The sequence below is a fragment of the Marinobacter iranensis genome, assembly GCF_029207565.1.
In the GTDB taxonomy this organism is placed as follows: domain Bacteria; phylum Pseudomonadota; class Gammaproteobacteria; order Pseudomonadales; family Oleiphilaceae; genus Marinobacter; species Marinobacter iranensis.
This window is the reverse complement of sequence record NZ_JANCMW010000008.1, coordinates 60,441-118,111: the sequence shown is the minus strand read 5'-3', so window position 1 is coordinate 118,111 and position 57,671 is coordinate 60,441. Positions and strand designations below refer to the sequence as shown.

Annotated in this window: 49 protein-coding genes, 1 pseudogene and 1 riboswitch (1 of these 51 only partly in view); of the genes and pseudogenes, 30 read left to right on the top strand and 20 right to left on the bottom strand. The window is 56.9% G+C overall.

Features of this window, described 5'->3' with window-relative positions; translation table 11 throughout:
• Positions 1-192: the 3' portion of a glycosyltransferase family 32 protein gene (locus tag NLU14_RS13585; RefSeq protein ID WP_275707416.1), read on the top strand. Its footprint begins 582 nt before the window's first position; 192 of the gene's 774 nt are visible here — the last part of the coding sequence; its start codon lies off the left edge, out of view; the stop codon is at positions 190-192.
• A 63-nt stretch (positions 193-255) separates the two neighbouring features.
• On the opposite strand, the gene NLU14_RS13580 is transcribed toward NLU14_RS13585, so the two are convergent.
• Positions 256-903: a hypothetical protein gene (locus NLU14_RS13580; RefSeq protein ID WP_275707414.1), complete on the bottom strand. Its 648-nt coding sequence runs from the start codon at positions 901-903 to the stop codon at positions 256-258.
• A gap of 149 nt (positions 904-1,052) precedes the next feature.
• Here NLU14_RS13580 and NLU14_RS13575 point away from each other — a divergent pair, with 149 nt between their 5' ends.
• The 3 genes from NLU14_RS13575 to NLU14_RS13565 are packed head-to-tail and all read left to right on the top strand — an operon-like array spanning position 1,053 to position 5,543.
• Positions 1,053-4,124, top strand: a complete 3,072-nt coding sequence (locus tag NLU14_RS13575; protein ID WP_275707412.1) for a PEP/pyruvate-binding domain-containing protein — start codon at positions 1,053-1,055, stop codon at positions 4,122-4,124.
• Between the two features lies 1 nt (position 4,125).
• Complete coding sequence (locus NLU14_RS13570) at positions 4,126-4,773, top strand: gamma-glutamyl-gamma-aminobutyrate hydrolase family protein (RefSeq protein WP_275707410.1); 648 nt, start codon at positions 4,126-4,128, stop codon at positions 4,771-4,773.
• Positions 4,761-5,543 (top strand): phosphocholine cytidylyltransferase family protein, encoded by a 783-nt coding sequence (locus tag NLU14_RS13565; RefSeq protein WP_275707408.1) that lies wholly within the window; start codon positions 4,761-4,763, stop codon positions 5,541-5,543. The genes NLU14_RS13570 and NLU14_RS13565 overlap by 13 nt, the downstream gene beginning before the upstream one ends.
• Here NLU14_RS13565 and NLU14_RS13560 read toward each other — a convergent pair.
• The 5 genes from NLU14_RS13560 to NLU14_RS13540 form a co-directional block, all read right to left on the bottom strand.
• Complete coding sequence (locus NLU14_RS13560) at positions 5,522-6,466, bottom strand: sulfotransferase (RefSeq protein WP_275707406.1); 945 nt, start codon at positions 6,464-6,466, stop codon at positions 5,522-5,524. The genes NLU14_RS13565 and NLU14_RS13560 overlap by 22 nt on opposite strands.
• A 7-nt stretch (positions 6,467-6,473) precedes the next feature.
• The gene (locus NLU14_RS13555; protein WP_275707404.1) at positions 6,474-7,622 is read right to left on the bottom strand and encodes a glycosyltransferase; all 1,149 of its coding nucleotides are present in this window, start codon (positions 7,620-7,622) and stop codon (positions 6,474-6,476) included.
• Positions 7,619-8,449 carry a glycosyltransferase family 2 protein gene (locus tag NLU14_RS13550; protein WP_275707402.1) on the bottom strand — a complete coding sequence of 277 codons (831 nt, stop codon included), beginning with the start codon at positions 8,447-8,449 and terminating at the stop codon, positions 7,619-7,621. Before NLU14_RS13550 ends, NLU14_RS13555 begins: the two co-directional genes overlap by 4 nt.
• Before the next feature lie 109 nt (positions 8,450-8,558).
• Positions 8,559-9,467 carry a lysophospholipid acyltransferase family protein gene (locus NLU14_RS13545; RefSeq protein WP_275707547.1) on the bottom strand — a complete coding sequence of 303 codons (909 nt, stop codon included), beginning with the start codon at positions 9,465-9,467 and terminating at the stop codon, positions 8,559-8,561.
• A gap of 91 nt (positions 9,468-9,558) precedes the next feature.
• A complete protein-coding gene (locus NLU14_RS13540) occupies positions 9,559-10,227 on the bottom strand; it encodes a YrbL family protein (protein WP_275707400.1) in 669 nt (222 codons plus the stop codon).
• A gap of 2 nt (positions 10,228-10,229) precedes the next feature.
• On the opposite strand from NLU14_RS13540, the gene NLU14_RS13535 reads away from it, so the two are divergent.
• Entirely contained in the window at positions 10,230-10,955 is a 726-nt protein-coding gene (locus NLU14_RS13535) for an SGNH/GDSL hydrolase family protein (protein WP_275707398.1), read from the top strand.
• Here the strand turns inward: NLU14_RS13535 and NLU14_RS13530 are convergent.
• The 4 genes from NLU14_RS13530 to lpxL are packed head-to-tail and all read right to left on the bottom strand — an operon-like array spanning position 10,879 to position 14,982.
• A complete protein-coding gene (locus tag NLU14_RS13530) occupies positions 10,879-11,937 on the bottom strand; it encodes a glycosyltransferase (RefSeq protein ID WP_275707396.1) in 1,059 nt (352 codons plus the stop codon). The genes NLU14_RS13535 and NLU14_RS13530 overlap by 77 nt on opposite strands.
• Positions 11,937-13,049, bottom strand: a complete 1,113-nt coding sequence (locus NLU14_RS13525) for a glycosyltransferase family 4 protein (RefSeq protein WP_275707394.1) — start codon at positions 13,047-13,049, stop codon at positions 11,937-11,939. Before NLU14_RS13525 ends, NLU14_RS13530 begins: the two co-directional genes overlap by 1 nt.
• Positions 13,046-13,996 (bottom strand): mitochondrial fission ELM1 family protein, encoded by a 951-nt coding sequence (locus NLU14_RS13520; protein ID WP_275707392.1) that lies wholly within the window; start codon positions 13,994-13,996, stop codon positions 13,046-13,048. The genes NLU14_RS13525 and NLU14_RS13520 overlap by 4 nt, the downstream gene beginning before the upstream one ends.
• 35 nt (positions 13,997-14,031) lie before the next feature.
• Positions 14,032-14,982 carry an LpxL/LpxP family Kdo(2)-lipid IV(A) lauroyl/palmitoleoyl acyltransferase gene (gene lpxL, locus NLU14_RS13515; protein ID WP_275707390.1) on the bottom strand — a complete coding sequence of 317 codons (951 nt, stop codon included), beginning with the start codon at positions 14,980-14,982 and terminating at the stop codon, positions 14,032-14,034.
• 173 nt (positions 14,983-15,155) lie between these two features.
• Between lpxL and waaA the strand changes: the two genes are divergently transcribed.
• Entirely contained in the window at positions 15,156-16,427 is a 1,272-nt protein-coding gene (gene waaA, locus NLU14_RS13510) for a lipid IV(A) 3-deoxy-D-manno-octulosonic acid transferase (RefSeq protein ID WP_275707388.1), read from the top strand.
• On the opposite strand, the gene NLU14_RS13505 is transcribed toward waaA, so the two are convergent.
• The gene (locus NLU14_RS13505) at positions 16,424-17,800 is read right to left on the bottom strand and encodes a TolC family outer membrane protein (RefSeq protein WP_275707386.1); all 1,377 of its coding nucleotides are present in this window, start codon (positions 17,798-17,800) and stop codon (positions 16,424-16,426) included. The genes waaA and NLU14_RS13505 overlap by 4 nt on opposite strands.
• 160 nt (positions 17,801-17,960) lie before the next feature.
• A riboswitch (TPP riboswitch) is annotated at positions 17,961-18,074 on the top strand.
• A 76-nt stretch (positions 18,075-18,150) separates the two neighbouring features.
• Here NLU14_RS13505 and thiC point away from each other — a divergent pair.
• The 8 genes and pseudogenes from thiC to NLU14_RS13465 all read left to right on the top strand — a co-directional run bounded on the left by thiC (position 18,151) and on the right by NLU14_RS13465 (position 25,994).
• Positions 18,151-20,028 carry a phosphomethylpyrimidine synthase ThiC gene (gene thiC, locus NLU14_RS13500; RefSeq protein WP_275707384.1) on the top strand — a complete coding sequence of 626 codons (1,878 nt, stop codon included), beginning with the start codon at positions 18,151-18,153 and terminating at the stop codon, positions 20,026-20,028.
• A 498-nt stretch (positions 20,029-20,526) separates the two neighbouring features.
• On the top strand, positions 20,527-21,144 hold the full coding sequence (locus NLU14_RS13495) for an NUDIX domain-containing protein (protein WP_275707382.1): 618 nt from the start codon (positions 20,527-20,529) through the stop codon (positions 21,142-21,144).
• 1 nt (position 21,145) lies between these two features.
• The gene (locus NLU14_RS13490) at positions 21,146-21,631 is read left to right on the top strand and encodes a DUF1249 domain-containing protein (RefSeq protein WP_275707380.1); all 486 of its coding nucleotides are present in this window, start codon (positions 21,146-21,148) and stop codon (positions 21,629-21,631) included.
• A gap of 195 nt (positions 21,632-21,826) precedes the next feature.
• A complete protein-coding gene (gene cpdA, locus NLU14_RS13485) occupies positions 21,827-22,633 on the top strand; it encodes a 3',5'-cyclic-AMP phosphodiesterase (RefSeq protein WP_275707378.1) in 807 nt (268 codons plus the stop codon).
• 133 nt (positions 22,634-22,766) lie between these two features.
• Positions 22,767-23,459, top strand: a pseudogene (locus tag NLU14_RS13480) (type VI secretion system Vgr family protein); the annotation flags it as partial.
• A 96-nt stretch (positions 23,460-23,555) separates the two neighbouring features.
• Entirely contained in the window at positions 23,556-24,179 is a 624-nt protein-coding gene (locus NLU14_RS13475) for a hypothetical protein (protein ID WP_275707376.1), read from the top strand.
• Positions 24,176-24,973 (top strand): DUF6708 domain-containing protein, encoded by a 798-nt coding sequence (locus NLU14_RS13470; protein ID WP_275707374.1) that lies wholly within the window; start codon positions 24,176-24,178, stop codon positions 24,971-24,973. Before NLU14_RS13475 ends, NLU14_RS13470 begins: the two co-directional genes overlap by 4 nt.
• Positions 24,974-25,295: 322 nt before the next feature.
• Complete coding sequence (locus NLU14_RS13465; RefSeq protein WP_275707372.1) at positions 25,296-25,994, top strand: DUF3592 domain-containing protein; 699 nt, start codon at positions 25,296-25,298, stop codon at positions 25,992-25,994.
• Between the two features lie 42 nt (positions 25,995-26,036).
• Here the strand turns inward: NLU14_RS13465 and metE are convergent, their stop codons facing one another.
• Positions 26,037-28,310 (bottom strand): 5-methyltetrahydropteroyltriglutamate--homocysteine S-methyltransferase, encoded by a 2,274-nt coding sequence (gene metE, locus NLU14_RS13460; protein WP_275707371.1) that lies wholly within the window; start codon positions 28,308-28,310, stop codon positions 26,037-26,039.
• A 115-nt stretch (positions 28,311-28,425) separates the two neighbouring features.
• Here metE and NLU14_RS13455 point away from each other — a divergent pair, with 115 nt between their 5' ends.
• The 3 genes from NLU14_RS13455 to NLU14_RS13445 all read left to right on the top strand — a co-directional run bounded on the left by NLU14_RS13455 (position 28,426) and on the right by NLU14_RS13445 (position 31,195).
• The gene (locus tag NLU14_RS13455) at positions 28,426-29,322 is read left to right on the top strand and encodes a LysR family transcriptional regulator (protein ID WP_275707369.1); all 897 of its coding nucleotides are present in this window, start codon (positions 28,426-28,428) and stop codon (positions 29,320-29,322) included.
• A 92-nt stretch (positions 29,323-29,414) separates the two neighbouring features.
• Positions 29,415-29,807 (top strand): glycine cleavage system protein GcvH, encoded by a 393-nt coding sequence (gene gcvH, locus NLU14_RS13450; protein WP_275707367.1) that lies wholly within the window; start codon positions 29,415-29,417, stop codon positions 29,805-29,807.
• 191 nt (positions 29,808-29,998) lie between these two features.
• Positions 29,999-31,195, top strand: a complete 1,197-nt coding sequence (locus tag NLU14_RS13445) for a class I SAM-dependent rRNA methyltransferase (RefSeq protein ID WP_275707365.1) — start codon at positions 29,999-30,001, stop codon at positions 31,193-31,195.
• A 136-nt stretch (positions 31,196-31,331) separates the two neighbouring features.
• On the opposite strand, the gene NLU14_RS13440 is transcribed toward NLU14_RS13445, so the two are convergent.
• Positions 31,332-31,988 carry a histidinol-phosphatase gene (locus NLU14_RS13440; RefSeq protein ID WP_275707363.1) on the bottom strand — a complete coding sequence of 219 codons (657 nt, stop codon included), beginning with the start codon at positions 31,986-31,988 and terminating at the stop codon, positions 31,332-31,334.
• A gap of 173 nt (positions 31,989-32,161) precedes the next feature.
• On the opposite strand from NLU14_RS13440, the gene NLU14_RS13435 reads away from it, so the two are divergent.
• The 3 genes from NLU14_RS13435 to NLU14_RS13425 all read left to right on the top strand — a co-directional run bounded on the left by NLU14_RS13435 (position 32,162) and on the right by NLU14_RS13425 (position 36,356).
• Positions 32,162-32,692: an RNA pyrophosphohydrolase gene (locus tag NLU14_RS13435; RefSeq protein ID WP_275707361.1), complete on the top strand. Its 531-nt coding sequence runs from the start codon at positions 32,162-32,164 to the stop codon at positions 32,690-32,692.
• Between the two features lie 15 nt (positions 32,693-32,707).
• Positions 32,708-35,014: a phosphoenolpyruvate--protein phosphotransferase gene (gene ptsP, locus NLU14_RS13430; RefSeq protein ID WP_275707359.1), complete on the top strand. Its 2,307-nt coding sequence runs from the start codon at positions 32,708-32,710 to the stop codon at positions 35,012-35,014.
• 100 nt (positions 35,015-35,114) lie between these two features.
• A complete protein-coding gene (locus NLU14_RS13425) occupies positions 35,115-36,356 on the top strand; it encodes a patatin-like phospholipase family protein (protein ID WP_275707545.1) in 1,242 nt (413 codons plus the stop codon).
• A gap of 92 nt (positions 36,357-36,448) precedes the next feature.
• Here the strand turns inward: NLU14_RS13425 and hslU are convergent, their stop codons facing one another.
• The 6 genes from hslU to NLU14_RS13395 form a co-directional block, all read right to left on the bottom strand.
• Complete coding sequence (gene hslU / locus NLU14_RS13420) at positions 36,449-37,777, bottom strand: ATP-dependent protease ATPase subunit HslU (RefSeq protein ID WP_275707357.1); 1,329 nt, start codon at positions 37,775-37,777, stop codon at positions 36,449-36,451.
• Between the two features lie 12 nt (positions 37,778-37,789).
• On the bottom strand, positions 37,790-38,320 hold the full coding sequence (gene hslV, locus NLU14_RS13415; protein WP_027830968.1) for an ATP-dependent protease subunit HslV: 531 nt from the start codon (positions 38,318-38,320) through the stop codon (positions 37,790-37,792).
• A gap of 98 nt (positions 38,321-38,418) precedes the next feature.
• Positions 38,419-39,051 carry an SPOR domain-containing protein gene (locus NLU14_RS13410; protein ID WP_275707355.1) on the bottom strand — a complete coding sequence of 211 codons (633 nt, stop codon included), beginning with the start codon at positions 39,049-39,051 and terminating at the stop codon, positions 38,419-38,421.
• 61 nt (positions 39,052-39,112) lie between these two features.
• Positions 39,113-40,798, bottom strand: a complete 1,686-nt coding sequence (gene argS, locus NLU14_RS13405; RefSeq protein WP_275707353.1) for an arginine--tRNA ligase — start codon at positions 40,796-40,798, stop codon at positions 39,113-39,115.
• 147 nt (positions 40,799-40,945) lie between these two features.
• Positions 40,946-42,646: an Ig-like domain-containing protein gene (locus NLU14_RS13400; RefSeq protein WP_275707351.1), complete on the bottom strand. Its 1,701-nt coding sequence runs from the start codon at positions 42,644-42,646 to the stop codon at positions 40,946-40,948.
• Positions 42,647-42,847: 201 nt separating this feature from the next.
• Positions 42,848-45,016: a primosomal protein N' gene (locus NLU14_RS13395; protein WP_476738649.1), complete on the bottom strand. Its 2,169-nt coding sequence runs from the start codon at positions 45,014-45,016 to the stop codon at positions 42,848-42,850.
• Between the two features lie 273 nt (positions 45,017-45,289).
• Here NLU14_RS13395 and rpmE point away from each other — a divergent pair, with 273 nt between their 5' ends.
• A complete protein-coding gene (rpmE, locus tag NLU14_RS13390; protein ID WP_275707349.1) occupies positions 45,290-45,511 on the top strand; it encodes a 50S ribosomal protein L31 in 222 nt (73 codons plus the stop codon).
• A 232-nt stretch (positions 45,512-45,743) separates the two neighbouring features.
• The gene (locus NLU14_RS13385) at positions 45,744-47,009 is read left to right on the top strand and encodes a malic enzyme-like NAD(P)-binding protein (protein ID WP_275707347.1); all 1,266 of its coding nucleotides are present in this window, start codon (positions 45,744-45,746) and stop codon (positions 47,007-47,009) included.
• Between the two features lie 65 nt (positions 47,010-47,074).
• On the opposite strand, the gene NLU14_RS13380 is transcribed toward NLU14_RS13385, so the two are convergent.
• Positions 47,075-49,567, bottom strand: a complete 2,493-nt coding sequence (locus NLU14_RS13380; protein ID WP_275707345.1) for a penicillin-binding protein 1A — start codon at positions 49,565-49,567, stop codon at positions 47,075-47,077.
• A gap of 214 nt (positions 49,568-49,781) precedes the next feature.
• On the opposite strand from NLU14_RS13380, the gene NLU14_RS13375 reads away from it, so the two are divergent.
• From NLU14_RS13375 to NLU14_RS13340, 8 genes are all read left to right on the top strand, one after another.
• The gene (locus tag NLU14_RS13375; RefSeq protein WP_275707343.1) at positions 49,782-50,846 is read left to right on the top strand and encodes a pilus assembly protein PilM; all 1,065 of its coding nucleotides are present in this window, start codon (positions 49,782-49,784) and stop codon (positions 50,844-50,846) included.
• Complete coding sequence (locus NLU14_RS13370; protein WP_275707342.1) at positions 50,846-51,409, top strand: PilN domain-containing protein; 564 nt, start codon at positions 50,846-50,848, stop codon at positions 51,407-51,409. Before NLU14_RS13375 ends, NLU14_RS13370 begins: the two co-directional genes overlap by 1 nt.
• The gene (locus NLU14_RS13365; RefSeq protein WP_275707340.1) at positions 51,409-52,020 is read left to right on the top strand and encodes a type IV pilus inner membrane component PilO; all 612 of its coding nucleotides are present in this window, start codon (positions 51,409-51,411) and stop codon (positions 52,018-52,020) included. Before NLU14_RS13370 ends, NLU14_RS13365 begins: the two co-directional genes overlap by 1 nt.
• Positions 52,021-52,022: 2 nt before the next feature.
• Positions 52,023-52,571 carry a pilus assembly protein PilP gene (locus tag NLU14_RS13360; RefSeq protein ID WP_275707338.1) on the top strand — a complete coding sequence of 183 codons (549 nt, stop codon included), beginning with the start codon at positions 52,023-52,025 and terminating at the stop codon, positions 52,569-52,571.
• Positions 52,572-52,636: 65 nt separating this feature from the next.
• On the top strand, positions 52,637-54,718 hold the full coding sequence (locus tag NLU14_RS13355; RefSeq protein ID WP_275707336.1) for a type IV pilus secretin PilQ: 2,082 nt from the start codon (positions 52,637-52,639) through the stop codon (positions 54,716-54,718).
• Between the two features lie 128 nt (positions 54,719-54,846).
• Positions 54,847-55,413 (top strand): shikimate kinase AroK, encoded by a 567-nt coding sequence (gene aroK / locus NLU14_RS13350; protein ID WP_275707334.1) that lies wholly within the window; start codon positions 54,847-54,849, stop codon positions 55,411-55,413.
• Positions 55,406-56,515: a 3-dehydroquinate synthase gene (gene aroB, locus NLU14_RS13345; RefSeq protein ID WP_275707332.1), complete on the top strand. Its 1,110-nt coding sequence runs from the start codon at positions 55,406-55,408 to the stop codon at positions 56,513-56,515. The genes aroK and aroB overlap by 8 nt, the downstream gene beginning before the upstream one ends.
• Before the next feature lie 29 nt (positions 56,516-56,544).
• Positions 56,545-57,671, top strand: a 1,127-nt coding sequence (locus tag NLU14_RS13340; protein WP_275707330.1) for an ATP-binding protein, incomplete at its 3' end; no start/stop codon positions are given.

Here is a 57,671-nt window from a genome sequence, read left to right as displayed (position 1 = left end):
CACTCCGGAAGCGTATACACGGGTGGAGGCCCCATCTATTCCTGCGAGCTTTTTGCGGGGACAAAATCGACTTATGACGAAATGACAGAAGTGGACGCAGAGAAACTCATTGCTGATACAAGAAAAAGGCTTGACCAGTTGGTTCGATCTGCAAAGGAAGGTATTCCGGTAACGGCTTCCAAAGCCAACTGAGTATCAGCAAGGATCAAGCTTCGGCGTCATTGCCTGGCAGTGGTGACAGCGTTTCCGGAGGCGCTATTTCTTTTCACGGAAAGCGTCAAGGCGGTCAATGGCAGAAGCATGAATCACCCCTAGCTGTGCAGGTATATACTCAAGCTCCAGTGCAAGTGCAACCGCCAGGCGGTGATGGCCTTTTTTGCCAAAAAAAGGGACGCCGTCTGGGCCTATGTGTACGAGAATCCCCCCTTCTTCCCTGAAGTTGCCCCGGATGAGTTCGGACCTCGGGTGTAGCCCTCCAGTTGAGGCTACTTTGTCATAGAGTTCATCAACGCTTCTGTAGCGCTCCTCGATGTCATTGAGGTTCCTCAGGCGATCGACTTTGCCTTTTTCCTCAATGATGTCGAGCATCTGCTGAAAAATTCCGGTTGCCTCCCATGACAGACCGATTTTCCAATGAGCTAGGCAGGCCTTGATCGCCGGTAGTTCCCTTACGGGGAGAATGAACTGGTCCGGCCAGTCTTGAACGATTCTGGCACTGTCTTTGGAACTGCCTGCTTTCACACTGTGGGTCAGGGCGGCTGTCGGGATCCAGAGGAGTTCTGCAAATTTTGGTGCATGTTCACCGTAACGTTTTCTGTTTTTTCCATCGATTCGCAGGGCTCTGAGTTTGCTGTTCCAGTTACGTCGAATCTGCTGGAATCGCCTTTTTTCGGTGATGCTCATTGTGATAAGGGTCTTGACCGTTAAATATGTTCTGGATGGCAAATGCTTATCTTCCGGGTTGGTAGTCTATCACTGAAGATCACCTGTATGCCCCTCTCCTATTAAAGCTACAATACCCGGGTTTTCGAACTAATCAGGTGGATCTAGCATTGAAGAATGAACACGCTCGTCTCATCATCCTCGGCGCCGGCAAGCCCTTCAGCGGCGAGCAACACAGCGTGCTCCGGGGCACCACCGGACGCAGGCGCGTGCTGGACTGGTTGCTACACGCGATGCGTTCGGTGGAGCCTTCCGTTCATTTTGTGGGCGGTTATCAGTTGGATGAGATTGCCGAGCGTTACCCGGAACTGCATTACTCGGTGAACCCCCACTGGCAATCCACGGGTGCGGCCGCTTCGTTGCTTGAGGCGCCGCTGAATGACCATGCGGTTCATTACGTCTCCTATGCCGATGTATTGTTCCGGGATTCCGCCGTTCAGGCCCTGTCTTCCAGCGACGCCGATATCGCCGTTCTGGTGGATAGCAACTGGCGCCATCGTTTTGAGGGGCGCTCTGCGGAAGACCTGGAACGTTGTGAAAAGGTGAATCTTCACGGCGGCAGGGTGACTCGCATGGGCCGCGATATTCTGCCGGAGCTGGCCGATGCCGAGTTTGTTGGCCTGGTTCGCCTTCAGCCAGAGGTGGCGGGTTTTCTGGCGGAGCAGTCGGATTTTCCAGAGGCAATTCGGAAGGGGAGCCTTACCCAGCTCCTTGAGCTTTTGCGGGTTCGCGGGTTTAGCGTGTCTGCCGCGGATGTCGCTGGCGGATGGGCTGAGTTGAACGAGCCGAACGATCTCAGCCGGTTTATCCTGGGCACCAAGGCGCAGACCCTGCATCGCTTGCAGGGTGTGGTTAGCCGGAGCCGCATTGAGGATCAGGTCAGCTTTACCGTTGCCGAGTGGCAGGATATGGATGCCGAGGTGCTTGCCCGGATCGGGGAGCGCCTTGGGGGAACCGATAAACTGGTTGTCCGGAGCAGTGCCTTGTCAGAAGACGGCTTCGGGGTCTCCAATGCCGGCGCCTATACCAGTGTGCTCAATGTTGATCGTCAGAGTGAGGACGGGTTAAGGGCCGCTATTGAGAAGGTCATCGCCTCCTATCCGGATGGCCATCCTGACAATCAGGTTCTGGTGCAGCCCATGCTGGAGCAGGTGATTGCTAGCGGCGTGGCGTTTACCAAAACCCTGTCTTCGGGCGCGCCCTATTACGTGGTGAATTACGATGACACCACCAGCAGTACCGAATCCATTACCAGCGGTGCCAGCCGTGACCACAAAACCCTGTTTGTGCATCGCGATGCACCTGAGCATTTGATTCAGGTGCCCGAAAACCTGACAGGGCTGATGCCGGCCCTGCGGGAGATTGAGGAGTTGCTGGATTTTGACTCCCTGGATATGGAATTCGCCATCACCCGGGGCGGCCTGATCCATATTCTCCAGGTGCGTCCGATTGCCGTTCAACATGAACTGACCAGCAGCGAGGCGGCCCAGGGGCTGTTGGCGAACGCTGCGGACCGATTCCGGCAGTTACAGGCCCCGTCTCCGTTTGTTGTTGGTAAGCGTGCTTACTTCGGTGTGATGCCGGATTGGAACCCTGCTGAGATCATTGGTACGCGGCCCGGTCGCCTTTCCTCCAGCCTCTATCGTTACCTGATTATGGACGACGTCTGGGCGGCCCAGAGAGCGGAGTATGGCTACCGGGATGTTCGCCCCCAACCGTTGCTGAGAATGTTTGCCGGCCACCCTTACGTGGACATTCGAGCGAGTTTCAGTTCTTTTATTCCGCAATCTCTGGATGACGGGTTGGCGGGGCGGCTGGTGGATTTTTACATGGACTGGTTGCGCAGCCATCCGCAACTTCACGACAAGGTGGAGTTCGACGTGGTGCCGACCTGCTATGCCCTGGACTTTGACCGATGGCGTGACAGGTTGATGGCCGAGGGTAACTTCAGTGCAGAGGAAGTAGGCCGTCTTGGTGTTGGATTGAAAACCATCACCGCCTGCGCCATCACGCGAACGGACGAGGATCTGGCAGCGGTCGACCGATTCGAAAAGCGGTTCTCGGAGTTCCAGAATACGACCACTCCAGGCCTGGATCAGGCGTTGTTGTTGCTCGAAGAGTGTCGCCGTTACGGAACCCTGGCCTTTGCACATCTGGCGCGTAGCGCCTTTGTGGCGGTAACGCTGCTGCGTTCAGCTGTAGAGAAGGGCATCTTGTCCCAGAGCGCCATGGATGCCTTCCTGAACTCTATCCGCACCGTTTCCCATCGGTTTACCGACGACGCTGCGAAGGTGGCATGTAGTGAACTTTCCATGGAAGCTTTCACTCAGCATTATGGCCATTTGCGGCCCGGTACCTATGACATCACCTCACCTTGTTACGGGGATAACCCCGGTCATTTCCTGGCGCCTGTGGTTGAGCGTGCTGCGGCGGAAGGGAAGGCAGAGCCGGTTCATCAGGTGTCTCTTGGAGCGTGGGAATCCGAAAAGCACGAGTTTGCCGGTGCGGTTGCGGCGGCCGGCCTGCCGGGGAGTGTTGAGCAACTTGAACGTTTCATGCGCAACGCCATAGAGGGCCGTGAGTACGCCAAGTTCGTGTTCACCCGCCACCTGTCCCTGGCGCTTGATGGCCTGGCGGCCTATGGAGAACAGCATGGCCTGACACGTGAACAAATGGCGGACATTTCCCTGGAGGCTCTGTCTGCGCTGCGCTCGGGAACGGTAGCGGTTGCTGATGAAGCATCGTGGTTGATGGCACAGGCGGCGGAGGGCCATGAGGCGAGCCGGGCGACCGCCATGGTGGAGTTGCCCCCGTTGCTGTTCTCGGAAAGTGATTTCTACGCCTTTCTGTACACCGACAGCCACGCGAATTTTGTCGGCTCCGGAAAGGTGTCGGCCGAGTGTGTGGATTTGCAAAAGCAGACCGCCGATGACCATGGCAGCCTGGCTGGCAAGATTGCGATGATTCCCCAGGCCGATCCCGGCTACGACTGGCTGTTCGGCCATGGCATCGCCGGGTTGATTACCACTTATGGTGGTGCAAATTCCCACATGGCCATTCGGGCTGCGGAGTTTGGCCTGCCCGCAGCCATCGGTGTGGGTGAGGGTAAATACGAGGCACTGGCAAGGGCTTCCGTGCTGGAACTGGACCCGGTCAACAAGCGAATCGAGGTGATCCGTTAAGATGCGCATTGGAATCAGCCAGCGTGTGGAAGTCATCCCGTCCTACGGCGAGCGGCGGGATTGCCTGGACCAGCAATGGTTCCGGTTCCTGGAGTCGCTGGGCTATACGCCGGTCCCAATCCCCAATTCGTTGTCCAATGTGGCGGAGTGGCTGGAATCAGCGGGCATAGAAGGGCTGATTCTGTCGGGGGGCAATGATCTCGCGCACTTGCCCGATGCCAGCAACGCTTCGGCAGAGCGTGATGAAACCGAAAAGGTTCTGCTGACGGTCGCACAACAAAAGGAGTGGCCGGTTCTGGGTGTCTGTCGGGGACTACAGATGATGAACGTCTGGCTGGGCGGGAAGCTCACGCCGGTTTCTGGCCATGCAGCTGTTCGACATCCAGTGGCGCTTACCGGCGAGGCTGATCCCTGTTTTCACCCCTGTCGTGAAGTAAACAGTTTCCACAACTGGGGCATAGCCCCGACAGGGCTGGCTGCGGACCTGACTCCCCAACTGCTGAGCCCCGAGGGCGATATCGAGGCTTACGTGCACAATCGTCTGCCCTGGTTTGGCATCATGTGGCATCCGGAGCGGGAAGCGCCTTTCGCGGAACACGACAAGCAACTTCTCAAACGTATTTTCAGAGGAACCCCATGCATACACTGATACTGGCCGCCGGGCAGGGCACCAGGCTTCGCCCCTACACTAACGACCGTCCCAAGTGCATGGTGGCACTGGCAGGCAAGCCCTTGTTGCATCGCCAGATGGCGGCGATGGAAGCCTGTGGTGTGAAGGGCGGCATTACCGTTATCGGCGGCTACCGTTCCGGCGATCTGGATACCCTGGGCGGTGACCTCGTTCTCAATCCCGAGTACGCCAGCACCAATATGGTCCGCACGCTTTTCTGTGCGCGGGACAGAATGAAACCGGGGGAAGACCTGCTGATCAGCTACGGTGATATCGTCTACGAGCCCTCTGTTCTGCAAGCCGTCCTCGAATGCGACGCCCCGGTTTGCCTGGCGGCGGATCGCGAATGGAAACGGCTGTGGCAGCTGAGAATGGACGAGCCCCTGGACGACGCGGAAACCTTCATCATGGACGAAGCCGGTTATGTGAAGGAACTGGGCAAGAAGCCCCGGGACTACAGCCAGGTTCAGGCCCAGTACATGGGGCTGATCAAGATCCGTGGTGACAAAGTGGAGGCATTTCTGGATGTGTTTGATGGCCTGGATCGCAACGCCTTCTATGATGGCAAGGACTTCGACAACATGTACATGACCAGCTTCATCCAGCATCTGATTGACACCGGCTGGCCGGTGAAGGCCTGCCTGGTGAACAACGGCTGGTTGGAAGTGGATACCGCGGATGAACTGGAAGCCTATTCCGCGATGGCGGAAAAGGGTGAGCTGGCATCCTACTGCGCGTTATCGAACTGAGCTCTCAGATCGTAGAGCCGGTCCACCAACGGTTGGTAGCCTTTGAGCATGCCCCGGATGAGATCCGTGTCGCCAATGCCGATGTTGCGGATGGAGTAGGCGGGGTCAAAGGGCGCTGACGGCAACTGAGCCTCCGGGAAGCCCAGGAAATCGCAGATTCTCTGGGCTTCTGCTTTGTGGGATTTGACGAAGGTCTCGAAACTGACCGCAAGCATATGGCTTTCGGTCAGTTGTCCCTGCAGCGCCATCAGGCTTTCCATTTTTGCCGCGATGCCCTTGAGGACATAGGCGATGTCATCCTTTTCGCCGTCATCAAACGCCGGGTCGGATTTGCGTTTGCCGATCTTGCCCTGCCGGACCACTTCGGCAAACTGATCAATCGGGTCCCGGTGAACCACGATCAGTTTGAAGGGGGAGAACACGGCAGGCCAGGTAGTTTCATGTTTACCAACCCAGATTGGCTGGTTCCATACGATGCTTTGTTTGTCGCCCGCATACTCCATGCCCACAGCCTGAAGCCACTGGTTCCAGATGCGGCTGTCGGAAGGCGAGCCGCCTTCGGACAGGTGTTTCCGGTAACGATCCAGGTGCTCCAGCTTGAGGCGGTTGTGTTTTACCTGCTCTTTAAGGGGAAGCTTGCCCTGATCCTTGCCTTTTGACTGTTTGAGACGGGCCGCGGGCAGTTTTCCCAGCGCCGTTTCAAGCCACATCGCTCTGGCCAGCCATTTAGCCCGGGAGGCGGAGCCCGCCTCCAGAATGCTGCCAATCCGACCGCTTCGCTTGAAGTCTGTGAACTCACCCCGTGGCACGTGACAGTCCGGGTGGCCTTTGAGGTAATCGACGACCGCACCGGAACCCGACCAGTAAATGCCTGCCACGAGGATGTTCAGGGGGTGTTTGAGGGAATGGGGATGCTCAGTCATTGCAAGTTTACTGTTCCGGTTGTTCAAGAAAGGCGGACACCACCACCCGACTGCGGAAGGGCGCCAGCCACTCCGGTTTAACGGAAACGGGCAAACGGCTGACGACTGAGGAAAGCCCCTCTGCCAGCCCCTCCACAGTGCGGGGTGTGAGAAAGGCTTCCAGTTCCCCCCGGAACACGTCCCGGACACCACCGCGGCTTTCCACGGCCATGATCGGTGTATCACACGCCAGGGCCTCGGTCAGCACAATGCCCAGCCCCTCGTATTCCGAGGCCAGTACAAACAGGTCCGCCTGCTTCATCCAGGGGTAGGGGTTCCTGCGTTTGCCGGCAAAGAAAACCCGGTCTGCGATGCCAAGCGACCGGGCTTTGTCTTCCAGCTTGTCTTTCAGCGGTCCCTCACCCACGATCACTAGCTTGTGACTGATTCCGGACTTTTTATAAGCCTCCAGAAGAAGCTCGTGACCTTTCTGGGGTACCAGCCGCGCAACATTGAGGATGTAAGGTTCAGTGGGGATATCCGGATCGGTTTCTTGCGCCAACCCATCAATCTGCTCCACCGGGCAGGGATTGGTGATCACCTGCAGGCTCTTTGGTTCAATGCCACCATTGTCAAAGGCTTTCCGGGCTGAATCCAGTACGCCGGAGGAAACGCAGGCCAGGTGCCGGTTATGGAACACCAGTTTCCATTCCAGTTTTTTCTGCCACAGGGGGCGGTCGTAGTGGATAACGTTTTCAAGAACGTAGACGTTACGGTCGTCCCGGAATGACCAGAAATATTTGAAGGTGCCGAGCCCGCGAAACACGATGCGATCAAAACGGCCGTACTGCCGTTCCAGTTTCTCGATGTAGCGCTTGAGCAGCCACCCACTGAGCCATCCAACCCACATGAAGTGAGATCTCGGCAACAGCACACCCAGCAACACGCGTGACAACAGGAACACGGGAATACCGATGATAGACTTCATCAGCGCCTGGAACTGGTCGAAATGATGCAGGTGTACCGCCGGGTTGGCGGGGCTGAGGTCGTTGGGGCGATTGCGGCAGGATAGCAGGTGGCTTTCGTGGCCCTCATTGGCGAACGCATCGGCCAGGTTAACGGCAACCCGTTCCATGCCACCCATTTTGAGGCTGTGAATGACGACCAGGGTTCTCATGGGGTTGGTTTCTTCTCGATTCCGTTCACCGCCCAGAACGTGCGGTCATCTTTTACCGCTTTGCGAATAGCGCGGTTCTTCGCCCAGATCTCCGGCTTGGAATAGCCGCGGGCATGGTCAAGGTGCAGGCACACGGTGCTGTAGCGGATCTGCTTTGACTTGTGGCCGTAATTCCACAGCCGCTCGCCCAGTTCCCGGTCAAGGCCGCCGTACTGCATGTCCTCATTGAAGCCGTTGACCGCGATCAGGTCTTTTGTCCAGGTGGAACTGTTCATGCCGTTCCAGCTGGAAGCCGCGGGCGTGATGGCGTTCAGCAGTTGCTTTTTCAGGGCCGATCGGGACAGCTTCCAGAGCTTGTGGTTTTTCGGCTGCCCCTTGCTGACCAGCCATTGCGGATCAAAGATAATGCCGCTGCGGATATCCTCGTCGGAAATGGTTTCGGAAACCGGCATGGTGAGCTTGATGTACCCGCCCGACAGGAAATGCCCCGGTTCGGCCAGGCGCCTATGAGTGGCGATAAAGTCCGGCTCCGGAATACAGTCACCGTCGGTGAAGATCAGGTAATCGCAGTCGGTTTCGCGAATGGCCTTGTTGAGGATCTGGCACTTGCGGAAGCCTTCGTCCTCATGCCACACATGGTCAATCTGCAGGATTCCGTTCTCGCGGAACTGATCGATCAGGGCACGGGTATCATCAGTGGAGCCGTCATCGGCGACGATTACCCGGAAGTCCTTCTGGCTCTGGTTCTCATAGCCCGTCAGAACCTTGCTCAGCCATAACGGGGAATTGTAGGTGGTGATGACAACACCAATACGTTCTGGGGACATGGATCCGGCCCGGTCTTTGTCAGGGAAAAACAGGCAGTCGTTGAAACTGCGTCGGTAGGCGGATTATACAGTTTTAGGCCCTGGCGGGCACCGGCTGTAACCGATGGATTTACTTACAAACCCGCCCGGGTCTATACGGGTGTGGCAAGCCGGGTGGTCGATGCCGGAAGCGTTTGTATTCCCACTGGTATTGCTCCGGCACCTCACGCACAACAGTCTCTATGGACTTGTTCAGTGCCGTGGTGGCAATTACCGGATCGGGGTCGGCAATGCCAGGCTCGCACTCGCGAATCACCAGCCTGAAGCCTTCGCCGTCTTTCAGTCGCTCGGAGTAGGTCACTAGGGGCTTTGCCCCGGATTTTTGCAGTAGCTTTGAGACCAGCGTCATGGTGCGTACTTCCATGCCAAAGAAAGGCGCATAGGCGTTGCCTTTCCCCCGGGGGCTCTGGTCGGGCAGGATGCCGGCAACCTCGCCTTCTCGAAGCAGGGTAATCAGCCGTGCCAACCCCCGGCGGTCGCCACGAACCAGTTCAGAGCCCATGCGGCCGCGAACCTGGATCATGTAATCTTCGAATTCACGGATATGGGGCGGGCTGTACAGCGCCGCCATACGATAACGCGACGAAAAATACAGGCCCGTGAGTTCCCAGTTCCCCAGGTGCGGTGCCAGCAACAACAGGCCACGACCATCCTTCTTCGCTTCGGCCAGGAGCTCCTCACCCTCGATCTCCCGGATTAAGCCCAGGCAGCGTTCCACTGGCCATTCCCACATCAGAGGAACCTCCATCATGGTCTGGCCTGTGTGTCGCAGGCTGGAGCGGACCATGCGGTGGTGCTGTTCCTCCGTCAGTTCCGGCATGCAGATTTTCAGGTTGATGTCGGTGACTATGCGGGACTGTGATCTGGACAACCAACTGATCATACCCAGGAAGCGGCCGATAAGCTGGGCGCCGCGCAGGGGCAGTTTGCCAGCAAGCCGGAGGGCGGTAATCAGGAACGTTGCTTTGGAAAGGGCCATAATCCAGAGGACAATCAACAGGAAACAGGATGAGCGGAAGCTACCACCATCCAGCGTGCGCGGCAAGGCTGGTGAAGGTTCCCGCTGGCGATCACAGCTTCTGCGAAGATTCCCAGCTTTCATGGCGATCGCCGGTTTCCCAGTTGATACGAAGGTGAAACCGCCTGATTCGGCGGCCGATATAACGCCGGCGCCAGGCTGGTATGGCGGCCAGTGTGTCGGGTATGGCTGGCGCACCAAGCCCGTCGACTAGAAACAGTTCCGGCTGCCCATTCCGGTGTGCAATCACCAGGTTGTGGGGCAGCAGGTTGCGAGTCAGGATGCCGGTTTCAAGGAGCCAGTTACAGAAACGCTCTACGGCATCCTGGATGGCTTGATCAAACCCCTGGTGCTTAAGATAGTGCTCGAGTGTTTCGGCCGGCATGCCATCGTCGCCAATAATCAATTCGCTGACGTTTGCCAAACCAAGGGAGGTATCAACAGCGCCGTGGAACCGGGGCAGGTGGGCCCAGACCAGCGAGCTTCGTTGTTCTGCGAGCAGTTTCCTGATGGCCTGTTGCCGGTGGGCCTTGAGTTCCTGGAGGTTGTCATTGATCCTGGCCTTGCCGAGCGCTTTTTTGGGCCAGGCCTGTCGTTGAAACCGGGCTTCGATGTTTTCAGGACGCAGCACTTTGAGACACAATGCCGGGTCGTCCGGGTGCCGGTAGCAGTGTCGATTGTAGCCAGAGGCAAAAGGCTCGCGGCCTGACAGGTCAATCATTGATGGGAAACCACACTATGCACGGTTGTATTGCCTACGGTGATTGCAATACCGAAGGGGTGAAAGGTTACCACGAACCGGTCTGGGCAAAGATGGTAGCAGAACATCTGGGCCTGGCCCTCACCAACTGCGGCCACACCATGAGCACAACCCGTGAATTGCTGCACTACGCAGAAGATTTCCCGCCCCGGGACTACCAACTGGCACTTGTCCAGTATGGCCTGGTGGACTCCTGGCTCACGTTTCGTGGCGCACCCTATGTGCTTTATTACCCGGACAGCCCCCGCCGCAAGCTCGCCAGGAAGCTGGTCAAGAAGCTCAAGAAATGGGCGCGCCGTTTTCACCTGCAGGAACACTGGGGCGCGGTGGAGCAGGTGCCGCTGGAAGAATACCTGAACAATATTGAGCGGGTGGTGCGCTCGGCACCTGATACCTTGTTTGTGCTGGTGGCCACGCCTCCGAACCTCGACGAACCAAGGAATCCACGCATTGAATGTTACAACGAAGGCCTGCGACAGGTGGCATCGCGCGAGCCAAATGCCGTGTTGGCGGATACCTACCGGCAATTATGGCAGCAAAAAGCCAAGACCCTGATGGGTGACGGAACCCACCTCACCCTGCAAGGGCATCGGCTTATGGCGGACGCGGTGGTCAGCGCCTTGCCGGCGTACTGGCCAACAAGTCCCGATAGAAAGCCTCAGTCTTCGACACCATTGTTTCAAGGCTGAGGTGCTCCCTGGCTCGACGGAAGCTCTCACCCTGACTGTCGGCAAGCGCGCCTGCCTTCGCCATGTGGATGTTGATCAGTTTGGCGATAGCTTCAACGCTGTCAGTCGCGGCGATGCATTGCTCCGGCAGGAAATCTTTCACCCCGCTGACCGGCGTGGACAGAACCGGGCAGCTTGCCATCAGTGCCTCCACCAGGATGTAGGGAAAGCCCTCCCGGCTGGAGCTGATGATGCAGGCGGTGGCAGCCTGCAACCAGGGCAGGATATTGGGCTCATGACCCGGGAGCAGAATACGGTCCTCGGCGCCCAGTTCCTGGATCAACGCCTGGAGGCGCCCCCGCTGGCTGCCGTTACCCAGAATCACCAGCTTGCCGCCGCAATCAGTCTGAGCCCAGGCCCGTATCAGCCGATCGAATTGTTTTACCGGTTCCAGCCGACCTGCTGCCATCAGTAGCGGGCGTTCATCGGGAACGGGAATGCCTGGCGCACGGCATTGCTTGTGGCCGCTTCCGTCCAACGGTTGGAGCCCGTTAAAGATCAGGCGAGCGTTGGGGTGTGCGATGGAGTCGGTTATTTCGCGACTGACACCGATTACGCCGTCCAGCTTGTCAAAGGCTTTGTGCGAGCTTTTGGTGCCGTGAAGCGTGCCTACCGTCACCCCGGTATGGTGGCGAACAGCACTGATCAGGCTCGCGGCCTTGTTGCCCTGGGCGTGAACGATGTTCGGCCGGATTGAGCGGAGCGCTTGTCTCAGCCGATGCCTCAACCACAGGTTGCGCCGGCCAAGCTGAAAGGGCAATGGATGGAAACGAACGGCTTGGGGAAAACGCTCACTGTATGCGGAGTGAGCCAGCACGTGAATCTCATGGCCTCGCTCGGAAAGCGCCTTTGCAAGGTCCGCCGTGTGCTTCTCCATGCCGCCCCAGCCAGTGCCAGGGGTGGCGATGACCAGCGCTATCGTCAACGGGGCCGGGGTATCCATTATGGCGCCCGTCTGCCGGACAGCAGATTCTCATAAACCTGGAGTGTGGTTTCTGTCTGCGCTTCCAGGCGGAACCGCCAGGGAATCTCGATCTGTGGCCTGGGCTTTCCAATCAGCGTCAGCGCGGTTTTTGCAAACGCCCCTGTATCGTCTGGCGGCACCAATCCCTCGGGGAAACAGGCACGGAGGGTTTCGGCGGCACCACCACGATCAAAGGCCGCCACAGGTGTGCCTGAGGCCAACGCCTCGGTCACGGTGCGCCCGAACGGCTCGGGTTTGGTGGACATGTGGCATACCACGTCCGCCAGCAGATACAGGGTGGTCATGTCATTGCGTTGGCCGAGGAAGCTCACCTTGTCGACCAGATTCAGGCGGGCACGTTCCTTTTCCAGTTCCTCCAGAAATTTCTCCTTGCCGGGTTCGGCACCGCCCACGATGATGCCGTGACAGTCCGGGCGTTCACGCACCAGCTGCGCCATCATGGCCAGGAAATCGAGTTGGCCTTTCCAGCGCGAGATGCGCCCGGGCATCATGATGATTTTCTGCTGGGCCAACTGTGGGTACTGCCGGAACCAGCGGTCCAGCCATTGTGAGCTGAGCTCCCGCTGCCGGAAGGCATCCACATCCACACCACGCTGGATGACGGTCAGTCTTTCGTCCGGCACCGGATAGTTGTTCAGGACATAATCCCTCACGCATTTGGACACGGCGATGATGTGGTTAGCCCGCGTCATGATGGCGCTGTACGGCGTGACGGAATACATGCCGTGAAAGGTGGAGACGACGGCCGGCCGCTCATTTGCCGGAATGCTTTTCAAGGCCAGGAAAATGATCCAGGCCGGCATGCGGGAGCGGACATGGACGATGTCCGGTTTCAGCTCCAGCAGCAGTTTCCGCATGGGTAGGATCTGCCCGAAGGATGCCAGGCTCTTCCGATGTATCGGCATGAAAATGTGCTTGGAGCCTTGTCCGCGAAGCTGCTCGGCCATGGGGCCGCCTTTTGATACCACAAAGGACTCATGCCCGCGCTTGACCAGGTCGGCAGCAAATTCGACTGTGCCCCGCTCAACGCCACCGCTGTAAAGCGCGGGTAAAGCCTGCAGAATCCTCAACGCTTGCCTCCCTTCAGAAAATGTTCAATCAGCCACCGTGCGGCCCTGTCGGCTTCCCACAGGTGGTGCGCCCCTGCAAGCTTGCCGGCCATAACCGAAGCATGGTCACTCCAGCGCGCAACGTACCCTTTTTCCACCAGGCTCGCCATGCCCCGGGCGACCCGGCTATTGCTTTTGGGGGCCAGTTCGAACAGGCCGGTGGGAACGCCGGAGGTAGCTGCTTCGCAGGCCATGGAGCCGCTGTCCGGGGTTACCCAAACCGCACGGGACGCGGCGAGTTGATGAGGTAGCCAACTTGCGTGGGTCCGTTCGGGGTCCACCACTGTGACTTTGGGGCCTGCCAGGTCTTCGAGTTGCGTCAGCAAGGTTTCCGGAGTACGACGGGAGCCACTGATGGTCCAGCGCCATCCCGGATAGAGGCCCATAAGCTGTGATACCTGCCCCAGCACTACGTCATCGTCCCAGTCGAAATGAGGCGATGGACCACCGATCAGGATCAGGCCTTCGGGCTTGTCAGTAATCCGCGCCAGCGGCGTGATTGCATTCATCACACCTTCGGTCGTCAGGATGTACCTGGCGGGAGCTACCTCATCATGTCCGGGAATAATGGCCGCATCGACCCATCCGAGGGGAAAGCCCGGTTTCATCAACACCACGGTTCTGGTTTTCCGGCGGCGCCGGAGAGACAATAGCAGGCGGTGGGTGCTGCTACCTGCTGCGACAATCAGGGATGGCGCGCCCAGGGTTTGGTCCATGGCTGGCGGTATGCCCAGTAGCGCCCGCCACAACGGAACCGGAGTTTCGGTGGCATCTACCTCTAGGACACTGGCGCCAGCAAGTACCCGTAGCCGGTTGCCCAGTCCCTTCAATTGGTTGCGGTGCCCGGGTTTCTTGTCGGTGAGGAGCCAGACTACGGGGGCTGGTGAGCCAGATCGATCATTTGTCATTGTTTTCCCTGGCTCAAGTCAGTACGAAAGTGCATTCAGTTTGCTTCCTTGCCGTACGGGGCTGGATCATCCTTCGATGGGCGGGTCTTGAAGCGCCGGTGCATCCACAGGTACTGGTCCGGGTGCTTGCGGATTTCGTTCTCAATGGTCTTGTTAACCAGGGTTGCGTCCGCCATGTCGTCTCCGGAGGGAAAGTTCTCCAGCGGGGGATGGAAATAAATATCGTATCCCGGTTCGTGTTCCCGGCGGAAATGGCTGAACGGTACCACGGCACAACCGCTACGATCCGCAATCCGGGAGGTAGCGGTTATGGAGCCTGCCGGAACGCCGAAAAACGGTGCAAACACGATGCCCTTGCGGCCGTAGTCCTGATCCGTGGCGTACCAGACGATGCGGTTGTTTTTCAGTCGTTTGAGCAGGCCACGCAGATTCCTGCTATCCAGTGCCACGCCATACCGGCGCTCCCGCGCGCGGGTCATCACCGCATTCATGAGTGGGTTGTTGTGATCCCGCTGCATCACATCGGCCTCAATGTATTCCGTGACCAGGCTGCCGCCCAGGTCCAGGGTACTGTAATGACCGCCCAGCAGCAGTATGCCTTTACCCCGGGCGAGGGCAGCATCCACATGTTCCAGTCCATGCACTTCGGTGATGGGCATGAAGGCGGTAGGGTTGCGAAACCAGGCCAGGCCGATCTCCATAACACCGATGCCATTGGCGCGAAAGGAATCCTTCACCAGTGCCTGCTTCTCCTTTTCGGATAATTCCGAAAAGCACAGGCGAATGTTTACATTGGTGATGTGCCGGCGCCGGGAGGCAAAGCGATAGGCCAGCTCACCAATCCGCTTTCCCAGCCACCATTGCAGCTTCAGGGGCAACTGAGCAGCCAGCCACATGGTGGCGATGCCCATCCAGGTTGGCCACCAACGCGGGTGGAGGTAACTGGAGTAGTGGGTGTCGCGGGTTCTCTGTTTGGCTTTCTTCACTCGTCTTAGCCCTGATGATTGTCCAGTGACAAGAACTGAAGTTTAGCAGGGCCGTTATCCCGTGCTAAAGCAGCAATATCCGCAAGTTGCGGAAAATCATGAATTCCGGGGCACAGACGCCAGCCCCGGCTTTATGTAGAATGACGGCCGCATCGACCCGGCCCGGAGTTACCATGCTTCATTTCTTCTACTCCCTCTTCTTCCGCATCGCGCTGCCGTTTGTGTTGCTGCGCCTGTGGTGGATCGGGCGTACCAATCCGGATGCTTTCGTGCGCTGGCAAGAGCGGCTGGGTTACGTGGAGGCTTCTGAAGAGCCAGTTATCTGGGTTCATGCTGTATCCGTGGGCGAAACCATCGCCGCCGCTCCCCTTGTGGAAGCCCTGCTGCGTCGCAACCCGGAGATTCCGATACTGATGACCGCCATGACACCAACGGGGTCAGCGCGCGCCAGGGCGCTGTTCGGTGACCAGGTGCGTTATGCGTTCTCACCTTACGATACACCAGGCGCCGTGCGCCGTTTTGTGGACAGGGTTCGCCCCAGGGCGCTGGTGATCATGGAAACCGAACTCTGGCCCAACATGATCGCCCTGAGCCGTCGTCGAGAAGTGCCAATCTTCCTGATCAATGCCCGTCTTTCGGGCCGCTCCGCCCGGGGATACGAGCGGGTCGCTTCCCTGGTGCGCCCGTTGCTTCGCAGCATCAGCTGGATCGCCGCGCAGGCGGAAGAGGACGCAGGTCGCTTCCTGCGCATTGGCGCGAAGCCGGAATCGGTCTCAGTGACTGGCAGCATCAAATTTGATGTTGAAATCTCGGAGGAAGTGCGCGCTGAGTCGTCGGGTCTGAGGCGGGAGTTGGGCGCTGATCGCCCGGTCTGGATTGCTGCAAGCACACATGAGGGTGAGGATCGCCAGATACTGGAAGCACACCAGCAGGTCCTGAAAGAATATCCGGATGCTTTATTGATGATCGTCCCTCGTCATCCCGAGCGTTTTGACGATGTGGCGGAGCTCATTGAGTCCATGGGGCTTTCGGTAGTCAGGCGGTCGCAAGGAGAGGGGGCTGGCAACAGCAACAGTGGGCAGAGTTCCGTTTACCTGGGTGACACCATGGGCGAACTCCTGATGTTGTATGGCGCGTCGGATATTGCGTTTGTGGGCGGCTCGTTGATCGAACGTGGCGGGCATAATCCGCTGGAGCCCGCAGCTTGGGGTATACCAGTGCTCTCCGGCCCGCACATCTTCAATTTTGAAACCATCTATAACCGCCTTGATGCGGGTGAGGGTTTGTACATAACCCCCTCCGCAGAGTCTCTGGCCCGGATTGTCGTCCATCTCATTGCCGACAAGGCATCGGCTCAAAAGGCAGGAAGCAACGCCTTGGCGGTTGTAAATGCCAACCGTGGGGCGCTGGAGAAAGTGGTCGACGGGATTGTGGAGCGGGTCTAGGAAGGATCGTCGATGGTTTCCTCTTCGTTGGCCATGGCCTCAATCCCCGGCGCCGATGCACTCAGCCAATTGTTCAGGTCCACCAGGTCCTGCGGGCTGAGTGTGCCAGATGCCTGCTTGAGCCTAAGGGTGTTGATGACGTAGTCGTACCGCGCATTGGCAAAGTCACGCAGTGCCACGTAGTAGTTACGTTCGGCATCCAGCACTTCCACAATGTTTCGGGTGCCAACCTCGTAGCCGGCACGTGTCGCATCCAGGGCGCTACGGCGGGAAATGATGGTCTGTTCCAGCGCAGACGCGGATTCAATATTGGTATTCACCGTACGGAACAGGCTGCGGGTGTTGACCCGGACATCCCTGCGAACCGTTTCCAGCGACTGCTCCGCCACGATCACCTGGGAACGTTGCTGGCGTACGCCGGCCTGTGTGCCACCGCCCATGTACAAGGGCACGTTCAGGGTGAGTGCAATGCGGCCTTCGGTCGTTGTGCCGTCACGCTGGCCCTGGGTCAAAGTCGGCTGTTCAAGGCCGTCAATTTCGGTATTGCCATAGGACGCATTCAGGTCCAGCGTCGGCAGGTGGCCGGCTTTCGCGCTCTTGAGGTTCGCTTCACTGGTGTTGAGATCATAGAGGGCGGACTGAATCTGCCAGTTCTGGCTCAGGGCGGTGTTTTCCCATGCTGAAGGGTCCATGGGCTCCGGGCGGCCAAGGGGGAAGTTCGTGCGAAGGTTATTCAGCTCTTCGGTGTACTCACCAGTTAGTCGCGCCAGTTGTTCACGGGCGATATCCAGATCACTCTCTGCAGCAATGCGTTGGCTTTTGCTGTCGTCGTAGCTTGCCCGTGCCTCGTAGACTTCGGTGATCGCAATCAGCCCCACATCAAAGCGTTCCTGAGCCTGCTCGTACTGGCGCTGGATAGCGGCTTCGGTAGCCCTGGCAGTGGTAAGCGTATCCGCAGCCCGGAGCACATTGAAATAGGCCGTTGCCACGTCAAGGATCAGTTGCTGCTGTGCCAGGTTGTATTCGGCACGGGCGGCTTCGGTCTGGAATTGGCTGGCATCATAGTTAAACCAGGCGTCTGCGCGAAACAGTGGCTGGGTCAGCTCAACGCCGTAGGCATAGGTTTTGTAAGCAGCGTCCTGGCTGGGGCCATCCACGTCGGTATGGCTTGCTTCGCCGAAAGCACCGATCTGGGGAAGGAGGTTGCTTCGGCTGACGTCGCTGGCGGCCTGCTGCGCCTCGAAGGTGGCGCGGGCGGTTGCAATGCCGGAATCATAGGAGAGTGCTTTCTCGTACGTCTCAACCAGATCCATGGATAGTGCAGGCTGGGCTGCGAGCAGTCCAATCAGCCCGGAAAGCAGTCGTTTCTTCATGATGTCTCCTGTTAGTGAATCACCCGGCGTGTTGGCAAATACCTGGTTACATGTGTTCAGATAGCCGTTGAGCGGTTCAGGCCCGACATTATGGACAATAATCAGCCTGAGCTCTACACTTGCAAACGGCACACGTTGTAAGTGTCAATTACATTGAATTCGCGTCTTGACGGGGTGCTGGCGTCAGAATATCTGACAGCCGGCTGAGATTGCCAGGCAGAACCCGCAACCTGATCCGGATAATACCGGCGTAGGGATCTAAGACAATATGCTGCAAAGGCACAGACTCCATCTGTGATCACTGCTCCGTCATACGCGACCCGTTTACCAAATGAACCCGGGGACGCACGATGACAACAATACCTTCCTATCTCAGCGATTCAGCAAAAGTCGATTCCGCAGCCATCAAACCGCTGCCCCAGTCTCGCAAGATTTACGTACAGGGTAGCCGACCCGATCTGCGGGTGCCCATGAGGGAAATTACCGTGGGCGACACACCGACGGACATGGGGGGCGAGAAGAATGCACCTGTGGCGGTGTATGACACTTCCGGTCCCTACAGCGACCCGGAGGCCACCATTGATCTTCGCAAGGGGCTCAAGCCCGTTCGATCCGCCTGGATTGAGGAGCGTGGGGATGTGGAGCAGCTTGCGGACTATACCTCCGAGTTTACCCGCCGCCGCATGAAAGACCCACGGCTGGACCCACTCCGCTTCATGGATGAACGTAAACCGCTGCGGGCCAAGCCCGGCAGGAATGTCAGCCAGATGCACTACGCCCGCCAGGGCATTATCACGCCCGAGATGGAGTTCATAGCCATCCGCGAGAACATGAAGCTTCAGGAAGCACGGGAGCAGGGTCTGCTGAAGGACCAGCATTCGGGGCAGTCATTCGGCGCGTCGTTGCCGCAGGAGATCACACCGGAATTTGTCAGGGACGAAGTCGCCCGTGGCCGCGCCATCATCCCAGCCAACATCAATCACCCGGAAACCGAGCCTATGATCATTGGCCGCAACTTCCTGGTGAAGATTAACGGCAACATCGGCAACTCGGCGGTGAGCTCTTCCATCGAGGAAGAAGTGGAAAAGTTGACCTGGGGCACTCGCTGGGGCTCCGACACCATCATGGACCTGTCCACCGGCAAGAACATCCACGAAACCCGCGAATGGATCATCCGCAACTCGCCGGTTCCCATCGGCACCGTCCCCATCTACCAGGCCCTGGAAAAAGTTGGCGGCGCAGCTGAGGACCTGACCTGGGAAATCTTCCGCGACACGCTGATTGAGCAGGCAGAGCAGGGCGTGGACTACTTCACCATCCATGCCGGTGTGCGTTTGCACCATGTGCCCATGACCGCCAAGCGCACTACAGGGATCGTCTCCCGCGGCGGCTCCATCATGGCCAAGTGGTGCCTGGCGCACCATCAGGAAAGTTTCCTGTACGAGCATTTCGAAGACATCTGCGAAATCATGAAAGCCTACGACGTGGCCTTCAGCCTCGGCGACGGGCTGCGCCCCGGCTCCATTGCCGATGCCAACGACGAGGCCCAGTTCGGCGAACTGGAAACCCTGGGCGAACTCACCAAAATCGCCTGGAAGCATGATGTACAGGTGATGATCGAAGGCCCTGGCCATGTGCCGATGCAACTGATCAAGGAAAACATGGACAAGCAGTTGGAATGCTGTGATGAAGCGCCGTTCTACACCTTAGGGCCACTGACCACCGACATTGCCCCTGGCTATGACCACATTACCTCGGGCATCGGCGCGGCGATGATCGGCTGGTACGGCTGCGCCATGCTCTGCTACGTCACCCCGAAAGAGCACCTGGGGCTGCCCAACAAGGACGATGTGAAAACCGGCATCATCACCTACAAAATCGCCGCCCACGCCGCCGACCTGGCCAAGGGTCATCCTGGCGCCCAGATCCGAGACAATGCCCTGTCGAAAGCGCGCTTCGAGTTCCGCTGGGAAGACCAGTTCAATCTGGGCCTGGACCCGGACACGGCACGTGCTTTTCACGACGAAACCCTGCCTAAAGACTCAGCCAAGGTGGCGCACTTCTGCTCCATGTGCGGCCCGAAGTTCTGTTCCATGCAGATTTCCCAGGAGGTCCGGGAGTATGCCAAGGAGCACGGCCTTGATGAGGTATCGGCGGTGGATGCCGGAATGAAGGAGAAGTCCCGGGAGTTTGTGGAGTCTGGTTCCAAGCTTTATGACAAGGTCTAGTTTGGGCTCCTAGCCTTCTTTGGTTGGTGTTTTGGCCAGTCAGGCAGCCCTGTTCAGGATACGCTCAAGCACGTCCATGTGACGCTTGAGCTCCGCCATCCATGGCTCCGCACAATCCTGAACAGGGCTGCCTGCCCGGCCATGCTAGCCCCGAGATATCTCCGGTTCGCAGGTCGGATTAGCGAAGCGTAATCCGACACCGTGTGAGCGACCAACGCCATTTGTCGGATTACGGCTTCACCTAATCCGACCTACCACTACCACTGTTTCCTGCCGGCTGCTCCTGAATTCAGGGGCCGCGGTGGGGCTGTCCTCCCAAAACTGTGCGGAGCCATGGATGGCGGAGCCCAAGCGCCCCACGGACGGGCTTGAGCGTGTTTTGGGAGGACAGCCCCACAGTGGTCTTGCACCCAAACAAGATATCAAGAGGCCTTGCACCCAAACCAAAACACCGGCTATCGTTCAGAATCGTTCTCAAAAACGGATCTGAAACCTGTAATGACCGAACCGTTCCAGTTTAAAGACAGCGACGTCAAAATCGAAAAACGCGAAACCGTCTTCCAGGGCTTCTTCCGTATGGACAAGCTCTGGTTGACCCACTCGCGCTTCGACGGCGGAGAAATGCCCACCTTCACCCGCGAACTCTTCATCCGCGGCGACGCCACCTGCGTATTACCCTACGATCCCGACCGCGACGAAGTTGTCTTACTTGAACAATTCCGCCTCGGCGCCCTTGGCCGTAAACAGTCGCCCTGGCTGCTGGAACTCGTGGCCGGCATGAACGAAGACGGCGAATCGCCGGAAGAAGTAGCCCAACGGGAAGGCCAGGAAGAAGCCGGCCTGACGTTCAAACCGCTGGATAAAATCTGTGACTATCTGGTGTCCCCGGGAGGAAGCACTGAATTGATTCACCTCTATTGCGGCCGCATCAGCACCGAGTCCGCAGGTGGCCTGTTTGGCATGGAACACGAACATGAAGATATCCGTGCCCACGTATTTAGCGCCGACGAAGCCATCGCAATGATTTATGATGGACGTATCAATAACGCTGCGGCGATCATCGCGCTGCAGTGGTTGCAGTTGAATCGCCCGCGATTGCGGGAAGGTTGGAGCTGATATGACAGAATGGGTGATGAAACCCCGGCGCTATGTACCGGATTTGAGACGTTTCGGCGCGCTGTGTGATGGCAATTACATGCGGCTTCACCGCTTGCGCAAGCTGGAGGCCAGGGGGCGCCCCGTTTGCGAATTCGAGCTGCACCGGGAAGATCAGTATCTGGGGCGGGTCCGCATCGAAGTGCTGCAGACCACGAAGTTTACCGAAACCCTGTTGCTGGAACAGGTGCACAACTCCGGGCGCTGGCTGAATAATCCCCAGTTGACCGTGCGGGTGTACCACGACGCGACGATGGCAGAGGTTATCAGCTGTTACCGTGACCGGCAGATCGCCGCAGTGAACGACTACCCGAACCGGTTTATGCACCACCCGGACGAGAAGGTTCAGGTCAACAGCTTCCTGGCCGACTGGCTGGATTACTGCCTGCGGTTCGGCCACCTGCCTATGGAGTACGCCGCCTGGTCCGCCGGGGAGGGCGTGGACTAAGGTTGTATGTCTGCCCTGCATCCAATGGCATAGAGTGCGCGTAGACTGTGCGAGAGTTGTCAAAACAGGCAATTGTGTCTAAAAGCCTGAACAGAATGTGATGAATATTCTGGATGCTGCCGGAAAAACTGAATAGTCTGCCGGTAGGCCTGCTTCACCGGTGTGTGTTGCGCAAACGCAAGAACCACGAGTGCCATGACAGAGAATGACAACCAGCGTGCCCTCCGGGTGCTACAACTGACTGACCCGCATCTGATGGCCGATCCGGCGGGTGAGCTGCTGGGCGTCAATACGAGGGACAGTCTCGACGCGGTTATAGCGCAGGTCCTTCGAGATCATGGCCAACCGGATCTCATTCTCGCCACTGGGGATATCGCTCAGGATGCCACGGAAGAAGCCTACCGACTTTTTGGCGAGAAGCTGAAGGCATTCCAGTGTGGTTCTGCCTGGATGGCGGGCAACCACGATGACTCGCCTTTGCTGGCCCGTATCGCCGCCGAAAGGCAGGCTGGCGAGCGCCATATTGTTCAGGGCGGGTGGCAGTTTGTATTGCTTGATACTTCGGTGCCCGGAAAGGTGTTTGGTGAGCTGGCGGATTCTGAGCTGGCGTTTCTGGAAAAGACCCTCAGCGATAACCCCGGCACCCCTGCACTGATCGCCCTTCACCACCATCCCATCGAAATCGATACCGAATGGATGGCGCCGATCGGGCTGCGTAACCGCGATGCCTTCTGGCAGGTGGTTGACCGCTTCCCGCAGGTGAAGATTGTACTTTGGGGACACATCCATCAGGAGCTGGACCAGGACCGCAAGGGTGTTCGACTGCTGGCAACACCTTCTACCTGCATCCAGTTCACTGCCGGCTCGGTGGAATTTTCGGTAGAGGACAAGGCGCCGGGGTATCGCTGGTTTGAGTTACAATCTTCCGGCGAGTTTTCGACCGAAGTCAGCAGGGCGACGGACTTCGTATTTGACCTGGACAGTAACAGTACTGGCTATTAGCTCAATTTTTGATTGGCTGGGTGGCCTGTTAATGGCTGCCATTTTACGTATATAATTCAGGCTTCGCTCAGGACGAGTGAGGGTGTGCGGCACAGAACATGTAATAGCAATCAACTCTTCAGGGACCGAAGACATGCCCCAGGCAACCGGACTGCAGTTCACGGCCACCCTTGGCCAACTCCCCAAAGACCTGTTCGTGGTCGCCCGCTTCGAACTGACCGAAACCCTCTCGAAGCTGTGCCACTGCAAGCTGGAACTGGCCAGTACCTCCCCGGATATTATGGCGGAAAACGTGCTGGAACAGCCCGTGGAGCTGGTGGTCTGGCAGGACGGCGTGCCCCTGCGGCGCTTCCACGGCGTGGTCAACGAATTCGTCCGGGGCGACAGCGGCCACCGCCGCACCCATTACGAGGTTATCGTCCAGCCCCCGCTGTGGCGCCTGGGCCTGATGCACAACAGCCGCATCTTCCAGACCCAGGCCACCGACGCCATCGTGCGCACCCTGCTGGAAGAACGGGGCATCATCGACACCGTGTTTGACCTCAAACGCACCCCCGAGGAGCGGGAATATTGCGTCCAGCACTGGGAAAGCGACCTGGACTTCCTGGGCCGCCTGGCCGCCGAAGAAGGCTGGCACTACCGTTATAGTCACGGTGATGTGGAAGGCAACGACCAACCCGCCCTGATCATCGCCGACCACCACGGCGACGCCCCCCGGCTCGACCCGGTGGAATACAACGGCAAGGCCGGTGGCAGTACCCGCCAGAGCGCCGTCTTCCAGTTCCGCTACCAGGAACGAATCCGGGCCGCCTCCGTGGCCATGAAGTAGGAGCCGTTACCGCTCTTGTGTCTTCAGCCACGGCAGCCTTTGACATAGTCATATTCGGCTTAAGTGCTGTCGAGTCATATAATTCTGGAGATTTTGATACAGCAACCATTGAAACGGGCCTTATCCCTGGGTTTAACCGCCTCCTTTGTTGGTGGATTGGTCGCCCAGTATTATGCCGAAAACACACCGTTGGAGCGTTGGCTTGCCAATACAAGGTTTGGGACAATGCCTGCAGACTGGGCAGGGCAATATACCGAGGAAATGGAACGGCTCTATAAGGTGGTTTTCCCGGTCAAGTTGAGGCTTGAAAGGGTTCCGAGGTTAAATCCATACACTGGTACCCATGTTCAGGATTGTTGGCTGTTGCTGGATATACCGGGCCAGGCCCGGATGACCGAGGGCATGATTCGTTTCGAAGGGAATGAATTGAGGAGTGGCCGAATCCACCGTTCCCTGGCCTGGGTCGAAGACCAGCTCTCTCAATTGTCGAGCGATGAAGAGAGGGAGCACCTGTTGCAACCTGAAAAGAGAGCAGTCACTTGGAATAGTAGTGACTTTTCCCTCCATGAAGGGACCCGCATCAAGGGGCAAGTGGGTACGGCAACCTATCGGCGGATATACCATAGTGACGATAGGATTATGGGCCTTGAGGGGGAGCTAACTTACCAGCCCCAACCAGGGCTGGAAATGCCACCAATAAGGATTAGTGTCTGGTGATTAACAGCGCAAGACAGTTGTTCGATGCCATTGGGGACAAGCTTGCTGGCCAGTTTCCGAGGCTACTGCTTAATGGTGCTCAGGGTAGCGGGTATCGCCCTTCCCAGTCTGGGGCTGTTGAGCGTCATGGAAAGGACTATTTAACGCTTAAGACCGCTACTGCGGAAACCAAGGGGCTTCCATCCGGTGTTGGGATGCTTGGCCTTTGTTTTTCATACTTAGTTGCCATCGTTGCTCTTCTAGTCGGAAAAGGCGCATTTGAAGCTTTGCTTTGGTTTTTAGCTGGCACAGTATTTTTTTTAGTATTTTTCCTATGGGAACTCTGCCGCCCCTTCCCCCTACCCATTGTCTTCAACCGCCGCACCCAGGAAATCTATTACGGCCTGAACGGCAAGCTCTATCATGCGCCATGGGAAGGCATTGAGGCGGTGGCTTACGAGTACCGCAATGTCAACCAATACGCAGGATCAATGGTACAGGGTAACCTGGAAATCATTCTCTACCGATTCGGCGACCCGGAAGACCGCATCGCGCTAAATATTGGTGGCCATACTTCGGGGAAAAGAATTCAAACCCTGGCGAGTTTGTGGGAATACCTGCGGGCCTATATGAACAATGGCCCCTGGTTTAATGACCTTGGGAACCCGGCAGGGGAGAAGACACCATTCATCGTGGCCCAACTGAAGAAATCCGGATTCACCATGAGAGGGGTTCTCAAGAGTACCAAGAAAGAATACGCAAGAAGCAAGGCAGAAGGTGTGAAGGTGTCGAGGGGCCGGGCATCATTGATCTGATGGGAGGTTACGCATTTCAGCCCATATGGTTCATGCAGGATATTACCTACAGGATCTGCGAGCGGAGATCCCATAAACAGTGGCCAGATGTTGTTAAGGAACGACTGAAGCCTGATGGTCCTGACACACGCCTCACTGACATTGAGGAAGCCAATGCTGCTGAGCAGAGACAGCGGGAGGAAGAATTACAGGCCAGAGTGAGGGCCAGGTATCCGGACTGATGGCAGCTTCACAGTTTCAATAGGAGCGTATCCGCGTATAATTCCCACTCCCCGAGAGCAGGTCGTTTTCGGGGATGGACGAAACTATCAAAGGAACTGATATGAAAACTTTCAACACCCTGAGGGTGATCTTTACGCTCGTGGGCCTCGGCATGCTCGCCGGTGCCTTTTTCGCATTCCAGAGCACTTCAACCTTTCTTGAAACCGCAACGGCCGAGCCTGGAGTTGTAACTGATCTGATTCGCTCGCGGTCCAGTGATTCCAACGCCTATTATCCCATTGTCCGATTCGAGTATGAGCCGGGCAGACCAGTGGAGTTTCAGTCCTCAAGCGGCAGCAACCCTGCGAGTTACAGCCGTGGCGAGGAAGTTCGTGTACTTTTTGCCCCAGGTGAGCCGGAGGCGGCACGTATCGATGACTTCTTCTCCCTTTGGGGCGTGACTCTTATTGTTGGCGCTATTGGAGCAGCTTTCTTTATGGTCGGCGCTGGCATGTTTGTGGTGCCTGCCATCAGGAATGGGAGTGCGGCAAAACTGCGCAAAACGGGGCAGCTGGTTCAGTCTCGCTATCAGGGGGTGGAAAGAAACGAGAGGCTCGTCATGAATGGTAAGAGCCCGTATCAGATTGTTTGTCAGTGGCAGAACCCGGTTACCTCAGATCTCCATGTATTCAGAAGTGGTAACCTCTGGTTCGATCCCTCAAGCCATATCCCTGGTGAGTCAATTCCTGTTTATATCAACCCGACAAACCCCAGGCAGTATTGGGTAGATACATCCTTTCTGCCAAAATTGGCGTCTTGAAATTGAAGCAGGGGAGAGACCATCCATGTCTCTCCCCAGGGCTTACGCCTCCCGCAACTCCCGAGCCGCAGCCACCATCTCCCTCAGCGCCGGAATCACCTCATCCCAGGACCGGGTTTTCAGCCCACAGTCCGGATTGATCCAGAGCCGTTCGGCGGGAATCCGTTCCGCAGCCTTGTTCATCAGCGATACGATCTGGTCTGTTCCCGGCACGTTGGGGGAATGAATGTCGTACACCCCCGGGCCGATGTCGTTGGGGTACTGAAAGCCCTTAAAGGCATCCAGCAGCTCCATGTCGGACCTGGAGGTTTCGATGGTGATGACATCGGCGTCCATGCGGGCGATGGCTTCGATGATGTCGTTGAATTCCGAATAGCACATATGGGTGTGGATCTGTGTTTCGTCTTTCACGCCATTGGCGGTGATACGGAAGGCTTCAATGGCCCAGTCCAGATAGGTCTGCCAGTCGCTTTGTCGCAGGGGCAGGCCTTCCCGAAGCGCGGCTTCGTCGATCTGGATAATGCTCACGCCGGCCTTTTCCAGGTCCAGTACTTCCTCGCGGATGGCCAGTGCCAGTTGCAGGCAGGTGTCTTTCCTGGGCTGGTCGTCGCGAACGAAGGACCAGTTCAGAATAGTGACCGGGCCGGTGAGCATGCCTTTCAGGGGCTTGTCGGTCAGCGACTGGGCGTAGCGGATCCATTCCACGGTCATGGCTCTGGGCCGGGAGATATCGCCGAACAGTATGGGCGGTTTCACGCAGCGTGAGCCATAGGACTGCACCCAGCCGAAGCGGCTGAATACGTAGCCTTCCAGTTGCTCGCCAAAATACTCCACCATGTCGTTGCGTTCCGCCTCACCGTGGACCAGCACGTCCAGCCCCAGTTGTTCCTGTTTCTGGACGCAGTGGCGGATTTCCTCGCGAATTCGTTCTTGATATTCCTCTGGTGCGAGTTCGCCCTTGCGGTACTTCAGGCGCGTCTGGCGAATATCCTTGGTCTGGGGGAATGAGCCAATGGTGGTCGTGGGGTAGCGTGGCAGTTTCAGTTGGGCTGCCTGGATAGCTGAGCGCTTCTGATAGTCGCTGTTGCGCTTGCCCAGTTCGGGAGTAATCGCCGAGACGGCGTCGCGGACCTGTGGGTCTGTCACGCGGGTTGAGTTCCGGCGGCTGAATACCGCATCTGCATTGTTTTTCAGCGCGCTTGCAACGGCATTCCGGCCTTCAGAGAGGGCTGTCGCTAACAGCTGAAGTTCCCCCAGTTTCTGCCTCGCAAAGGCCAGCCAGGACCGTATTTCAGGATCCATGGTGGTTTCGTTGTCCAGGTCTACGGGCACATGCAGAAGTGAACAGGATGGCGCAAGCCACAGCCGTTCCCGCAGTTTTTGGTGTATTGGTTCAAGCCAATCGAGGGTTGTCTTCAGGTCGGTTTTCCAGATATTGCGGCCGTCTATGACGCCCAGCGAGAGCACTTTGTGCCCCGGGAGCCAGTCGGTCACGCGTGCGACTTCGTCATGGGCGTTTATGGCGTCCAGGTGCAGGCCGGCCACCGGCAGTTCGCAGGCCAGTTGCAGGTTTTCCCGCAGTTGTCCGAAATAGGTGGCCAGCAAGAGCTTTACGGGGCTCGCTTTGAGGTTGTGATAGGCCAGGTTCAGGGCATGGCGCCACTCGCCCCCGAGCTCGGTGACCAGAATCGGCTCGTCGATCTGCACCCACTCAGCACCATTGTCTGCCAGAAGCTGCAGCAACTCTGCGTATACCGGCAGCAGGTCATCCAGCAGGCTGAGTCGGTCGGTCTCGTCTTTGGATTTGCCGAGCCAGAGATAGGTGACGGGGCCGATGATGACTGGTTTGGCGTTTACGCCCGCGGCTTTTGCTTCCGCCAGTTGATCCAACAGTCGTGTGGGATCAAGGGTAAACTGGGTGCCCGCGTCGAACTCCGGGACTATGTAGTGATAATTGGTGTCGAACCACTTGGTCATTTCGCCGGCGTGGACGCCGCAGCAATCACTGTCAGCCGGGGAGCGGCCTCGGGCAATGCGAAAGTAGCGGTCGAGTTCGTTTTCATCGGCCTTGCCGGCGCGGTCTGGCAAGTTACCGAGGGTGGCGCTCATGTCCAATACCTGGTCATAGAGGGAGAAATCGCCCACCGGAGCCAATGTCAGGTGTTGCTGGTCCCGCCAGTTGCCGGCGCGGAGCTTTGCGCCGGTTTCCCGCAGGGCTTCTTCGCCCAGTTCGCCTTTCCAGAATCCTTCAAGGGCAAATTTCAGTTCCCGGCGTTCGCCGATCCTGGGAAAACCCAGATTGTGGGTGGTCACCATGGTGAATCTCCTGTTTGTTGCTATTGGTCAGTCCCCAAGGCTAGCGATGATGTTCCATGAAAAATAATGGTATTATCTCATCAGTTCATGAAAATAATTCAACTAAGGCTTGGTAATGATTGAGCGCAACCATCTGGAAATTGTCCGCGAAGTGGATCGGTGTGGTTCTCTGACGGCTGCGGCGGATGCACTGTGCCTGACCCAGTCGGCACTCAGTCACGCGATGAAAAAGCTGGAGCAGCAGCTTGGCACGGCGGTTTGGGTTCGTGAGGGACGAAAACTCCGGCCGACACAGTCCGGTCTGTATCTGCTGTCGCTGGCAAACCGATTATTGCCGCAGTTCGAGCATGCCGAGGAACTGGTGAGCCAGATTGCCCGAGGGCAGCGGGGCAGTCTGCGGATCGGGATGGAGTGCCATCCCTGCTACCAGTGGTTGCTCAAAGTGGTAGGGCCATATCTGGAGCAGTGGCCGGGCGTGGATGTGGATGTGAAACAGCGCTTCCAGTTTGGCGGTATTGGCGCACTGTTTGGTTACGACATTGATGTGCTGGTAACGCCGGACCCGTTGCACAGGCAGGGCCTGGTTTATGAGCCGGTCTTTGATTACGAGCAGGTTCTGGTGGTGCCCCGTAACCATCCGCTGGCCTCAAAACCCTGGGTGGAGCCGGCCGATCTGGAAAGCGAGACCCTGATCACCTATCCGGTGGATGTAGAGCGGCTGGATGTCTACACCCGGTTCCTGGTGCCGGCTCACAGCAGTCCCGCCCGGCACAAGACCATAGAAACCACGGATATCATGTTGCAGATGGTGGCAGCGGGCCGGGGGGTGTCTGCGTTGCCTCGGTGGCTGGTGGAGGAGTATGCGCACCAGATGCAGATCACTCCGGTCAGGCTGGGGCGAAAGGGGATCGACAAGCAGATTTTTCTGGGGCTTCGCGAGCGGGACGCAGGCGTGGAGTACCTTCAGTCATTTATGGCGATGGCCCGGGAGACCACCTGGGGGCAGGCTTGACGCCGGTATCTGTCGCGACATTGTCCGAGATGTTCGCCGGGGCCTCTTTCTTCGGTTAAAATGCGCGAAATTATTCATCGGGGAATCTGACCATGAGCGAAACACCCGCAGATCTGAAATACATTGAGACTCACCAGTGGGTGCGTGTGGCCGATGATGGCACCGCAACCGTCGGTATCACGGATTTTGCCCAGGATCAGTTGGGGGATATCGTTTTTATCGGTGTTCCGGATGTGGGAACGGAGGTGACTGGCGCTGAAGAGGCTGGTGTTGCTGAGTCTGTGAAGTCGGCGTCTGATGTGTTCAGTCCGGTGACTGGCGAGGTGATTGAGGTCAATGAGAGCCTTGAGGATGAGCCTGAGAAGGTGAATGAGGATCCTTATGGTGACGGCTGGCTGTTCCGGGTGCGGTTGGCGGATCCTGGGGAACTGGATGGCCTGATGGATGCCGCGGCCTATGCTGAGCATGTGGCCGCCGAGGAGTGATCTGATTCTTTGGAGCATGGAATAAGCCGGGCGGGCCTTCCAGAAAACGCCTCAAGACGTCCTGTGCGGCTTGGGCTCCGCCATCCATGGCTCCGCACATTTCTGGAAGGCCCGCCCGGCTTATCCCCATAGACTTGGTGGTAGCTTCGTCTACTAAAACCTTTCCTTCATTATTTCTTCAGGGATTATCTATGAACTTCCCGGTTTTATACCTCCGCAAAGGCGCCGAGCGCAGGCTCAGGGCTGGTCATCTGTGGGTTTACAGCAATGAAGTGGATACTCGTCGCTCCCCGCTGACGGAGTTTGAGGCCGGTAGCCAGGCGGAGTTGCGCGCTGCCAATGACAAGCCGATGGGCACGGTATTTGTGAATCCCCACGCGCTGATCTGCGACCGTCTGATCAGTCGGAATGCCGCCCATGGCATGACGCCCCAGCGTCTTACCGAGCGGGTGGAGGTGGCGCTGGCGTTGCGGGAGCGGTTGTTTGATAAGCCGTTTTATCGCTGGGTGTTTGGTGACAGTGACGGGCTGTCTGGACTGGTGATTGACCGGTTCGATGATGTGGTGGTGGTTCAGATTTCCACCGCTGGCATGGAGCAGATGAAGGAGTCGATTGTTCGGGCAGTTCAGCGGCTGTCGCATCCTCGGGCGATTATTCTCAAGAATGACGGCAAGATGCGGAAGGTTGAAGGGCTGGATACGTACGTTGAGCAGGCCCATGGCCCGGAGATTGATCTGCTTCCGGTTGAGGAGAACGGCGTGCGTTTCGAGGTGCCCATGGAAGGCGGGCAGAAAACCGGTTGGTTCTACGATCACCGCATGAACCGTCAGCGGCTGCAGGCCTATGCGCCGGGTAAGCGGGTGTTGGATGTGTTCAGTTATGTAGGTGGCTGGGGTATCCAGGCGGCTTGCGCGGGGGCAACCCAGGTGACTTGCGTGGACAGTTCCGCCGGTGCCATCGATTCCGTTCATCACAACGCGAAGATCAATGGGCTGGATAATATTGAGACCATTGAGGGTGACGCATTCGACGCTCTGAAGGCATTGTGTGATGACAAGGAAAAATTCGACATCGTGGTGTTGGACCCGCCGGCTTTGATTCCCCGGCGGCGTGACCAGAAGGCTGGGGAGGAGGCCTATGCCCGCCTTAACCAATTAGGGCTGCGTTTGCTGGACAGGGATGGGTTGCTGGTGTCGGCCTCCTGTTCCATGCATCTGTCTCAGGAGAAGCTGACGGATATTATTCGCAGCAGTGGTCGCAAGATTGACCGGTTCGTGCAGTTGTTGGAGCAGGGGCATCAGGCGCCGGATCATCCGATTGTTCCGGGGATTCCAGAGACGGATTATATTAAAAGCTGTTTTGTGCGGTCTTTGACTGGGTTTCTTTGATCCTCGGGGAAGGCCCGTCAGCGGGGGCACTACTCCGGGATACGCTGTAAATACCTCCCTGTACGCTCGGCAAAAACATCCATGTTTTTGACGATCCCGGAGTAGTGCCCCCGCTGACTGGCCCAGACACTGGCAGTTAACTTCTAAGGCTAATAATTTTCCAGTCGTTTTCTTTCGCAATGCTTTCAAGTGTTGGATCTGGATCGACCGCTACCGGATGCTCCACTATGCGCAGTAACGGGGCGTCGTTGTGGGAGTCGCTGTAGAACCACGCCCCATCCAGGCTCTCACCAGTTGATTCGAGCCAGTCATTCAGGCGGGCAACTTTGCCGTCTTGAAAGCTGGGAACGCCGGCGACCTCTCCCGTATAACGGCCATTGACCATCTCTGGCTCGGTCGCAATCAGGTGCTCAATGCCCAGCAGTTCCGCCACCGGCTCGGTCACAAACCGGTTGGTCGCGGTGATGATCATCAACATATGGCCCTGGGCCCGATGGCTGTCCAGGAGCTCGGTGGCCTTGGCAAGCATCATTGGCTGGATTTTTTTTACCACAAATTGTTCGCGCCAGGCCAATAGTTGTTCCGTGTCATGCCGCGCAAGGGGCTGAAGGGCAAAGCTCAGGTAACGTAGGATGTCCAGCTCGCCATTCAAATACTCCTCATAGAAGCGGTCATTGGCCTGCCGATATTCCTCTGCATCTACTATGGATTCATCCACCAGGAATTCGCCCCAGGCGTGGTCGCTGTCTCCGGCGAGCAGGGTGTTATCAAGATCAAAAATCGCAAGCGTCAATGTGGGTACCTCCGGCGGGAAGAGCGAATGTCACAGGCGCGATAGTCTACCATGACACGCCGCTGTCGGCTCCGTTTGCCGAAGCCTTGGGATTCTGTAAGAATGAGAGCAACTTGGATAAATCCGGCCGGTGAATTTTAATCCGGTCGACCGACTTTTAAGAGGACTGTGCCGTGATCGATTCAGACGGTTTCAGACCCAACGTCGGAATCATTCTGGCCAATCACAGGGGGGAAGTCCTCTGGGCAAGGCGAATCGGGCAGGACTCCTGGCAGTTCCCTCAAGGTGGGATCAATCACAACGAGTCACCGGAGGAGGCTCTCTACAGGGAGCTGGCAGAAGAAATTGGTCTCGGTACAGACGATGTGGAAATCATCAGTTGTACCCGTGGCTGGCTGAGGTACCGCCTCCCTCGCAGGATGGTGCGGCACAATTCGCACCCGGTTTGCGTGGGACAAAAACAGAAATGGTTCCTGCTGAGGATGTTATCGCCGGACGCGCAGGTGCGCGTGGACGGCACGGACTCGCCGGAATTCGACGGCTGGCAGTGGGTCAGTTACTGGTACCCGCTTGGGCAGGTTGTCTCGTTCAAACGCGAAGTCTATCGACGTGCGCTGCGAGAGCTCGCGCCGCGGCTGTTCTATAACATGGAACAGTGGCGCCAGAGCGAGCCTTCCCAGCGCACGAAGGATCAACAGAAATGACGGATTGAACCCGCCATGCTGAGCATACTGCGAAGTCTTGTACAAGAGGTAAACAGTGCCCGCGATCTGCAGGAGGCGCTGGATATTATCGTTTCGCGGGTGCAGAAGGCTATGGATACCGAAGTATGTTCGGTCTATCTGCTTGATCCAGCTACTAACCGCTACATATTGATGGCCACAGAAGGTCTGTACCAACAGGCCGTTGGGCAGGTCAGCCTGGGTTACTCCGAGGGCCTGATTGGCCTGGTTGGCTCCCGTGAGGAGCCCATCAATCTTGAAGACGCACCCTCACATCCCCGCTATCGCTATTTCCCGGAGACGGGGGAAGAACGATTCCGTTCGTTCCTCGGTGTGCCCATTATTCACCATCGCAGGGTGCTTGGCGTTCTCGTTGTTCAGCAAAGGGAGAGCTCTCGTTGCTTTGACGAGGGTGAGGAAGCTTTCCTGGTTACCGTGTCGGCGCAGTTGGCCGGCGTGATAGCCCACAGCGAGGCGACGGGGGCCATCAGTGGTCTCTCGCTGACCGGTGAAGAAGCAACGGATGTCAGTTTCAGTGGTGTGCCTGGCGCGCCGGGTGTCGCCATCGGTAAGGGTGTTGTGGTTTATCCAGCGGCGGACCTGGATGTGGTACCGGAAAAGCCCACCGATGACGTTGAATTGGAATTGTCCCTGTTTGAAGGTGCGGTCACAGCGGTTCGCGAAGACATCGAGCGGGTGGCGGCCCGGCTGGCTTCCCAGCTTCGCCCGGAAGAGCAGGCGCTGTTTGATGTCTACCTGCGCATGCTGGGCGACGATGCCATGCCCGGCGAAGTCTCCAACCGTATCAAGGAAGGTTTCTGGGCTCAGGGCGCCCTGAAGCAGGTGGTACAGCAATACGTTCGTCATTTTGAAATGATGGACGACCACTACCTTCAGGAGCGGGCAGTGGATATCCGCGACCTCGGTCGCCGTTTGCTGTCTCACCTGCAGGAAGGGGAGCAGAAAGACACGGTTTATCCGGAGAATACGGTCTTGGTCAGCGAGGAGCTGACGCCGGCCATGCTGGGTGAGGTTCCCAAGGGGCAATTGGTGGGCCTGGTGTCGGTGAAGGGCTCCAGCAACTCTCACGTCGCCATTCTTGCCCGCGCCATGGGTGTGCCGACGGTCATGGGGCTGGTGGATATTCCGGTGAACCAGCTGGACGGCAAGGACCTGATTGTTGACGGGTTTGAGGGGCAAATCTTTGCATCACCGTCCGCGGATCTAAGGAATTTCTACCAGGAAATCTGTGACGAGGAGGATGAACTGGTCAAGGGGCTGGAAGCCCTGCGGGATCTGCCCTGCGAGACCACTGATGGCCACCGGGTCTCATTATTGGTAAACACCGGCCTGATGACGGATGTGGTGCGATCGCTGAGCCATGGTGCGGAAGGCATAGGCCTTTACCGCACCGAAGTGCCTTTCATGATCAAGGATCGCTTCCCCTCCGAGCAGGAGCAGCGGGAGTATTACCGCGAGCAACTGGAAGCCTTTGCCCCCAACCCGGTCACCATGCGTACGTTGGACATCGGTGGTGATAAGGCATTGACCTACTTCCCGATCCAGGAAGAAAACCCCTTCCTTGGTTGGCGTGGTATCCGCGTAACCCTGGACCACCCGGAGATTTTCCTGGTTCAGGTGCGGGCAATGCTCAAAGCCAGCGAGGGGCTGAATAACCTGCAGATCATGCTGCCGATGATCAGTAATATTTCCGAAGTGGAAGAGTCCCTGCACCTGATTTACCGGGTTTATCACGAGGTGAGGGAAGAGGGTTACAACATTCATATGCCGAAGGTCGGGGTAATGGTCGAGATACCGGCCGCGGTGTACCAGATCCGGGAGTTGGCCGATCGTGTCGATTTCCTGTCTGTTGGCTCCAACGACCTGACCCAATACCTGCTGGCGGTGGATCGTAACAACCCCCGGGTGGCACAGCTTTACCATTCCTATCACCCCGCTGTACTGCAGGCATTGGTCCGGGTTGCCCAGGACGCCCATGCGGTGGGTAAGCCGGTCGGTATCTGTGGTGAGCTGGCGGGTGATCCTGGTGGCGCCCTGTTGCTGATGGCAATGGGGTACGACTCTCTCTCCATGAACGCGGCCAGCCTGCCGAAGGTCAAATCCGTCATTCGCAGTGTCAGTCGCGAGTGGTCGGCCCAGTTGCTGGAGGATGTATTACTGCTGGATTCGCCTCACGTTATCAAAAGCTGTGTGGATCTGGCCCTGCGCAATGCCGGGTTTGGCCGCTATTTGCGCCCAGGCAAGTCCAGTGCCAAAGCTCATGCCGAAAGGGCCCTTTCCTGATGGCTTATAGCCAATTGGTCCTATATAGGGTGTGCACTCTAAAACTGGCTGCTACGGTATAAGGCAATAGCCAACAGTACCCGAAAAGGGATATCGAATGATGGCAACCACAACAGCTATCAAGCCTGGCCCTCGCATTGGTCTCGCCCTTGGCGGCGGTGGCCCGCTGGGCGGTATTTATGAAATCGGGGCGTTGCGGGCTCTTGATGAGGCGTTGGATGGCCTCGATTTCAACAATATTGATGTGTATGTGGGGGTGAATGCCGGCTCTTTTGTCGCCGCCAATCTGGCCAATCAGATGACCACGGCCCAGTTGTGCCGGATTTTCGTGCGCAACGAAGCTGAAGTACACCCGTTCCACCCAGAGGTTTTCTACCGCCCGGCGTTCCGGGAGTTGGGTAGCCGCTTGCTGGCGGTGCCGGGCCTGGTGACAACGGCCGTACGTCGTTTCGTCAACAACCCCTACGATCAGAGTTTGCTGGAGGCGCTGACCATCCTTGCGCAGGCAGCGCCCGCCGGCCTTTTCGATAATGAAGGCTTGCACGAATACCTGCAGCGGGCCTTTACCATGTTGGGTCGCACCAACGATTTCCGTCAGCTTAAGCGCAGTTTGTATATCGTTGCCGCGGATGTTGAAAGCACCGAGGCCGTCTGTTTCGGTGCGCCCGGTTTTGATCATGTACCGATTTCAAAGGCGATTCAGGCCAGTACCTCGTCGCCGGGCATCTATGTTCCTGTCACCATTGACGGGCGTTACTACGTGGATGGCACTCTGAGAAAGGGCCTGCATGCCTCCGTAGCCTTTGAGGATGGTGCCGACCTGGTCTTCGCCGTGAACCCCCAAGTGCCTATCGATGCCAGCGCAGCGGTGCGTGCCGGCACCATGGGGCCAGGGGAGCTGACCCGCTCAGGCATGCCCAACCTGCTGTCCCAGATGTTCCGCACCATGGTGTATTCCCGGATGCAGTCGGGTATTGCCCAGTACGCCCGGGATTACCCGGACAAGGACATTCTGCTGTTTGAGCCCACTCGTGACGACGCCAAGCTGTTTTTCTCCAACGTGTTCAGTTTCCAGTCCCGCCGAATGGTGTGTGAACACGCCTACCAGATGACCCGCCGTGACCTGCTGACCCGTGCGGACGAGTTGGAGCCGAAACTGGCCAAATATGGTATTCGCCTGCGTCGGGACCGTCTGGAAGACGAACAGCGTACAATCAGTACCAGTCTCTATGGCGAGATGCTTCCGCTATACGTGGCCAAGGGGCGCAAGAAAAGAGCTCAGAAAGGTAAGCTGGCAACCGGCTTTGATAATGTATCGGAGCTGTTCAGCAAAGCGCTGTAGAAAGCGTGGTTCGGTAATCCAGAGGGAAGCAATCAGGGCGCACTGAAAGCGCGCCCTGATTGGATGCATTCGAGCCATGCGGCCGGTATGGGTTACAGGATATAGCGACTCAGGTCTTCGTCTTCAGCCAGCTCACCCAGTTTTTCGTCCACAAACTCCGCCGTCACCTCGAAGCTGTCGGTCACCTGGTCGCCAGCCTCGTATGACAGGCTCTCCAGCAGTCGCTCCAGTACGGTGTGCAGGCGCCGCGCCCCGATATTCTCCGTGGTTTCATTGACCTTGTAGGCGACCTCCGCAATACGCGCTATGGCGTCTTCCGTGAAGGTCAGCTTGACGCCCTCAGTGCCCATCAGAGCTTCATACTGCTGTACCAGCGAGGCATCCGGCTCCGTCAGGATGCGCTTGAAGTCATCCGGTGTCAGTGCCTGCAGCTCAACGCGAATGGGCAGGCGGCCCTGAAGTTCAGGGATCAGGTCGGATGGCTTGGACAGGTGGAAAGCACCGGAAGCGATAAACAGGATGTGATCCGTTCGCACGGCCCCGTACTTGGTGCTGACAGTGCTACCCTCAATCAGTGGCAGCAGGTCTCGTTGCACACCTTCCCGAGAGACATCGGATGAGGTGTTCTCGGAACGCTTGGCAACCTTGTCAATTTCATCGAGAAAGACAATGCCGTTCTGTTCAACGCTCAGGATGGCCTTTTGCTTGATTTCTTCCTCATTGACCAGCTTGGCGGCTTCTTCGTCGCGAACATGCTTCATGGCATCCGCCACTTTCATCTTGCGGGTCTTGCGCTTGTCGGAGGACATGCTTGAGAACATGTTCTGCAACTGGCTGGTCATTTCCTCCATGCCGGGAGGTGCCATGATCTCAACGCCGGCGCCGGTATTGCGCAGATCAATCTCGATTTCCTTGTCGTCCAGCTCGCCCTCGCGCAGTTTCTTGCGGAACAACTGGCGGGTGGAGGAATCCTCGGTTTTCTGGCTGTCTTCCTTGAAGTCCCTCGGGGGTGGAAGCAGGGCATCCAGAATGCGTTCTTCGGCGGCGTCCATGGCACGATGCTCGTGGCGCTTCATTTCCTTCTCACGGAGCATCTTGATGGCCATGTCGGCCAGGTCGCGGATAATGGACTCCACGTCCCGGCCCACATAACCCACCTCGGTAAACTTGGTGGCTTCCACCTTCAGGAAAGGAGCGTCGGCCAGTTTCGCCAGCCGGCGGGCGATCTCGGTTTTACCGACGCCGGTGGGGCCGATCATCAGGATGTTCTTTGGTGTGATCTCCTCTCGCAGCCCGCTTTCCAGCTGCATCCTGCGCCAGCGATTGCGCAGGGCGATGGCCACGGACCGCTTGGCCTCTTCCTGGCCCACGATGTGTTTGTTGAGCTCGTGGACAATCTCTCGGGGGGTCATTGCAGACATGCTAGCTCCGGATCAGTCGTTGGCTGACAGCACTTCAAGGGTGCGATTGTGGTTGGTGTAGATGCAGATGTCGGCCGCGATATCCAGGCCCTTCTCCACAATCTCGCTGGCTTTCAGGTCGGTGTTCTCCAGAAGGGCCCTCGCGGACGCCTGGGCGAACGGGCCGCCGGAGCCAATGGCAATCAGCCCTTGTTCGGGTTCGATGACATCGCCATTGCCGGTGATGATCAGTGAAGCCGTCTTATCGGCAACGGCCAACAGTGCCTCCAGTCGACGCAGGGCACGATCCGTTCGCCAGTCCTTTGCCAGTTCGACCGCAGCGCGGGTCAGGTTGCCCTGGTGCTTTTCCAGTTGGGCTTCAAAGCGCTCGAACAGGGTAAACGCGTCGGCGGTACCGCCTGCAAAACCGGCCAACACCTTGTCGTTATAGAGTCGGCGAACCTTGCGGGCATTGCCCTTCATTACGGTATTGCCGAGGGAGACCTGGCCGTCGCCACCCATGGCAACTTCATTGTCACGCCTGACAGAAAGTATGGTAGTCATTCTGGCTCCACTTGCCTGATAGAAAACGGTATTCAGCAGTTATGGAGGCGGGTGACCGGTTTTCAAGGGCGGGAGGCAAGAGAGAGTTCGGAGGGCTGTCAGCCCTCTTTGGGGATTTTTCGGACCAATGGCTGGATATTCAGGTTGACCAGCTTGTCGACGGCCGCGTTCATCTGGCTGCGTGAAGTGAACGGGCCCACATTCACGCGATACCAGGTGCTGCCGCCGTCAAGATCAATGCGCTTGACCTTGGCCCGAAGGCCCTGGAACGCAATTTCAGCCCGCTGCCTTTCGGCATCTTCCTGTTGGCGGAAAGAGCCGGTCTGGACCAGGTAATCGAACGTCTGTTGGCTGGGGCCGGGGGTATATTCCTCAACGTCGGGAGGAACCACTTCGGAGTCTGGCAGCATATCGTAAAAACGAAAGCCGGGTTTCTCTTCTCTGGCTGTTTCCGGGGCTTTCTCTTTGACGACAGGCGGCTTGGCCGTTTCGGCTTGTCCTCCCCGTTGCGGTTCGATGGTTGGTAGCGAATTCAGGTAGGCGATGAAGCCAACAAACCCGCCGACCGCCGCAAGAGACAGAATCCAGCGCAAGGAAAGCCCTCCCTGTTGTGATTTTGCTGCTGCGGGGCGTTTAGCCGTTTGTTTCTGCTTACGCACCGGTTTTGCTGCCCTCGTGGGTGTTGCCGACTTGCTGGTCGGTCTGGATTTGCGGGCGTAGTCTCGGGACATGGCCGGGTGGTTTCCTGTTGCTTGCCTGGATATTCAGAGCTGGATCATCAAGTTTTAGGCGTTACATCTCTTCCGGTGCGCTCACCCCGAGGAGGTCCAGGCCATTGGCAATCACCTGCCTGATGGCAAGATACAGCGATATCCGGGCGTCCCGGACAGCGGTGTCTTCGATCAATACCTTATGAGCGTTATAGTAGGTGTGGAACTGCCCGGCAAGATCCCGAAGATAGTGTGCGAGATGGTGTGGTTCCCGCAGTTTGGCGGAGCTCTCGATCAGCTCGGGGTACTTCGCCAACTGGTTGGCCAGGTCCTTCTCTTCATCAAGTGTCAGTAGGGAAAGGTCGCCCACGCACTCGTTCAGCCCACGTTCAACACCTTCCTCTTTCAGTTTTCTCAGCACACTGCAGATACGCGCATGGGCATACTGAATGTAATAGACCGGGTTTTCATTGGTCTGGGAGCGGGCCAAATCGATATCGAAGGTCAACTGGGAGTCTACCCGGCGTGCAGCCAGGAAAAAGCGGGTCGCGTCGCGGCCCACTTCGTCAATCAGGTCGCGGACAGTCACGTAACTACCGGCGCGCTTGGAAATCTTCACTTCCTGGCCTGAACGGGTCACCATCACCATCTGGTGCAACACGTAGTCCGGCCACCCCTTGGGAATGCCAACATTCAATGCCTGCAGGCCGGCGCGGACCCGGGTGACGGTGGAGTGATGGTCGGCTCCCTGTTCGTTGATGACCGTGGTGAACCCCCGCTGCCATTTGTCCAGATGATAGGCAACATCGGGCAGGAAGTAGGTATAGCCGCCGTCTTTCTTGCGCATCACGCGGTCTTTGTCGTCACCGAATTCGGTGGTTTTCAGCCACATCGCCCCGTCATGTTCGTAGGTATAACCGTTTTCCTGCAGGCGCTCGACGGCTTCCTCCACCTTGCCATTCTCATACAGGGACGACTCCAGGAAATACACATCGAATTCCACGCCAAAGGCTTTCAGGTCCAGATCCTGTTCACGACGCAGGTAGGCAACGGCAAATTCCTGAATGGCTTGCTGATCGTCAGGGTCGGCTTTGCCGGTGACTTCGCGGTCGTCCGCGGTGACGGTTTCTCCGGCGAGATAGGCATTGGCCACATCGGTGATGTAGTCACCGCGGTACCCGTCGGCGGGCCAGTTCTCGTCTTCCGGCGTCAGCCCCTTTACCCGCGACTGTACGGAAAGCGCCAGATTGTTGATCTGGGCCCCTGCATCGTTGTAGTAAAACTCGCGAGTAACCTCGTAGCCGTTGGCTTCCAGCAGGCGGCTGAGGCAGTCACCGATTGCCGCGCCACGGCCGTGGCCCACGTGTAAGGGGCCGGTGGGGTTGGCCGAGACGAACTCCACCTGGACCTTTTCACCGTTGCCGTTCCTGTTGCGGCCGTAATGCCCGGCTTCGTCCAGAATTGTGTTGACGACTTCAAAGGCGCTGGCGGTACTCATGAAAAAGTTGATAAAGCCCGGCCCTGCAATCTCCACCTTATCGACAGCGCTACTGTTCGGTAGCCGTTCCACCAGTGCTTCTGCCAGCTTTCGTGGCGGGCAACCCGCCGCCTTCGATGCTACCAGTGCGATATTGCAGGCATAGTCACCATGGGATTTGTCCTTGGTGTTGCCTACCTGTGGTGTAAAGGTTTGATTTGCGGGCAGTGTGCCTTCGGATTGAAGGGTTGCCAGTGCGGACTGGAGCAGTTCGGATACGGTCTCTTTCATGCTGTCGGATGACTCGGGTTATAAGAGAATTGAAGCTAGGGTCCGGGACGCCCAAGTACTCGGAAGGCGGATATTATCACTGAAAGAGGGGGATGGCTCAAATTTGGGGCCCCGCATCGTTCCTGCGGGACCCCCAACCTGAGTAGATCAGTCGGAAATCGGGGCTTGCTCTACAAACGGATCGCTATTGTATGGAGCTGGAGGCGTGACTTCTACGGTGAATGTTCCAGTTGATGGTGTGTCGTCGCCTTCCACAGTAACGCACCGCTCTACAGGCGTTTCCCGGTAAGCTGTGGGTGAGCTAAAGCTGCTCGGAGCGACCACCGTACCGTTCGTGGTTGAGAACGCAATCTCTGTCCCACCTGGAGGAGGACCGGCAATAAGGGCTCCAATATCGTCTGTAAAAACACCGGCAATCTTTGCGCAAACCTGCCCAGGTTGTACTGCCGTTGTGAACGTGATTTCGATGTCATCGCTAGCTAAAAACAGTTTGCCAGTCCGTGTTATCTCCAGCAATGAGGTGGTGCATTCCACTCCGCTCGTATCCATGCATGCAGTGCCGTTATAAATCCCGTTCGGAGAGTCGTATTGGCCGTTGCTGTTATAGTCAAAGTACTCTTCACCTGGGTCGAAAGCTCCATTTCGGTTTCGGTCCAAGAAAGCTTCCCCCAGATCATCTTGGGCGGCATTGAAGTCATCTTCCGACTGAACGTATTTGCCATCGCTGTTCTGATCTCTAAAGCTTTCCTCGCCGACTGTGCGTGCGAGTATTAGAGCCACGCCATCATTAGACCGGGGGTTTTGGCTAATCCATTCTATGGAGCATGCTCCATCTTGTAGGATGCACTCGCTTTGTACCGAGCCAGAGTTTGTCAGGAAGTTCACTACAGCATCGCCAATGCGATTATTGTTTCTATCAGCTGCACGTATCGTAATTGGGACGATTACGCCGTCATAGTTTCTAGCATTTGGCAAAAAGTTCTCTTCAACTGAGAGCGAAAAACTATCTTGATCGGGGATCGTCGCGCTTATCGAAATGGGCGCAGAAGTTGTCTGGATAGTAGTTCCTGAGTCTGGTGTGTATGTCGCCGTTACACTGACGACCGTTGCTACTGTCCCGGCATTTACTCGCGTTGAAGCCACTCCCTCTTCATCAGTTTCAGTTGATGTTTGGGACAATGAGATGCCTCCGACTGTTGTAGACAGAGTGAACTCAATTTCTTCGCCTGTGGTAATCGGATTGCCATTCCTGTCGTTGAGCTGGAAGGTGACATCTGAAACGCTGGGCCTTCCACTGGTGGAACTGCCGCTAAGCGCAATTGAGTCAGGAGATACCGTTAAAAATTCTAGCTCTCCGATTTCTGGAGCTGCAACGTTAATATTGGCTGTTGCACTCGAACCATTGGATAGTCGGGCAGTTATGGTGTCGGTCCCGGCGCACCCGGCTTCATAAGTCGTACTGAAGGAGCCAGATGCCGTGGTTATCGGAGTATCAAAAACAGCACTTTGACATAAAGATGAGATGGTTACCGACGTTTCTTCGGAGTTGTATATAGAGTTTCCGGCAGCAGCATTTACTACGTTAAATTCGAGCCTGGTTGACCCACCGGAAGAGAGGTTGGTTGCGGAAACCACCATGTTTCCTGACTGAAAATTGGACCCACTGCCAGTCCCGAGTTCTAGTGATATTGTTTGTTCCCCATCTCCAGTTGAGCCGCCGCCGTCGTTAGCGCCCCCGTTACTGCCTCCTGTCCCAGCAAGAGACGAGGAGCTGTCGTCGCCGCCACAAGCAGCGAGAAGCAGTGCTAGAGATATAACTGACGCACGAGTAAGAAATTTCCCTGACATTATCTTGTTCTCCAATAATCGTTACAGCAAAGGCCTTTTTACCGCGTATACCCAGCATGAGATACGCAAGCTTCGGTATTTTCATCAGTTTACGAAGTTAGTTTGCTCAAAATCATAGCACAGGTTACGAATCGGCAATGGTGATTCACACTCCTTTTTGAAAAAGTTTGTAATTTATTGAGGTGTAAAGTAATGGCCATCTCAGCCGGTTTCTTGCGGGTCTACATCGATTACCCATTTCAGGCCTGCGGACTGTTTATTCTGATCCAATAGTTCACATAGGCGGGCAAGCCGTTGGTTAAGATATTTTCGGTTATCGCAGAGCATTACCAATTGCGCCCGGTGGCGGTCAGCCCGGCGGGCGATCAAGGCGGGCAAAGGGCCCCAGATCTCGACCTTGTCGGAAAGGGCTCGGGATTTGATGGTATCCAGTAACCGAAGACTTTTCTCCATTGTCTCGGCCTCCGCCCTGAAAATGGCCATGGCGCGATAGGGCGGTAGCTGCCCTGTTTCCCGTTCGGCGAGCAACTGGTCTGCGACTGGTAGGTAGTACCCTTCAGCCAGTGAGCGGAGCAGGGGGTGATCGCTATGGCAGGTCTGAACCAGCACTTCACCGGGCTTTTCCCCGCGACCGGCACGGCCGCTTACCTGCAGCAGTGTCTGAATCAGCTGTTCCGGGGCGCGAAAGTCCACACTAAACAGGCCGCCGTCAGCGTTGACCACCACCACAAGGGTGACATTGGGAAAGTCGTGTCCCTTGGCCAGCATTTGGGTACCTACAAGGATGCATGGGTGCCCACTGTTCACCTTCTTGAGAATACCCTGGATGCTGCCTTTGCGCTGGGTGCTGTCCCTGTCCACCCGCACAACGGGATAATCCGGGAACTGGGTGGTGAGTATGTCCTCGCTACGCTCGGTGCCCTGGCCGACGGGTTTAAAGGCATCACTGTCGCATTTAGGGCACTGGTCTGTGGCTGCCGTCTGGAAGTCACAGTGGTGGCAGCGCATCGCGCGATCACGGCGGTGGTAGGTCAGGCGTGTATCGCAGTGAGGGCACTCAACCATATGGCCGCAGTCGAAACACATCATCACCGGGGCAAAACCCCGGCGATTCACAAATACCAACGCCTGCTGCCCATCTTTCAGGCACTTCTCGATGGCTTGCAGGGCAGGGCGGGAGATTCCCCCTTCCAGTGGGCGGCTGCGGATGTCCAGAAGCTTTATCTGGGGCGGTTTTGCAGTCCCCGCTCGCTCTTCCAGTTTTACCAGGGAGTATTTGCCAGCGAGGGCGTTATGGTAGGACTCCATGGAAGGAGTGGCCGAGCCGAGGATGACGGGGCAGTTATTCAGGTGCGCCCGGTATACGGCGGTATCCCGTCCGGAGTATCGGAAACCCTCGCCCTGTTTATAGGAGCTGTCGTGTTCCTCATCCACAATGATGGTTTTCAGGCGGGTAAAAGGCAGCAGTACTGCAGAGCGGGTGCCAATCAGTATCACCGGCTCGCCATTGTGGATTTTCAGCCAGGTTGAGAGTCGTTCGCCATCGTTCAGCGCTGAATGCCATACCACAATGCGCGAGCCAAAATAGTGTTGGAAGCGGGCAACGGTCTGGGGTGTCAGGTTGATCTCGGGGACCAGCACCAGCGCCTGGTTTTGATCACCTAAATGACGCTTCAGATAATGGAGGTACAGTTCGGTTTTTCCGCTCCCGGTGATGCCAAACAGAAGCGCCGTTGCAAAGCCGTCCCCCGGCAACGGAAGCTGGTTCGCAGCGTCCTGTTGTGCGGGGGATAGCAGTGGAATGCGGTTACGAGTCTCCTCGGGCACGCCGGCTGGATCGGGCGGGGCGGTCTCACGAATCAGTTCCTTGCTTTGCAGGCTTCTGATTTGCGACTGGGTGAAGCCTGCCCGTACGATTTGTTTGCTGGCCGCACCTCCGGGTTGCCGTTGTAGCCAGGCCAGCAGTTCTCTTTGCCGTATTGCGTTGCCGGGGAGCAGGGCCGGGTCGCCACAGGCCTGCCAATACGCATCCTTTTTCTCTGCTGCAGGCCTGCCGCGGCGAAGGGCCGGTGGAAGTGCTGTAAAAAGGCACTCTCCAAGTGGGTGCTGGTAATAATCGGATGCCCAACTGAGCAAACGGAAGGTTTCCGGCGGCAGTGCCGGCCATTCTTCACACACAGATCTTACTGGCTTGAGGGTAATACCTTCCGGGGGTTGTGCGTCGGTATCGACCACCAGCCCGGTAGCCGTCTGTCTTCCGAAGGGGATCGTTACACGCTGACCCTTTTGCAGTGTTATGTGGTCCGGTACCAGGTAATCAAACAGCCGCCGGAGTGGGCGGTTCAATGCTATGCGCGCGGTTCGGGGCACATGCGGCTCCATGGAGGTGAGGGTGTCACGGTATCTGCCTATCCTGTTTTGTGCCTGCAATCTGGCGTTTCCCGTGTCGGGGCGGGATCATAAGACGGTACGGGGCTTGCCTGATACCAGAATTGCAAGTAAGATTCGCGGTCTGTTTCCGGCAGGGCATGATTGTGCCCCGTCTTGTCAATTGATTCAAACATGCGGTGCCCGACACCCGGATTGCCTTCAATTCAGGCAGTCCCGTGATCTGGTAGCGGCATGACCCGACAGAGGTTCGCCATGAAAGAAGGTATTCACCCCAAGTATGCCGAGATTACCGCTACCTGTTCCTGCGGTAACGTTCTCAAAACCCGTTCCACCTTTACCCAGGATTTGAGCCTGGATGTTTGTTCCCAGTGCCACCCATTCTACACTGGCAAGCAGAAAGTGATGGATACAGGTGGTCGTATCGACCGTTTCCAGAAGCGCTTTGGTGGCCGTATCGGTGGCAAGAAAGCCTGATCCGGGTACTGATGCTGAAAAAAGCGCCTTGCGGGGCGCTTTTTTTGTGTTTGCGGGGTTTTCCCCGTGGGCGCTGTTGTTATGGGCGTATACGCAGTAAGCCGTATTGACTGATTACTAAACGGCCAATAAGGCCTTGTCTGACACGGACCTTCGCGCCATAATGTCGCGCTCCGCTGGGCAAGGCCCGGTGGCTTTTTACCTCTTAAACGTGACAAACGGAACAGTGGCAATGTCTCAAGATCTGAAAGAAGCAGCCCTTGAATACCACGCCAAGCCGCGGCCTGGTAAGCTGAGTGTTGAAATCACCAAGCCCACCAAGACCTCCCGCGACCTTTCCCTGGCGTACAGCCCCGGGGTTGCCGAGCCGGTCCGCGAGATCGCGAAGGACCCCGAGAACGCTTACAAATATACCGCCAAGGGCAATCTGGTGGCCGTGATTTCTGACGGTTCTGCGATTCTCGGCCTGGGTAACCTTGGTCCCCTGGCGAGCAAGCCGGTCATGGAAGGCAAAGGCGTACTGTTCAAGCGCTTTGCTGGCATTGATGTGTTTGATATCGAAGTTAATTCTGAGAGCCCCCAGGCGTTTATTGAAACCGTTGAGCGTATTGCTGACACTTTCGGCGGTATCAATCTGGAGGACATCAAAGCCCCTGAGTGCTTTGAAATCGAACGTGCGCTGATTGAGAAGTGTAGCGTGCCCATCTTTCACGATGACCAGCACGGCACTGCCATTGTGACGGCGGCCGGCATGATCAACGCCCTCGAACTGCAGGGTAAAAAGATTGAGGAAGCCAAAGTGGTATGCCTCGGTGCTGGCGCTGCGGCTATTGCCTGCATGAAACTCTTGATCAGTTGCGGTGTTCGCTCTGAAAACATCTACATGCTTGATCGCAAGGGTGTGATCCACTCCGGCCGCGACGATCTGAACCAGTACAAGGCGATGTTTGCCAACGACACCGACAAGCGTACGCTTGACGATGCGATGGACGGCGCGGATGTATTCCTCGGCCTTTCTGGCCCGGACCTTCTGAGTGCGGAACAGCTCAAGCTGATGGCGCCGAACCCGATTGTGTTTGCCTGCTCCAACCCGGATCCTGAGATCAGCCCTGAGGTGGCGTTGGCTACCCGTGATGACCTGATCATGGCCACGGGCCGTTCGGACTACCCGAACCAGGTGAACAATGTGCTTGGCTTTCCGTTTATTTTCCGTGGCGCGCTGGACGTAAGGGCGACTGCGATCAATGAAGAAATGAAAGTAGCGGCGGTACACGCGATTCGCGAACTGGCGAAAGAGCCGGTTCCACAAGAGATCTGCGAAGCCTATGACGTTGCGAGTTTCGAGTTTGGCCGGGAGTACATTATTCCCAAGCCGATGGATGTGCGCCTGCTGGAAGTTGTTCCGGCTGCGGTTGCGCGTGCAGCGGTTGACTCGGGTGTTGCCCGCAATGGCTACCCAGCCCATTACCCCCTGAAATCAATGGACGATATCATCTGATATAGATCAACGGATTTCGGGAAATAAAAAAACCGGCGATTATTGAGTCGCCGGTTTTTTTGTGGTCAGAAAATCTGCCTCGACAGATCATTGTCACTGCCATTGTCGCTTCCACCCGGTGATTCATCCTGAGGGTCAAGCGGAGGCGGAGCATCCTCTTCGCGAAATATTTCGAACATTGCACCTTCCTGGCCCGGCCTTGCGCGCTTGCCGGTTTCCGGGTCGATGCGGATATTCACAATCCCGTTGGGTCTGGGCATTAGCGATGGCGGTTCGCCTTCCAGGGCAACTTTCATGTAGTCAATCCAGATGGGCAGGGCAGTGCTGGCGCCAAATTCGCGGCGGCCGAGAGGTTGTGGTTGGTCAAAGCCGACCCAAACGGTGGTGGCGATTTCGTGGTTGAAGCCGCCAAACCATGTGTCTTTCTGTTCGTTGGTGGTGCCGGTCTTGCCGCTGATGTCGTCCCTCCCAAGGGCTTGGGCCCTTCTGCCCGTGCCCAGCCGGATAACGTCTCGCATCATCGAGTGCAGAATGTAAACTGAGCGCTCATCAGCCAGTCTTCTGGCTATCCGGGTGTCGCTTTCCTCGTCGGCGATGTTTTCCTGTTTCTGGGCACAGTTGTTATCACAGAGTATAACCTCGGGTGCCTCGAAGATCGTCTCGTTATTGACGTCAGAAATGCGACTGATGAAGTAGGGCTCCACGTCATAGCCGCCGTTGGCGATGACCGCAAACCCTCGAGCAAGGTCCATTGGCGTCAAAAGCCCGCTGCCCAGCGAAAGTGACAGATCCTTCTGCATATTTTCCGTGGGGATCTCTAGCTGCTTCAGGTAGTCGATTGTGTTCTGGATGCCCAGGTCCCGTAGCAAGCGCACGGACACGAGGTTTCGGGACCGATACAGGGCCTCCCTTAACCGGGTTGGGCCGTAGAACTGCCCCGATGAGTTCTGTGGACGCCAGGTGGTCTCGAGTTCGGAGTTGTCAAAAACAATGGGGGCATCGTTGTAGATGGTTGCTGGTGTCATGCCCTGTTCAAGGGCGCTCAGGTAAAGGAATGGCTTGAACGTGGAGCCCGGCTGTCGCTGAGCCGAGGTTGCACGGTTGAACTTGTTCTGGCTAAAGCTGTACCCACCGGCAAGCGCTTCAATGGCTCCGGTTTTTGCGTCAAGTGATATCAGGGCGCCCTCTACCCTGGGGACCTGGGAAAGTGCCACGCGCTGGACCTTTGGAAGGCTCGCGGCTGTCACGTCGCCGTTACTTTCTGAGGCTTCGGTATTGTTGGCGGTTGGCAGGCTGGGCACCATCGCGAGAATTGGCTTCACATACACAATATCGCCTGTAGTCACTACGTCAGAGGGCTGCTCAGGCTCAGGCCCGGTGAGGTTTTCGGTCTTGTAGCGTTTTGCCCAGGTCATGGTGTTGAACGCCATGACCGACTCGCCCAGTTGGCGGGCGTAGAGGTCAACCTCGTTGTCGTCGTCCCTTACAGTCGTGACAACCGCAGGGACGAGGTTGGCAATCATAGGGTAGTTCGCCATCAGGTTGTCAAGGTTGCCTGGTTCCAGCTCGTCCTCGCCCACCTGGCCGATTGGCCCTCGAAAGCCGTGACGTTGATCGTACTCCTCGAGGCCTTTTCTGAGGGCTCTGGTTGCTGTCTGCTGCTTTTTGCTGTCAACGGTGAGTGTTACCTCGTATCCGTCGGTATAGGCGGCATCGCCAAACCTTCTGACCAGTTCGGCGCGTGCCATTTCTGCAAGATGGTCGGCATCGACTCCCGTTGACGGGGCATTGTAGCTTGCGGTCAATGGCGCAGTGGAGGCCAGTTCATAGGCGTCAGCGGTAATGTATTCCAGGTCCCGCATGCGGCTCAGGATCCAGTTTCTGCGAACTTTCGCGCGGCGTGGGTCGGCAAGGGGGTTATAGGCAGAAGGTGCCTTGGGCAGCCCGGCCAACATGGCCATTTCCGCCAGTGACAGCTCCGCCACCGATTTGTCGTAATAGACCTGTGCGGCGGCGGCGATACCATAGGCGCGATTGCCCAGGTAGATCTTGTTGAGATAGAGCTCGAGAATACGGCTTTTGTCCAGTTCACGCTCGATCTGAAGAGCCAGAAGTATCTCGTTGAACTTGCGAATAAACGTCCTGTCGCGTGACAAAAAGTAATTTTTTGCAACCTGCATTGTGATGGTACTGCCTCCTGACTGGATCTCTCCGGTGGAGACCAGTTCGATGGCAGCCCGCATCAGGCCTTTAAAGTCGACCCCGAAGTGTTCATAAAAACGGGCGTCTTCGGCTGCCAGGAAGGCATGTAACTGAATTGTAGGGATCTGTTCGATTGTGACCGGTGCCCTTCTCTTTTCACCGAATTCTGCTATTAATTTGTCGTCTGCGCTGTAGACCCTCAAAGGGGTCTGCAACCTGATGTCCAGGAGTTGCTCGACAGGAGGCAACCCCGGGCGGAGATAAAGGTAGAATCCTGACGCCACGATTGTGGCGAGACTGAGTCCAGTGAGAAAGAGCCATGCAAACAGGCGAGATGTACGCAACAAATGAGACATTTTTTTCTGACAACTGTTGGATATAGGTCTATCATTTGAGAAATTGCTTTAGGAAGGGCTAGCCACTTCCCGGGTGCAATGCTTCTCAATTAAAGAAGAACGAGCATTGTAGACGGAAAACTGAAGAAATTCTCTTAAATAAAAAACACATATGAAAGAGCTCCGTCAGGAGCTTTCATAACCCGGTGCATGTAACCAGGTATAGGGTGAGCGCGTGTTCGGATTGTTAGGAAAAAAATCCAGTGCAGTACTGGGCGTGGACATAAGCTCCAGCTCGGTCAAGCTACTGGAATTATCAAAGCAGGGCGACCGCTATAAGGTCGAGAGCTACGCAGTGGAGCCGTTACCGGCGAATGCTGTGGTAGAAAAAAACATCACGGATGTTGAGGCGGTGGGCGAAGTGCTCAAGCGCGTTGCATCCAAATCACGTACGAGCGTCAAACAGGTGGCTGTGGCCGTCTCGGGCTCGGCTGTCATTACCAAGCTTATCCAGATGGATGGTGGTCTCAACGAGTTTGAAATGGAAGATCAGATCACGCTTGAGGCCGACCAGTACATACCGTACCCGCTGGACGAAGTGGCTATAGACTTTGAGGTCCAGGGGCCGTCGGAAACCAATCCGGACCAGGTTGATGTGCTTCTGGCGGCATGCCGGAAAGAGAACGTCGACATTCGGGAAGATGCCCTCGAGATTGCTTCGCTGAGCACCAGGGTCGTGGATGTCGAGGCCTATGCCCTTGAGCGCGCCTACGCGCTCATTGAGCCGCAGCTTGATTCCCAGGGCGAGGAACTGGTCGTGGCAATCGTCGATATCGGCGCAACCATGACCACGCTCAGCGTGCTGGCGGAAGGCAAAACCGTTTATACCCGCGAGCAGATCTTCGGCGGAAAGCAGCTTACCGAAGAAATCCAGCGTCGTTACGGGTTGTCTCTGGAAGAGGCCGGACTTGCAAAGAAACAGGGTGGCCTTCCAGACGACTACGAATCCGAAGTGCTGACTCCCTTCCGCGAAGCTGTCGTTCAGCAGGTTGCCCGGGCACTCCAGTTCTTCTTCGGCGCAAGCCAGTACAATGCGGTTGACTATGTGGTCCTGGCTGGCGGTACGGCATCTATCCAGGGGCTGACAGAAATGGTCGAGGAAAAAACAGGCACGCCAACGCTGGTTGCGAATCCGTTTGCGGATATGGCGGTGGGTTCAAGGGTGAATGCATCATCGCTGAGTAACGATGCGCCTTCACTCATGATTGCCTGCGGGCTGGCAATGAGGAGCTTTGACTGATGGCAAAGATTAACCTCAGACCCTGGCGCGAAGAACTCCGGGCGGAGAAGCAGAAACAGTTTGTGGTGATGATATTGGGTGCGGCCATTATTGCCGGTGGTCTGGTCTTTCTCTGGAAAACCGACATGGACAACCGCATTGCCTATCAAGAATCCAGGAACGCCTATATCGAGACGGCAACCAAGCAACTGGACAAGCAAATCAAGGAGATTGAGGATCTCAAGCGCAAGCGTGATGAGCTTCTTTCCCGCATGCAGGTCATACAGGATCTTCAGGGTAAGCGTCCGGTTATTGTGCGGGTTTTTGATGAACTGGTCCGTACGCTTCCAGATGGTTTGTTCTACACCAGCCTCACGAAAACCGGTGAGACAGTCGAGATTGTCGGTATGTCAGAGTCCAATAGTCGGATCTCTGCCTTAATGAGACGATTTGAAGAGTCCGACTGGTTTACTGACCCCGACCTGTCAAACGTGTCTGCTGCCGACAACCGTCGTGCTGGATATAGCCAGTTTAACCTGTCGGTACAGCAACAAACACCAGGGCCCGAAGGGGAGGATAAGTAATGAGCCTCGCGGACTCACTCAAGAACCTCAATGAATTTGATATCAATGATCTGGATGTAAACAATGCTGGAATTTGGCCAGCGCCGGTCAAGGCGATCGTGGCTATCATTATTTTCGGCCTGATCCTCGGTGGTGGTTACTGGTTTTTTATCAAGGACCAGTATGCCCAGCTTGAGCGGGTCGAAAATATTGAACAGGAACTCCGGAAAGGGTACGAAGACAAGGCTTACCAGGTAGCGAACCTCGAAGTCTTCAAGGCGCAGATGGAGGAAATGGAAGAAACCTTCGGCGCCCTGGTGCGTCAACTCCCCAGTGAAACCGAGGTGCCCGGACTGCTGGAAGATATAACCAATACCGCATTGGGCAGCGGTCTTGCGCTGCAGCAAGTCGAGTTGCAGGGAGAGCAGCAGCGTGATTTCTATGCGGAGCTTCCGATCAGTATCCGGGTATCAGGCACGTACCATGAACTGGCAACGTTTGTCAGTAGTGTGGCAAGCCTGCCCAGAATTGTGACATTGCATGACTTAACGATAACACCAACAGGCGGTGACGGAGAGCAGCTGAATATGCAGGTTCTTGCACGTACCTACCGCTACCGGGCTGGAGAATGAGCATGGCGAGACAGCATGCGGCAAAAGCCTGGATGGGTATTTGTTTGGTAGCTTTCCTGACGGCATGTTCCCAGGGAAGCGGCTTTTCCGATCTTGACAAGTTTATGGCGGACACCCGGGCCAAGCCCCGGGGACACGTAGAACCTTTGCCGGAGTTCAAGGCCTATGAGGCGTTCAGTTATTCGGCGGCGGATCGCAGGGCGCCTTTCGAGCCGCCGATAGATATTCAGCTCACCATGGTGGACCAGCAACCCGAAAGTGACATTGAGCCGGATCTGGATCGACCAAGAGAAGTCCTTGAGAACTTTGATCTGAAGGAGCTTTCGATGGTGGGTACACTGAGTGACACGTCGGGAAGTCTGTTTGCCCTTATCAGGGACAACACCGGCGGCATTCACAGGGTGCGCACCGGTAACTATATGGGTCAGAATTATGGTCGGATTATCGGTGTCAATGAAACCCGGGTTGAATTGATTGAAATCGTTCCCAATGGCCGGGGCGGATGGGTCGAGCGGCCACGCTCGCTGTCGCTGAATGAAAATGAGGGCTAAGGAGCGGCAATATGAATATTGAAAGAAACATGCATGAACAAAAAAGTTTGGGGTCGAGGCTAGCGATGTTCAGAAAACTCAATGTATACGTCGGCGTGATTGCTTTTGGGTTGTTATCCGGCCTGGCCAACGCGGTCACGCTGGAAGACGTGTCGTTTTCGTCGCTGTCCGGGGATCGGGTGGAGGTTAGGTTGGCGTTTGACGGCCAACCGCCAGAACCAACCGGTTACACCATCGAGCGACCCGCCAGGATTGCGGTGGACCTTCGCGATACGACCAGCGGCCTGGACAGTCGCAATATATCGCTCGGTGGCGGAAATGCCCAAAGCATGACGATCGTCGAAACCAAGGATCGCACCCGCCTGATATTCAATCTGGCAGAGTTGGCGCCCTATCAGACGGTTCGTAACCAGAACAGCCTGATTGTGACAATCGGCAGCCAGGGTGGAGCCGCTGCTGCTACCTCCGGCTCGGGAACTTCATCCTCAGTCAATGCAACCTCCTCAGGACAATCTGCTTCATCGTCAGGCAATGGGCTTGCGGGTGTTGATTTTCGACGTGGGCAGGATGGTGAAGGCCGGATTATCGTGGATCTGGGCAGTGCCAGCACGTCGGTTGATCTGTCAGAGCTCGGGGGCCGGATTCGCCTGACGATGGATGACACCAGCGTGCCGGATGATCTTCGCCGGCGCCTCGATGTTACTGATTTTGCGACACCGGTTACCCGGATCGATACTTTCACAGAGGACGGCGATGCCGTTGTAGAAATTCACCCGGAAGGTAATTACGACTACATTGCCTACCAGTCTGGTTCCCAGTTTACCGTTAGTGTGGAAAAGCTGACCGAAGAGGAAGCGGAGTCCCGTCGGGAAGAGAAGTTCCCATACACCGGTGACAAGCTTTCCCTTAACTTCCAGGATATTGAGGTCCGATCAGTGCTGCAGTTAATTGCAGACTTTACCGGTCTGAACCTCGTTGCCAGTGATACGGTGAGCGGTAGCATCACCCTGCGTCTGCAGAACGTCCCCTGGGATCAGGCGCTGGACCTGATTCTGAAGACCAAAGGGCTGGACAAGCGGCAGATTGGCAATGTACTCCTGGTAGCGCCAGCGGACGAGATTGCCGCCCGTGAAAAGCTTGAGCTGGAGACCACCAAGCAGATCGCTGAACTTGCGCCGGTTCGACTGGACATTATCCAGGTGAACTATGCCAAGGCCGCTGATATTGTTTCTCTTATCCAGGCCGACGAAGAACTTATTTCGTCTCGTGGGTTTGTATCCTCAGATGCGCGAACCAATACCATCAGTGTTCGCGAGACGGCAGAGAAGCTCGATGAAATCCGTCGCCTTATTTCCACCTGGGATGTGCCGGTTCGTCAGGTATCCATAGAAGCTCGTATCGTGCGGGCTCAGACGAATGTCGCTGAAAACCTGGGTGTACGTTGGGGTGGTGCTGCCTATGACGTTAGTGGAGACAACGTGTTTTCAGTGGGTGGCTCCCAGAGCGCAGTTGAAGAAGCCCGTCAGGCTGCCGGGGGCACAAACAACACCATTACCTTCCCGGACGCATTGGCGGTCGATCTTGGTGTTACTGGCCAGGGCGCATCCTCCTTCGCCATTGGTTGGGGTAGTGATGACTTTCTGGTAGATCTTGAACTGTCCGCTCTTGAGAGCGACGGGCAGGCCGAAGTGGTTTCCCAGCCTCGCGTAGTCACCGCCGATCGACAGACGGCTTCCATCAAGTCCGGTGAGGAAATCCCGTATCAGGAGGCATCATCCAGTGGTGCAACCTCTGTTTCTTTCAAGGAAGCAGCGTTGTCTCTTGAGGTAACACCGCAGATCACTCCGGATGACAAGATTATCATGGACCTGGTGGTGAATCAGGACTCCCGTGGTGAGGTAACCGGAGGTATTCCAGCGATCAACACCAACGAGGTAACCACTCAGGTGCTGGTTGGAAACGGTGAAACGGTAGTCCTGGGTGGAATCTTCCAGTCGGAAGTGACGACGACCACCACCAAGACGCCTTTCCTGGGTGATATTCCTTATATTGGCCGCCTGTTCAAGCGCACAGAGCATATAGATGAGCGGAGCGAGCTGTTGATCTTCATCACACCGAAGATCGTCAAGAGCGACCTGATCCAGTAAGTCCGGCCGCACTTGAAAAAGCCGCCGTCTTTGCACGGCGGTTTTTTTTGCCTGTTCATTTTCCGAAACTTATGGAAAGCGTTACGCTGTGCTATTCTCACGCGCCGGAATGTAGATGAGCGGAAGTTATGTCCTTGCCAAAACGAGTTGTCCTGGTTGGCCCAATGGGGGCGGGCAAAAGCACGATTGGTCGCATGCTGGCCAAAGAGCTGGGCTATCGCTTTCTCGATTCCGACCGAATCATTGAGGACCGATGTGGGGCCAATATTCCCTGGATATTTGATGTTGAAGGGGAGGACGGTTTTCGGCAGCGTGAGACGGCGATGTTGGCGGAACTGTCAGAGTACCCACAGACGGTGCTGGCAACCGGGGGCGGTGCCATAATGAAAGAGGAAAACCATGCACATCTGAAGCGGGATGCGGTTGTGGTTTACCTGAAAACCTCGATTGAGCAACAGGTTGAAAGAACGCGCCGAGACCGTAACCGCCCGCTACTACAGAATGATGATCCCGAAGCCGTCCTCAGAAACCTCTTTGCAATCCGGGACCCTGTCTACTCCAGGCTGGCCGATATAGTCATGTTTACCGACCGTAAGAGCCCCCGGCTGGTGGTGCGACAACTGGTCAACCGGATTAATCCCAGGACGCCGCGCCATAAACGACAAATACGTAAGGAAGGCAGAAATCATGCGTGATTCACTGCGTGAGCTGAGCGTTGAACTCGATGATCGAAGCTACCCGATCATTATCGGGCAGGGATTGCTGGGCGGGTACGACTTGAGCCCTTATGTCAGGGGTTCCCAGGTCATGATTGTCACTAATGAGACGGTGGCGCCGTTGTATCTGGAATCCGCCCGCGCCTGCTTCCCTGGCAAGCAGGTGGATGTGGTGGTCCTTCCGGACGGTGAGAAGTTCAAGGATTGGCAGACGCTGAATCTGATCTTTGATCGGCTGCTGGAGAATCGCCATTCCCGCAAAACCACCCTGGTGGCGCTTGGAGGTGGTGTGGTAGGGGATATGACCGGTTTCGCCGCCGCTTCCTACCAACGGGGCGTGCCGTTTATCCAGATACCGACAACCCTGCTTTCACAGGTGGACTCCTCGGTTGGTGGCAAAACCGGCATCAACCACCCATTGGGCAAGAACATGATCGGCGCCTTTCACCAACCCGAAGTGGTGCTTATCGATACCGACAGCCTCCAGACCCTCCTGCCCAGAGAGGTTTCCGCCGGACTTGCCGAAGTGATCAAGTATGGACTGATCCGGGATACAGATTTTCTTGCCTGGCTTGAGCGGGAGATGGCGTCGCTCATTGACCTGGACACGAAGGCGCTGTCAGAAGCCATCTACCGCTCATGCGCCTGCAAGGCGGAGGTTGTCGCCCAGGACGAAAGAGAAGGTGGATTACGGGCAATCCTCAATCTCGGGCACACCTTCGGTCATGCTATTGAGACATTCGCTGGATATGGCAACTGGCTGCACGGAGAGGCGGTCGGTACGGGTATGATGATGGCGGCGGATCTTTCCCTGCGTCAGGGCATGATCGGAGAGGAGGGCCGGGACAGGGTGGTGCGCATTGTTGGGCGCGCAAATCTTCCCGGGCACGCGCCGGTCGGGATGACACCGGACGATTTTTTGCGCTTGATGGCCGTCGACAAGAAGAACGTGGATGGCTCTTTGCGCCTGGTCTTGTTGCGGGCCCTTGGTGATGCGATTGTGACCGAAGCCGTGGACATGCAGAAGCTGAACGCTACTCTGCAGGTATTCTGCGGGGATACGTCCAACGAAGAAGCCTGAACTGGTACCGAACAGGGGCACTACAGGGAATGACAGTGAAAGACGAAGGGTTAAGCAGTCTTGACGGCGGCGGCCTGTTTCCGCGACTCCAGGAAAGATACGGGTTGAGGGCAGATCCCCTCGACATGGAGACGCCTTTTTTCCCTGGTGCGTCCCGGCACCATGCACTGGAAACCCTTCGCCATCTCTGTGGGTTTGGCGACCTCGCGCTCCTGCTGACCGGTGACGCCGGCGCCGGTAAAAGTCGATTGCTTGCTGAATTAGTCAGAAGCGAGTCCTCCCGTCTTGATTTTCATCGATTACCCGCTGCGGCACTGACCAGCGCCCAGGCTCTTGCAAGGGCTCTGGTGGGTATTGCCCATAAGGGGTTGAGTTCTGGCGAAGGTGCCCGCGATTCTGTCTATGGCTTTTTTCGCTGGTCGGAAATAAGGGCCCGAAAGGGGCAGCGCATGGTCTTGTTGGTTGATGAGGCAGACCGGGCACCGGCGGAGTTGCTAAGGCTGTTATTTTCCGCATTTGAAGCTGCTGACCGTTCTGCGGCGGCGGTTCCGGTGTTTAGCGGTAGCGGCAAGCTGTTGGAAATGCTCGGCCTGTCAGGTGACGGTGCCGGCGTTCATCAGATTCATCTTCGTCCGCTTACCAGGGACGAAGTTGCGTCCTACCTCGAGCCCCGGATCCTCCGGGCCGGTGGTGATACGAAAGAGTTGTTGGCACCAGGGAAGCTTTCCCAGATACACAGCTTGAGCCAGGGGAGTTTTTCCCGCCTGAAACGGGTAACGCCGACCGTGTGGCTAGATATGGCGTCACCTCGAGCTGAGCACAAGCGGAATTTTCCCTCGCCACTGAATCTCCGTTGGCCTGCGCTTGCGCTGGTCCTTCTCGCCGCCTCCTGGTGGCTTGTGTCGCAGCAATACGACGACTCCGTGGCACGTGAACAGGCACCACCGGAGCCCGAAACCGTGCGCAAGAGCATCACCATTGGCCCCGACAGTCCGGACATTGAGCCTGTTGCGTCGAAGGAAGAGCCTCGGCCTGAATTGACGCCCCAGGACAGCCCGGCGCAACCTGCTCCAGAGCCAGAGCCAGAGCCAGAGCCAGAGCCAGAGCCAGAGCCAGAGCCAGAGCCAGAGCCAGAGCCAGAGCCAGAGCCAGAGCC

Excerpts from the sequence above, each read along its gene's own strand:
- NLU14_RS13370 (WP_275707342.1), top strand. The coding sequence starts at position 50,846 with ATGGCAAAGATTAACCTCAGACCCTGGCGCGAAGAACTCCGGGCGGAG.
- NLU14_RS13550 (WP_275707402.1), bottom strand. The coding sequence starts at position 8,449 with ATGTCCCCAGAACGTATTGGTGTTGTCATCACCACCTACAATTCCCCG.
- NLU14_RS13545 (WP_275707547.1), bottom strand. The coding sequence starts at position 9,467 with ATGGCCCTTTCCAAAGCAACGTTCCTGATTACCGCCCTCCGGCTTGCT.
- ptsP (WP_275707359.1), top strand. The coding sequence starts at position 32,708 with ATGCTGAGCATACTGCGAAGTCTTGTACAAGAGGTAAACAGTGCCCGC.
- NLU14_RS13455 (WP_275707369.1), top strand. The coding sequence starts at position 28,426 with ATGATTGAGCGCAACCATCTGGAAATTGTCCGCGAAGTGGATCGGTGT.
- NLU14_RS13355 (WP_275707336.1), top strand. The coding sequence starts at position 52,637 with ATGTTCAGAAAACTCAATGTATACGTCGGCGTGATTGCTTTTGGGTTG.
- aroK (WP_275707334.1), top strand. The coding sequence starts at position 54,847 with ATGTCCTTGCCAAAACGAGTTGTCCTGGTTGGCCCAATGGGGGCGGGC.
- NLU14_RS13445 (WP_275707365.1), top strand. The coding sequence starts at position 29,999 with ATGAACTTCCCGGTTTTATACCTCCGCAAAGGCGCCGAGCGCAGGCTC.
- metE (WP_275707371.1), bottom strand. The coding sequence starts at position 28,310 with ATGGTGACCACCCACAATCTGGGTTTTCCCAGGATCGGCGAACGCCGG.
- cpdA (WP_275707378.1), top strand. The coding sequence starts at position 21,827 with ATGACAGAGAATGACAACCAGCGTGCCCTCCGGGTGCTACAACTGACT.
- waaA (WP_275707388.1), top strand. The coding sequence starts at position 15,156 with ATGCTTCATTTCTTCTACTCCCTCTTCTTCCGCATCGCGCTGCCGTTT.
- argS (WP_275707353.1), bottom strand. The coding sequence starts at position 40,798 with ATGAAAGAGACCGTATCCGAACTGCTCCAGTCCGCACTGGCAACCCTT.
- NLU14_RS13425 (WP_275707545.1), top strand. The coding sequence starts at position 35,115 with ATGGCAACCACAACAGCTATCAAGCCTGGCCCTCGCATTGGTCTCGCC.
- NLU14_RS13570 (WP_275707410.1), top strand. The coding sequence starts at position 4,126 with ATGCGCATTGGAATCAGCCAGCGTGTGGAAGTCATCCCGTCCTACGGC.
- NLU14_RS13410 (WP_275707355.1), bottom strand. The coding sequence starts at position 39,051 with ATGTCCCGAGACTACGCCCGCAAATCCAGACCGACCAGCAAGTCGGCA.
- gcvH (WP_275707367.1), top strand. The coding sequence starts at position 29,415 with ATGAGCGAAACACCCGCAGATCTGAAATACATTGAGACTCACCAGTGG.
- NLU14_RS13465 (WP_275707372.1), top strand. The coding sequence starts at position 25,296 with ATGAAAACTTTCAACACCCTGAGGGTGATCTTTACGCTCGTGGGCCTC.
- NLU14_RS13360 (WP_275707338.1), top strand. The coding sequence starts at position 52,023 with ATGGCGAGACAGCATGCGGCAAAAGCCTGGATGGGTATTTGTTTGGTA.
- NLU14_RS13555 (WP_275707404.1), bottom strand. The coding sequence starts at position 7,622 with ATGAGAACCCTGGTCGTCATTCACAGCCTCAAAATGGGTGGCATGGAA.
- NLU14_RS13495 (WP_275707382.1), top strand. The coding sequence starts at position 20,527 with ATGACCGAACCGTTCCAGTTTAAAGACAGCGACGTCAAAATCGAAAAA.
- NLU14_RS13520 (WP_275707392.1), bottom strand. The coding sequence starts at position 13,996 with ATGACAAATGATCGATCTGGCTCACCAGCCCCCGTAGTCTGGCTCCTC.
- thiC (WP_275707384.1), top strand. The coding sequence starts at position 18,151 with ATGACAACAATACCTTCCTATCTCAGCGATTCAGCAAAAGTCGATTCC.
- aroB (WP_275707332.1), top strand. The coding sequence starts at position 55,406 with ATGCGTGATTCACTGCGTGAGCTGAGCGTTGAACTCGATGATCGAAGC.
- NLU14_RS13540 (WP_275707400.1), bottom strand. The coding sequence starts at position 10,227 with ATGATTGACCTGTCAGGCCGCGAGCCTTTTGCCTCTGGCTACAATCGA.
- hslU (WP_275707357.1), bottom strand. The coding sequence starts at position 37,777 with ATGTCTGCAATGACCCCCCGAGAGATTGTCCACGAGCTCAACAAACAC.
- NLU14_RS13365 (WP_275707340.1), top strand. The coding sequence starts at position 51,409 with ATGAGCCTCGCGGACTCACTCAAGAACCTCAATGAATTTGATATCAAT.
- NLU14_RS13490 (WP_275707380.1), top strand. The coding sequence starts at position 21,146 with ATGACAGAATGGGTGATGAAACCCCGGCGCTATGTACCGGATTTGAGA.
- NLU14_RS13385 (WP_275707347.1), top strand. The coding sequence starts at position 45,744 with ATGTCTCAAGATCTGAAAGAAGCAGCCCTTGAATACCACGCCAAGCCG.
- NLU14_RS13565 (WP_275707408.1), top strand. The coding sequence starts at position 4,761 with ATGCATACACTGATACTGGCCGCCGGGCAGGGCACCAGGCTTCGCCCC.
- NLU14_RS13505 (WP_275707386.1), bottom strand. The coding sequence starts at position 17,800 with ATGAAGAAACGACTGCTTTCCGGGCTGATTGGACTGCTCGCAGCCCAG.
- NLU14_RS13560 (WP_275707406.1), bottom strand. The coding sequence starts at position 6,466 with ATGACTGAGCATCCCCATTCCCTCAAACACCCCCTGAACATCCTCGTG.
- rpmE (WP_275707349.1), top strand. The coding sequence starts at position 45,290 with ATGAAAGAAGGTATTCACCCCAAGTATGCCGAGATTACCGCTACCTGT.
- NLU14_RS13380 (WP_275707345.1), bottom strand. The coding sequence starts at position 49,567 with ATGTCTCATTTGTTGCGTACATCTCGCCTGTTTGCATGGCTCTTTCTC.
- hslV (WP_027830968.1), bottom strand. The coding sequence starts at position 38,320 with ATGACTACCATACTTTCTGTCAGGCGTGACAATGAAGTTGCCATGGGT.
- NLU14_RS13535 (WP_275707398.1), top strand. The coding sequence starts at position 10,230 with ATGGGAAACCACACTATGCACGGTTGTATTGCCTACGGTGATTGCAAT.
- NLU14_RS13580 (WP_275707414.1), bottom strand. The coding sequence starts at position 903 with ATGAGCATCACCGAAAAAAGGCGATTCCAGCAGATTCGACGTAACTGG.
- NLU14_RS13400 (WP_275707351.1), bottom strand. The coding sequence starts at position 42,646 with ATGTCAGGGAAATTTCTTACTCGTGCGTCAGTTATATCTCTAGCACTG.
- NLU14_RS13530 (WP_275707396.1), bottom strand. The coding sequence starts at position 11,937 with ATGGATACCCCGGCCCCGTTGACGATAGCGCTGGTCATCGCCACCCCT.